Annotated in this window: 40 protein-coding genes and 1 tRNA gene (1 of these 41 running past the window's edge); 31 read left to right on the top strand and 10 right to left on the bottom strand. The window is 35.8% G+C overall.

All coding sequences use genetic code 11. The features are described 5' to 3' along the window. The 3 genes in view from FJ213_03525 to FJ213_03515 are tightly spaced (at most 51 nt apart) and all read left to right on the top strand, a layout consistent with a single transcriptional unit that may run on beyond the window. Window positions 1–3,816, top strand: partial view of a hypothetical protein gene (locus FJ213_03525; GenBank protein MBM4175233.1) — the 3' portion only. The gene continues 627 nt to the left of window position 1, outside the view; only the last 3,816 of its 4,443 coding nucleotides appear in the window; its start codon lies off the left edge, out of view; it ends in the stop codon at window positions 3,814–3,816. Window positions 3,817–3,834: 18 nt separating this feature from the next. Next, window positions 3,835–5,931 (top strand): ribonuclease R, encoded by a 2,097-nt coding sequence (gene rnr, locus FJ213_03520; GenBank protein ID MBM4175232.1) that lies wholly within the window; start codon window positions 3,835–3,837, stop codon window positions 5,929–5,931. A gap of 51 nt (window positions 5,932–5,982) precedes the next feature. Further along, window positions 5,983–9,162 (top strand): biopolymer transporter Tol, encoded by a 3,180-nt coding sequence (locus FJ213_03515; protein MBM4175231.1) that lies wholly within the window; start codon window positions 5,983–5,985, stop codon window positions 9,160–9,162. On the opposite strand, the gene FJ213_03510 is transcribed toward FJ213_03515, so the two are convergent. Continuing rightward, window positions 9,159–9,443, bottom strand: coding sequence for a zinc ribbon domain-containing protein (locus tag FJ213_03510; GenBank protein MBM4175230.1), 285 nt, complete (start codon window positions 9,441–9,443; stop codon window positions 9,159–9,161). The genes FJ213_03515 and FJ213_03510 overlap by 4 nt on opposite strands. A gap of 296 nt (window positions 9,444–9,739) precedes the next feature. On the opposite strand from FJ213_03510, the gene FJ213_03505 reads away from it, so the two are divergent. The 21 genes from FJ213_03505 to FJ213_03405 all read left to right on the top strand — a co-directional run bounded on the left by FJ213_03505 (window position 9,740) and on the right by FJ213_03405 (window position 37,808). Then, window positions 9,740–10,438, top strand: a complete 699-nt coding sequence (locus FJ213_03505) for a hypothetical protein (protein MBM4175229.1) — start codon at window positions 9,740–9,742, stop codon at window positions 10,436–10,438. 78 nt (window positions 10,439–10,516) lie between these two features. Then, window positions 10,517–11,464, top strand: coding sequence for a ribose-phosphate pyrophosphokinase (locus tag FJ213_03500; protein MBM4175228.1), 948 nt, complete (start codon window positions 10,517–10,519; stop codon window positions 11,462–11,464). Between the two features lie 21 nt (window positions 11,465–11,485). Further along, window positions 11,486–12,124, top strand: a complete 639-nt coding sequence (locus tag FJ213_03495; GenBank protein ID MBM4175227.1) for a 50S ribosomal protein L25 — start codon at window positions 11,486–11,488, stop codon at window positions 12,122–12,124. A gap of 12 nt (window positions 12,125–12,136) precedes the next feature. Next, window positions 12,137–12,742 carry an aminoacyl-tRNA hydrolase gene (locus tag FJ213_03490; GenBank protein MBM4175226.1) on the top strand — a complete coding sequence of 202 codons (606 nt, stop codon included), beginning with the start codon at window positions 12,137–12,139 and terminating at the stop codon, window positions 12,740–12,742. Next, a complete protein-coding gene (locus FJ213_03485; protein ID MBM4175225.1) occupies window positions 12,742–14,817 on the top strand; it encodes a sodium-translocating pyrophosphatase in 2,076 nt (691 codons plus the stop codon). Before FJ213_03490 ends, FJ213_03485 begins: the two co-directional genes overlap by 1 nt. 59 nt (window positions 14,818–14,876) lie before the next feature. Next, window positions 14,877–15,296 carry a 30S ribosomal protein S6 gene (rpsF, locus tag FJ213_03480; protein MBM4175224.1) on the top strand — a complete coding sequence of 140 codons (420 nt, stop codon included), beginning with the start codon at window positions 14,877–14,879 and terminating at the stop codon, window positions 15,294–15,296. A 21-nt stretch (window positions 15,297–15,317) separates the two neighbouring features. Then, entirely contained in the window at window positions 15,318–15,800 is a 483-nt protein-coding gene (locus FJ213_03475) for a single-stranded DNA-binding protein (protein MBM4175223.1), read from the top strand. Between the two features lie 6 nt (window positions 15,801–15,806). Continuing rightward, window positions 15,807–16,043: a 30S ribosomal protein S18 gene (rpsR, locus tag FJ213_03470; GenBank protein MBM4175222.1), complete on the top strand. Its 237-nt coding sequence runs from the start codon at window positions 15,807–15,809 to the stop codon at window positions 16,041–16,043. An 11-nt stretch (window positions 16,044–16,054) separates the two neighbouring features. Further along, a complete protein-coding gene (locus tag FJ213_03465; protein ID MBM4175221.1) occupies window positions 16,055–16,498 on the top strand; it encodes a 50S ribosomal protein L9 in 444 nt (147 codons plus the stop codon). Window positions 16,499–16,628: 130 nt separating this feature from the next. Beyond that, window positions 16,629–19,505, top strand: a complete 2,877-nt coding sequence (locus tag FJ213_03460; GenBank protein MBM4175220.1) for a T9SS type A sorting domain-containing protein — start codon at window positions 16,629–16,631, stop codon at window positions 19,503–19,505. Between the two features lie 235 nt (window positions 19,506–19,740). Then, window positions 19,741–22,482: a T9SS type A sorting domain-containing protein gene (locus FJ213_03455; GenBank protein MBM4175219.1), complete on the top strand. Its 2,742-nt coding sequence runs from the start codon at window positions 19,741–19,743 to the stop codon at window positions 22,480–22,482. Window positions 22,483–22,597: 115 nt separating this feature from the next. Further along, window positions 22,598–23,680, top strand: coding sequence for a hypothetical protein (locus FJ213_03450; GenBank protein MBM4175218.1), 1,083 nt, complete (start codon window positions 22,598–22,600; stop codon window positions 23,678–23,680). Window positions 23,681–23,698: 18 nt separating this feature from the next. After that, window positions 23,699–26,503, top strand: a complete 2,805-nt coding sequence (locus tag FJ213_03445) for a TonB-dependent receptor (protein ID MBM4175217.1) — start codon at window positions 23,699–23,701, stop codon at window positions 26,501–26,503. Window positions 26,504–26,520: 17 nt separating this feature from the next. Beyond that, window positions 26,521–30,132, top strand: a complete 3,612-nt coding sequence (locus tag FJ213_03440; protein ID MBM4175216.1) for a hypothetical protein — start codon at window positions 26,521–26,523, stop codon at window positions 30,130–30,132. Beyond that, window positions 30,132–31,148, top strand: a complete 1,017-nt coding sequence (locus FJ213_03435; GenBank protein MBM4175215.1) for a UPF0164 family protein — start codon at window positions 30,132–30,134, stop codon at window positions 31,146–31,148. Before FJ213_03440 ends, FJ213_03435 begins: the two co-directional genes overlap by 1 nt. Before the next feature lie 122 nt (window positions 31,149–31,270). Next, window positions 31,271–31,762 (top strand): TlpA family protein disulfide reductase, encoded by a 492-nt coding sequence (locus FJ213_03430; GenBank protein MBM4175214.1) that lies wholly within the window; start codon window positions 31,271–31,273, stop codon window positions 31,760–31,762. A 32-nt stretch (window positions 31,763–31,794) separates the two neighbouring features. Further along, window positions 31,795–33,429 carry a hypothetical protein gene (locus FJ213_03425; protein MBM4175213.1) on the top strand — a complete coding sequence of 545 codons (1,635 nt, stop codon included), beginning with the start codon at window positions 31,795–31,797 and terminating at the stop codon, window positions 33,427–33,429. A gap of 16 nt (window positions 33,430–33,445) precedes the next feature. After that, complete coding sequence (locus FJ213_03420; GenBank protein MBM4175212.1) at window positions 33,446–35,092, top strand: Omp28-related outer membrane protein; 1,647 nt, start codon at window positions 33,446–33,448, stop codon at window positions 35,090–35,092. Between the two features lie 516 nt (window positions 35,093–35,608). Then, entirely contained in the window at window positions 35,609–36,076 is a 468-nt protein-coding gene (locus FJ213_03415) for an Lrp/AsnC family transcriptional regulator (protein MBM4175211.1), read from the top strand. Window positions 36,077–36,145: 69 nt separating this feature from the next. Further along, a complete protein-coding gene (glnA, locus tag FJ213_03410; protein ID MBM4175210.1) occupies window positions 36,146–37,573 on the top strand; it encodes a type I glutamate--ammonia ligase in 1,428 nt (475 codons plus the stop codon). A gap of 160 nt (window positions 37,574–37,733) precedes the next feature. Beyond that, window positions 37,734–37,808, top strand: a tRNA-Thr gene (locus tag FJ213_03405). Between the two features lie 347 nt (window positions 37,809–38,155). On the opposite strand, the gene FJ213_03400 is transcribed toward FJ213_03405, so the two are convergent. Further along, on the bottom strand, window positions 38,156–38,500 hold the full coding sequence (locus FJ213_03400) for a hypothetical protein (protein MBM4175209.1): 345 nt from the start codon (window positions 38,498–38,500) through the stop codon (window positions 38,156–38,158). A gap of 165 nt (window positions 38,501–38,665) precedes the next feature. On the opposite strand from FJ213_03400, the gene FJ213_03395 reads away from it, so the two are divergent. Further along, window positions 38,666–41,245, top strand: a complete 2,580-nt coding sequence (locus FJ213_03395; protein ID MBM4175208.1) for a T9SS type A sorting domain-containing protein — start codon at window positions 38,666–38,668, stop codon at window positions 41,243–41,245. Here FJ213_03395 and FJ213_03390 read toward each other — a convergent pair. The 6 genes from FJ213_03390 to FJ213_03365 all read right to left on the bottom strand — a co-directional run bounded on the left by FJ213_03390 (window position 41,229) and on the right by FJ213_03365 (window position 47,491). After that, window positions 41,229–41,684 carry a DoxX family membrane protein gene (locus FJ213_03390; GenBank protein ID MBM4175207.1) on the bottom strand — a complete coding sequence of 152 codons (456 nt, stop codon included), beginning with the start codon at window positions 41,682–41,684 and terminating at the stop codon, window positions 41,229–41,231. The two genes, FJ213_03395 and FJ213_03390, sit on opposite strands and share 17 nt — an antisense overlap. Before the next feature lies 1 nt (window position 41,685). Then, the gene (locus tag FJ213_03385; protein ID MBM4175206.1) at window positions 41,686–42,183 is read right to left on the bottom strand and encodes a rhodanese-like domain-containing protein; all 498 of its coding nucleotides are present in this window, start codon (window positions 42,181–42,183) and stop codon (window positions 41,686–41,688) included. Window positions 42,184–42,300: 117 nt separating this feature from the next. After that, complete coding sequence (locus FJ213_03380; protein MBM4175205.1) at window positions 42,301–43,581, bottom strand: adenosylhomocysteinase; 1,281 nt, start codon at window positions 43,579–43,581, stop codon at window positions 42,301–42,303. A 106-nt stretch (window positions 43,582–43,687) separates the two neighbouring features. Continuing rightward, complete coding sequence (locus tag FJ213_03375; GenBank protein ID MBM4175204.1) at window positions 43,688–44,830, bottom strand: methionine adenosyltransferase; 1,143 nt, start codon at window positions 44,828–44,830, stop codon at window positions 43,688–43,690. Window positions 44,831–44,845: 15 nt separating this feature from the next. Beyond that, window positions 44,846–45,820 (bottom strand): nucleotidyl transferase, encoded by a 975-nt coding sequence (locus FJ213_03370; GenBank protein ID MBM4175203.1) that lies wholly within the window; start codon window positions 45,818–45,820, stop codon window positions 44,846–44,848. A 219-nt stretch (window positions 45,821–46,039) separates the two neighbouring features. After that, window positions 46,040–47,491 (bottom strand): peptidase M14, encoded by a 1,452-nt coding sequence (locus FJ213_03365; GenBank protein MBM4175202.1) that lies wholly within the window; start codon window positions 47,489–47,491, stop codon window positions 46,040–46,042. Window positions 47,492–47,557: 66 nt separating this feature from the next. Between FJ213_03365 and FJ213_03360 the strand changes: the two genes are divergently transcribed. Beyond that, entirely contained in the window at window positions 47,558–48,097 is a 540-nt protein-coding gene (locus tag FJ213_03360) for a thioredoxin family protein (GenBank protein MBM4175201.1), read from the top strand. Between the two features lie 37 nt (window positions 48,098–48,134). Here FJ213_03360 and FJ213_03355 read toward each other — a convergent pair whose 3' ends face one another. Next, a complete protein-coding gene (locus FJ213_03355; protein ID MBM4175200.1) occupies window positions 48,135–48,749 on the bottom strand; it encodes a hypothetical protein in 615 nt (204 codons plus the stop codon). Between the two features lie 8 nt (window positions 48,750–48,757). After that, entirely contained in the window at window positions 48,758–49,972 is a 1,215-nt protein-coding gene (locus FJ213_03350) for a class I SAM-dependent rRNA methyltransferase (protein ID MBM4175199.1), read from the bottom strand. Window positions 49,973–49,996: 24 nt separating this feature from the next. Between FJ213_03350 and FJ213_03345 the strand changes: the two genes are divergently transcribed. The 5 genes from FJ213_03345 to FJ213_03325 form a co-directional block, all read left to right on the top strand. After that, a complete protein-coding gene (locus FJ213_03345; protein MBM4175198.1) occupies window positions 49,997–50,611 on the top strand; it encodes a methyltransferase domain-containing protein in 615 nt (204 codons plus the stop codon). Further along, entirely contained in the window at window positions 50,612–51,133 is a 522-nt protein-coding gene (gene cyaB / locus FJ213_03340) for a class IV adenylate cyclase (protein ID MBM4175197.1), read from the top strand. Beyond that, complete coding sequence (locus FJ213_03335) at window positions 51,133–54,255, top strand: hypothetical protein (GenBank protein ID MBM4175196.1); 3,123 nt, start codon at window positions 51,133–51,135, stop codon at window positions 54,253–54,255. Before cyaB ends, FJ213_03335 begins: the two co-directional genes overlap by 1 nt. A 60-nt stretch (window positions 54,256–54,315) precedes the next feature. Continuing rightward, window positions 54,316–57,414, top strand: a complete 3,099-nt coding sequence (locus FJ213_03330) for a T9SS type A sorting domain-containing protein (GenBank protein ID MBM4175195.1) — start codon at window positions 54,316–54,318, stop codon at window positions 57,412–57,414. A gap of 48 nt (window positions 57,415–57,462) precedes the next feature. Then, the coding region (locus FJ213_03325) for a hypothetical protein (GenBank protein MBM4175194.1) at window positions 57,463–57,671 on the top strand (209 nt) is incomplete at its 3' end.

The raw sequence follows: 57,671 nt of genomic DNA, 5'->3' as shown, positions 1-57,671 counted from the left end.
GATTTTAATTTGACGGCAACAGTCAGCGAAAAAGAAGCGCGTATTAAAAAATTCTATATGACAACAGATCAAACGAATTTAAATCTGATTGCGAGAATTAAAGATCTGAATCTATTCAGCGATTTTTCATATGAAGGATTGGAGAACAAATACGTTGAGGCAAGTCTCGAGGCGAACTCATTTGAGTTTAATGATCTGAAAACTTGGGTCCCGCAAGTTGATATGCTTAAGGGTAACGCTAGTTTAAACATGACAGCCAGCGGAGAATTTGGAAATTTAAATGTTGCTAAACTTCGAATAAACCTTGGAGAGACTACACTTAATGCGACAGCAAAAATTCTAAATTTAAATTCTCCCGACAAGCTTTATATCAACGCAAAAATTGATAAAAGCACTTTCGCAATGGATGACGTGAATAAGCTTCTTCCATTGTATGGAATACCGAAATTTGATGGACTTGGAGTAGTGGAACTCTCTGCTGAATATTCAGGTGAACCGGCAAACTTCGCTGCAAAGATGAAAATAAATTCTTCGCAAGGGGAAATTCAAGGGGATGCGAAATTTGATTTCAATAAATCGATAGCTGAGTACAGAGCGAAATTAAACCTACACAATTTTAACTTAAAGACATTTGCCGGAATTGATTCACGTTTGAACGGGACTGTTGCAGTTGAAGGAAAAGGATTTTCACCTGAGGAGATACATTCAGAGATCAGAGCAAAATTGCATAACTCTACAATCGCTGGAAATAAAATTGATTCATCTTCTGTCTGGATCGATGCAAAGAATAAAATTTTTGATATTTCTTTTGGCGCAGTAAATAAGAAAACAAATATTGCTCTTGAGGGCAGGTTTGACTTTCGAGAAAAAGATCTGCCAAAGTATGATTTCGCATTCGCCTCATCCAATCTTGATCTTGATGAAAATATCGGATTAAGGGATTATAGAAGCAACTTGAATTTCATTGCGAATATTCGCGGTGAATCTTTCGAAATCGAAAAAATGAATTCATACTTTAATATTGATTTCCTGAATTCAGTAGTGAATGATGTTCAAATTCCTGAATCAAAGATTGAACTCTTGTTGACAGGGCTTAAAGAGAATTATCGTTCGATAAAACTGAGATCGGATTTCACTGACATCGATATCACCGGTGATTTCTTGATCAGCGATCTCGCCGAAACAGTTCCAAAAAATCTAAAGGAGATTGAAAAAGAAATTCAAAGTAAACTGAAGTCATTCAATCCTGTTGCATTTATAACTGATACGATTTCAGCGACAAAAATTGGTCAAAAAATCTCTCACCGCAAAGCTCAAGCGGATAGACCGAAATTAATTTCTGAAAAGAATTTTAATCTATCTTTTAATATTAAGTTCCGTGAGTTTGATCTAATAAGCATATTTGCAAAAGGTTTAAGCTTAAAGATCGATGGAGACATTAAAGGTGTTGTAAAAAATAACGAAGATTCGTTTCAGCTAAGTGCAGTTAATAAATTGGAAAACTTCTGGCTGATCGATGCTGATATGTCCCGAAGAATAAAAGGGGGAGATATTTCGTTTACCTTTAACAAATCGAATAAAGTAGAAAATGGCAGAAGAATGGCTGCTAAGGTCAATGCATCTGCCGATCAAATTATCTACAACAATCAAATTGAAAATTTTGATCTTGCAGCAGAGATTGATCCGAATAATTTTAAGTATCGTATCATATCAGAAATCGACTCCATTATTAAAATTCGTTCAGAGGGCGAAGTTGATATTTCGAATCCAACTTATCAAGCGAACATAAAGAGTGCGACAGTAGAAATTAAAAAGTACAAGATCACTAACGAAGGACCGCTGCAATTTTCTTTTAACAAAGATAAAATTGAATTTGAAAATTTTACGCTTAGAAGAAAACGTGAAAGAATTAAATTAAGCGGTGAAGTCGGACTGGAGGGAAATCAAAAGCTCTATTTAACTGCTAATGGTATCGATGTCGAAGATATAATAAGAAACTTTATTCCCGAAAATCAAAATCTAGTTTCGGGAAACATCTCGCTCTCTGCCGAACTTCTTGGAAATGCAGATGAACCGATCATTAAGTCTAATATTTCCTTGTCTGATCTTAGCATTAACTCGAATCGACTAGGCGAACTTCAGGGAAAGGTCGACTATCAGAGCAAACTTCTCAGCATCAATGTGCAATATGCTGACACGATCTACGAGGGACAGGATTTTTCGCTCCTTGGGAAACTGCCGATAGATCTATCTTTCAGTTCAGTTAATGATAGATTAATACCCCAAAAAGATATCTTAGTTATTCTAAGTTTGAATAAATTCAATCTCACGCCGCTTCAGGCTTTCATTCCGCAGCTAAAAAATATTGCTGGATTTGCTAATGGTGATATAAGTTTGGTTGGCACTTACGATGAGCCAATTATGAATGGTCTTCTGAAAGTTGAAAACACAATTCTTCAAATTGCCCAAAACAACTTGAAATATCTTGGCTCGGCAGAAGTTCAATTTGCTCGAGATAAAATCGAATTGACAGAATTGAAGGTCTCAAATCAAAACGTCGGAAGTAAAGGAGGGACTATCATTGCGAGCGGATTTATTGATTTGGATAAATTCGAAATTAAAAAATTTGATTTCACTTCAAACGGCTCGCTGATGGTTCTCTCAAGTGAATCAAAATCAGTAAGTCCGATTGTTTATGGAGATTTAGTTCTTGAAACGAGCACACCGATTAGGATTTTTGGGGATAAAAATTATTCTTCTCTAACCGGAGACCTCTATATCAAAGAAACATCCCTAACCATTCCCCAGTTTGAAACTCAGTACCAAATTGAACGAGAGGGTTTCACTTACCGATTTATAAATAAAAATGAGCAAATTGATTCTGTTGACCTCGCATTTAAAGAAGCTGAAAAATCCATACGCAAGAATGAGAAAAATAAAATTTCACCCGACAAAGGATTGTTCCCGAATTTTTCTGTTCGAATGAAAATAATTTTGAAGAACAATGTGAATGTTCAATTCATCTTCAGCAGAGAATTGAATCAAAAGCTTTTTGCCGATCTGAAAGGTGAAATTCTTGTCGATGTCAGCAATAAACAAACCTTTACTCAAGGCGAAATTGAACTGACTGATGAAAGCTACTTGAATTTTTATCAGAGATTTAATGCCGAAGGAACTCTTCGATTTGAACGTGAGCTATCAAATCCATTTTTAAATGTCACTGCGACTTTCAAAGACTATTATATAAGCGGAGATACTCTTTCGACAGATTATAAATTAGTTACAATAAAATTGAAACTGGAAGGAACAGTTCGGGAGCTGGCGAAGAATCTTGTTAACAATCCTGATAACATTGAAGTATCAATCGATGGGGTTGTTGATAATAATAAAGATGCGTCGGATGTAGTTGCTTTTGTTCTTCTTGGAAAATTTAAAGAAGATTTAACTGCTCAGGATAAAAACAATGCTGCAGGTTCTCTGGGAGGAGTATTTGGAAATGCGGCGACGTCGCTGCTCGGTTCAGTAGTTGCGAACTTTGCAAATCAAATTCTTGGTGACGTACTGCGAACAGTAGAAATTAAGAAAGTCGGCGAAACGACTAAGTTCAATGTTGAGGGAAAAGTTGAAAACATCAGATTCAAAGTCGGCGGTGATGCAGAAGCATTTCAAAATATCGGATTGGCAAATATACAGTTGGAGTATCCGGTAACCGAACGATTCTATATTCGGCTTGAGAGAAAGCAAGCGTCAATACAATCTGCAAGGCAGGAAGAAATGATTAATGAAATAGGTTTAAAATATAAATTCGAATTTTGATTTATGAAAAAAAATAAAATAGAAAAACAAATAGTTGAGCTTGTAAAATCAAGTCCAGTCAGAGGATTGAAAACAAAAGATATTGCCAAACGGCTGCAAATAAATTCTGATAAAGATTATTCTCTGCTGAAAGAAACTTTGCACACACTTTTTTCATCAGGTAAACTTAACAGAAAAGGGAAACGATATACACTCCTTCATGATAAAAATCAAATCGCAGGCAGACTTGAGGTAACTCGATACGGTTATGGCTTTGTAATTCCAAAGTTAGAAGGGCTGGAAGATATTTACATCTCGGAGCGAAATCTCGGCACAGCTTTTCATGGCGATGAGGTTATGGTCGAATTATTTGCACGAAACCGAAAACGAAGACCTGAAGGAGCAATCGTTGAAGTAACTCAAAGAAAAAAAGATGAATTTGTTGGAACGCTCCATAAATCGAAGAGATTCAATTTCGTTGTGCTTGACGAAAAGTTTATCCACCGTGATATATTTGTTTCCTCAGATAAATTGAATGGAGCTGATACGGGAAGCAAGGTAGTTGTAAAATTAACTGAGTGGACTTCGCCCGCGTCGAATCCGATCGGGGAAATTGTTGAGGTGCTTGGAAGTGTCGGTGACAATAAAGCCGAAATGCTCGCAATTGCAAAATCATTCAATCTGAGAACAAAATTTCCGAAATCTATTGAACTCGAAGCTTCTGCATTTTCGAAGAAAGATATAGAACAAGAAATTCCCAATCGATTGGATTTGAGAGATAAAACGATTATCACCATCGATCCTGAAGATGCAAAAGATTTTGATGACGCTCTTTCAATTGAAGCAATTGACGACAAAACTTTTCTAGTCGGCGTTCATATTGCCGATGTAAGTTTTTTCGTAAAAGAAAACTCTGAATTAGATAAAGAAGCTATGCTGCGCGGAACGAGTGTTTATCTTGTGAATCAGGTAATTCCAATGCTGCCCGAAGAGCTTTCGAATAATTGGTGCAGCTTAGTCCCAGGTGAAGACAGACTCTGCTTTTCTGTTTTAATTACGATGACTGATAAAGCAGAAGTAAAAAGTTTTGAAGTGAAAAAGACTGTTATTAATAATAAAAGAAGATTCACTTACGATGAAGCTCAAGAAATTATAGAAACTCAAAAAGGAGATTGTGTAAAAGAAATTCTTCAGCTGAACGAACTGGCAAAATTACTTTTAAAGAAGCGAATCAGAAGCGGTGGAATAGATTTTATCACCGATGAAATTAAATTTAAAATGAGCGAAAAAGGTCAGCCGCTCGAAATTATCAAAAAAGTTCGATTGCAAAGTCATAGACTTATTGAAGACTTCATGCTACTTGCAAACAAATTAGTCGCACAGAAAGGGAAATTTTATTTAGATAAAAAATCTTTTCCATTCGTTTATAGGGTGCATGACGTACCGGATGAAGTTAAAATCAAAGAGCTAGCAGATTTTGTTAAGACTCTCGGATATAAATTAAATGTAACCGGGGGTGTCAAATCTAAATCACTTCAGAAATTGATCGAGCAAGTGCGCACTAAACCTGAAGAAGTGCTGGTTAATGAAGTGATGATCCGTTCGATGGCAAAAGCGGAATATTCAGATCAAAATATCGGGCACTATGGGCTGGCTTTCAGAGATTATTCTCATTTCACTTCACCTATCAGACGGTATCCCGATTTGATCGCTCATCGTCTATTGTTTATATATGAAAGCGGGAGCAAACTGAAAGATGTTCAAAAGTATAAGAAAAAACTTCCTGCAATATGCAAGCAAAACTCTGCTTCTGAACGCCTTGCGATGGAAGCAGAACGTGAATCCATTAAAAAGAAACAAATTGAGTATATAAAAAATCATCTCGGTAAAGAGTACGATGGAATAATTTCAGGTGTACAGTCGTTCGGTCTTTTCGTCGAGCTGAATGAGATTTTAGTTGAAGGTTTGATTCATATTAAAAATCTCCCTTCGGATATATATTTTTATGATGAGAAAAAATATACTTTATTCGGGAGGTTGGAAAAAACTTCATTTAGACTTGGTGATAAAGTCCGCGTGAAAGTGATAGACATTAACGAAGATCGGAACGAGATAGATTTTGAGCTTGTTGATTAGTCTGAAACTTAGTTTATTTAGGATGAGTTCAAGAAAAAAAAAGAATTGTCCATGAAAAGTTCATTAAAAATTTTAGTTCTGCTTTTACTGGTTTTTTCTTCCGCATCATACGCGCAGTTCGGCAGAAATAAAGTCCAGTACAAAAAGTTTAATTATTCATTCATCCAATCTGAGCATTTCGATGTTTACTTCACAGAGGGGGGAGAGAGGCTTGCTTCATTTGCAGCAGTTGTGGCCGAATCTGCTTTAGTATCTATACAAAAAAGTTTTCGGTTTAATATAAACGCTCGAATTTCATTCGTTATATATAATAGTCATAACGACTTCCAGCAGACAAATGTGATCAGCGAATATATGGAAGAAGGAATTGGCGGAGTCACTGAATTATTTAAGAATAGAATTGTCGTCCCATTTGAAGGATCGTATTCGCAGTTCCGTCACGTACTTCATCATGAACTTGTGCATGCTGTTATTAATGATATGTTCTACGGCGGCTCGCTTCAAAATGTAATCTCAAATAACATCACATTGGCTCTGCCTCTTTGGTTCAATGAAGGGCTCGCGGAGTATGAATCTCTTGGCTGGGATTCTAACACAGATATGTTCATGCGTGATGTCTCAATAAATGAAAATCTACCGCCGATTAAATTTTTAAATGGATATTTCGCTTATCGCGGCGGGCAATCGGTTTGGTGGTACATCGCCAAAAAATATGGAAAGGAAAAAGTTGGAGAGATTTTAACAAAAATCCGGGGCACCGGCAATTTTGAGAACGGCTTCAAAGCAGCATTAGGATTCAGTATCGAAGAGCTTTCCGAAAAATGGATGAAAGAACAAAAAATTAATTATTGGCCTGATGTTGCAACTCGGGAAGAACCTGCAGATTTCGCAAAAAAACTTACTGATCATTTGAAAGATGGTGGATTTTATAATACAAGTCCCGCAATTTCACCTCAAGGAGATCGAATTGCGTTCATTTCAAACCGCGATGATTATTTCGATGTATTCATAATGTCTGCCTCCGACGGTAAAATTTTAAAGAAGATCATCAAAGGAAATGCAACGAACAATTTTGAAGAACTTCATATTCTTACTCCGGGATTAACTTGGTCGCCTGACGGGAAGAAAATCGCAATTGCCTCAAAAGCCGGTTCGCATGATGCTATTTTTGTTATTGATGTCGAATCCGAAGATATGGAGCGACTTGAAGTTAATATGGATGGAATATTTTCTGTCGACTGGTCGCCGGATGGAAAACATATTGCATTCGTAGGTTTATTCAATCATCAATCTGATATTTATGTCCATAATATAGATAAGAAAGAAACGGTTAATTTAACTGACGATATATTCAGCGATTCTGAACCAGCATTCTCTGCAGATGGTAGTGCAGTTTACTTTTCTTCAGATCGTGGAAAATTTACAGGTAAAGATACACGAGAATATTTTCTCGATATGGTGAACCACGATTTCTATCAAGAAGATATTTATCGAATTGATATTACATCGAAGGAAATCTTTAGAATTACAGATTTACCCATGAGCGATGAGCAATTTGTTGTACCGACACGCAACGGAAACGGTCTATACTTTATTTCTGATGTTAATGGAATTAACAATGTCTATTATAAAGACCTTTCAAATGTTCGATTCGATGAAAGCTATAAAGTCTTAATTAGAAGTGCTGAAGACATCAAACCGCTTACAAACTCAATAAATGGATTGTATCAAATATCTCTTTCGAGTGATGGCAAAAAACTTGCTTTCTCATCAATGTACAAGTCTGCTTACAATCTTTTTCTTATGACCAATCCATTGGAAAGAAATCTCGAACTTTCTGTTCTTGAACCAACAAAATATTTTACAGAAAAAATGAGTAAACCGGTTGATACAACTTCTACAAAGAAAGATACTCCGTCGCAAAATGTTGTAATTCAATTTGGCGAATCTGTTGAGATAAGCACCGGTAATATGATTGATACAGCTAACGTCTTCGGACAGAACGTACGGACTGATTTCAGTAATTATATTTTCAACGATAAATTAATCACACAAGAAAAAATTAATCGTGATTCAATATTTTTAATTGGTGATAGGAGAGACTCAGAAGGGAATTTCATCATCAATAAATATAAAATTAATTTCTCCCCAGATATTATTTATGCAAATGCTGGATACAATACGTTTTACGGTTTGCTGGGAACCACCGTTCTTGCATTCAGTGATTTAATGGGCGATCACCAAATAATCGGCGTTACAAGTTTGCAGATTGATCTAAAAAATAGTGATTATGGATTGGCCTATTATTACCTGCCAAACAGAATTGATCACGGAATTCAAGGATTCCATACTGCTCGGTTTTTGTGGCAGATCTCTCGTGGGCAGTATTATTGGTATCGTTATAGAAACTACGGATTTTATTATTCAGCGACTTATCCAATTGATAAGTTCTATCGAATCGATGGCGGACTGAGCTGGTTAAATGTAAAACGTGATAATTTAGAATTATTAGATGAAGACAGCGAGAAGCTTTCGCTTTTAATTCCATCGCTAAGTTTTGTACACGATAATTCACTTTGGGGCTATACTTCTCCTGCAAGAGGTACAAGATATAATTTTACGTTATTGGGAGTTCCTGGATTTTCAAAAGATGCACTTAGCTTTGGAACTCTAACTGGAGATTACAGAACATATTTCAAATTCTTCAGTGATTATTCTTTTACAGTCAGATTATCAGGCGGATACAGCTTCGGTAGGAATCCACAGAAATTTATGCTTGGCGGTACAGATAATTGGATCAATCGTCAATTTGAACAGAATGAAATACCAATTGAGTCAGCAGAAGATTTTCTATTTCTAACGCCGGCACTTCCTCTTAGAGGATTTAATTATGCGCACAGATTGGGGAGTAAATTTGGTTTACTTAATCTCGAATTACATTTTCCATTGGTAAAATATCTACTCGCAAGTCCAATTCCGCTTTTATTCCAGAACATTCAAGGAGTGGCGTTTTTTGATATCGGTGGAGCATGGAACAACACACTTGACTTCCGAGGAACGATTAGGAATTCTTCAGGTAATATTCAAACAAAAGATCTATTGATGGGAATGGGTATCGGAACGAGAATTTACTTTTTAGGTTTTATGCTGAAGTTTGATATTGCTTGGAATTACGACTTGCAGAAGTTTTCTCCTTCAAAATTTTATTTATCACTCGGAGCTGACCTTTAAGCGTCAGCTTTGAGTTCTTTTTTTTCACTCTTTGTTTCAGGCTTAGGTTTTGTCCCTGCTTTTGATTCAGGTTTTTGCGCAGAGCTTTTTGAATTAGTATTATTTTTATAATCTGTTATATAAAATCCTGATCCTTTAAAAATTATTCCTGAATTTAAACTAATATGTTTCTTCGCTCGGTTGCTGCATTCTGGACAGTTAATATCAGGAGTTTCATTAATTCCATGAAACACTTCAAACACGTTTGAGCAGAACGAGCATTTATAATCATATGTCGGCATTGAATTCCTTTAATTAAACGGTGCAAAAATTTGGAATTTTAATCATTAAATCAAGTCTTTGTTTTATTCATTATTGAATAGTTCTTGTTTTCCAAATCGAAAATTCTTCAACTCAGCCCCCATGTAAAATTGATGATCACACCTTTGTTCACTTTGCGAGAGACTAGCCTTCACGAGATGGATTCATTCTTATATTAATGATATTAATGCGAAGATAAACCTTCTTAAGAATTCAGTTGAAATAAGATTTATAAAGTCGTAAACTTACCATTGTGAGAGAACGAGGGAGTGAACACATGAAAAAATCAGCAGCAATTTTTCTTCTATTTACATTACTTTTTATTTCAAGTTGTATAAATTATGAGCAAACAACCTGGCTCAATTCTGACGGCAGCGGCAGCATGGAAGTTCATTATTGGACTGATGTCTCGAGTTTTTTCCTAAGTGATTCTAATGAAGAACAACTCTCCTTCAAAGAAGAGCAGATCAGAAAAAACTTTTCTGCCGCAGGCATAGAGGTAAATGAAATAAAAATTTGGAAAACAAATTCTGACAGTATCGGACATGCTCTTATCAAACTAAAGTTTGAGGATTTTAATAAGATCAGCGAATGTAAGTTCTTCAGCGAAACAAAGTTTGAGTTTGTAGATGGCGCCTCTGGTCAAAAAGTTTTTAATCAATCTATAAGTAATACTCCTGGCGGCGAGAGAATTTTTGATCGGTATACAATATCGTATATCTATTATTTTCCTGGTGAGGTGATTACAGACAATTCAATCCGCAAAGATGATAATAAACTCACTTGGAGTTATAAACTGAGTGAACTCGGAACGCAAAAAAATCTTACAGCTACTATTAAAATTCAGAAGTTAAGTTCATTCAGCGATATTATAATTATCCTTGGAATTTTATTAATAGTCGTAATTTGGATAATATTAATAGTTAAAAAGAAAAAGAGGTCAACAGCAGAATCGGAGGCGTCCGGTACGGAATAAGTCGGTGTTTGACACCTGAACTATATTTTACTATATTCGTACCGCTTTTTTGCATTTATTAGTTGAAATTAGGAGTCGATGTCTAAAGGTTTTAAGGTATTTGCAGGGAATTCCAATAAGCCATTAGCTGAAAAAATTTGCCGAAACATCGGGATTAGACTCGGCAAATGTGATATTCGCAGATTCAGCGATGGAGAAATTTGGGTTAAGTACTCTGAGAACATTCGTGGTTCGGATGTTTTCATTGTGCAATCAACCGGAATGCCTTCTGAAAATTTAATTGAACTGCTAATTATGATCGATGCTGCTCGCAGGTCTTCAGCGAACCAGATCACTGCTGTAATCCCGTATTTTGGATATGCTCGGCAAGATAGAAAAGATCAGCCGCGTGTTTCTATTTCTGCAAAGTTAATGGCAAACTTGATTACGGTAGCTGGAGCTGATAGAGTTATTTCAATGGATTTGCATGCTGGACAGGTGCAAGGTTTTTTTGATATCCCATTAGATCACTTGTACTCCTCAGCAGTCTTTTTGAAGAATCTTTCAAAACAGAAATTTGAAAATTTGGTGGTTGCCTCTCCCGATGTGGGAGGAATTAAATTAGCGAGAGCATACGCTAAGAGACTAAACGCCGACCTCGTTGTTGTTGATAAGCGTCGTCCTCAAGCGAATGTTTCTGAGATAATTAATGTTATCGGCGAAGTGAAAAATAAAAACATTATCATCGTTGATGATTTGGTAGATACAGCCGGTACTTTCACTCAGGCTGTTTATAAATTTAAAGAAAGAGGAGCCAAATCAATAATAGGCATTTGCACCCATGCGATTTTTTCTGGCGGTGCAGTTGATCTTATTAATAAAGCTCCAATTGATAAACTGTATGTAACTGATACGCATCACAATCCTAAAATAGATTTGATGAAAAAAGTATCTTTAATTTCTGTCGCTTCAGTATTCGGAGAAGCGATAGTGAGAACTTATAAAAATCAATCGATTAGTTCTCTATTCGATATTGACAAAGGATGAAATTATAGGAGATATGTATTTATGGCTGAAATAGCTTTAAATGGAGTACGAAGAGAAGTTAAATCTCAAGGTCATATTAATGAATTAAGACGTCAGGGTTTTATCCCGGCAGTGTTTTATAAACATGGCGAGGGTAATAAATTATTAGCTGTTAATGAATTGAAAATTAGATCACTTATTTTTTCGGCAGAGACCCACCTTATTAATTTAAGTATTGATGACTCAAAACCTGAAGCATGTATTATTAAAGAATTTCAACTAGATCCATTAACGGAAAAAATTCTGCACGTCGATTTTCACGGGCTTAAAGCAGGCGAAAAGATTACGATAGATGTTACGTTGCACCTTATTGGCTCTGCACAAGGTGTGAAAGATGGCGGCGTCATTCAACACTCTATGCATAAACTTCACCTTGAATGTCTGCCAAGTCAAATTCCTGATAAGATTGATGTAGATATTTCAAGCTTAAAAATTGGTGACTCGATTCACGTACGTGATCTAAACATTCCAAATATAAAAATTCTATCAAACATGGGCTCAACGGTTGTAGCAGTAGTTCCGCCAACAGTTCAGAAAGAAGCAGCTGAAGTTGAAACTATTGAGGAAGAAGCCGCTGAGCCTGAAGTAATCTCAAAAGGTAAGAAGACTGAAGAGGAATAATTTTTAAGTTAAGTGCGTGTGATTTTAGGTTTAGGTAATCCTGGTAAGAAGTATGTTAGGACAAGACACAATGTTGGTTTCATGGTAGTCGACAGGCTTGAATTTAAACATTCATTAAAATTAAAACCCGGCAAAGGGGATTATTATTTTTCGTCGGGGACTTATTCCAATCACACTTTCTCAATTGTAATTCCAACTACCTACATGAACAATTCCGGACTTGCAGCTAAACATTTCATTGAGAAATATGAAGTCAATCCAAAAGACATGCTAGTTATTTGTGATGATATTCATTTATCATCTGGAACAATTCGGATTCGGGCAAAGGGGAGCGATGGAGGTCATAATGGATTAAAATCCATTATCTATGAACTCGAAAGAAACGATTTTCCGAGATTGAGGATCGGAATTGGAAATGAATTTGAGGAAAATTCACAATCGGATTTTGTTTTATCGCAATTCTCTGAGAATGAATTGAGTTTTATGAATAACACATTTGAGGTTGCATCAAAGATTTGTGATGAATTCATTACGGGCGGATTGAAAGCAGCGAGGGATTTCTTTTCGAAAGAAAATCAAAAAACCATTGATACTGAAAAAAATAAGGCTATTAACTAATGGATTTACTGATTTATTTATTACCCGCGGTTTCAATTCTTGGTTTACTGTTTGCATTTTGGAAATCAAGATGGATTAACAATCAAGATTCCGGTACCGATAAAATGAAAGAAATTGCCGGCTACATTCAAGAAGGTGCAATGGCATTTCTTAGGCGTGAATATAAGGTTCTTGCATGGTTCGGACTTGCTGTAGCGATTCTTCTTGGATATGGAGGAATGAGCGAAGCAAATTCATCATGGTTGGTTGGAATAAGTTTTATGTGTGGTGCAATAGCATCTGCTCTCTCTGGATATATAGGAATGAAAGTCGCCACTAAGGCGAATGTTAGAACCACAAATGCTGCTCGTACAAGTTTAGTGCAAGCATTAAATGTCGCCTTTTCTGGCGGAACAGTGATGGGGATGACTGTAGTGAGTTTGGGTCTGCTTGGCCTGAGTCTTCTTTTTATTTTCTATCAAGGAATTTTTCTGAATCCTGAAGGAGATATTGATTTCATAAGAGTAATCAACGTATTGACAGGATTTTCTCTTGGTGCTTCTTCAATTGCTCTATTTGCAAGAGTTGGCGGTGGAATTTATACAAAAGCCGCTGACGTTGGAGCCGATCTCGTTGGAAAAGTTGAAGCTGGAATCCCAGAAGACGACCCGAGAAATCCAGCAGTTATCGCTGACAACGTGGGAGATAATGTCGGTGATGTAGCTGGAATGGGTGCTGATCTATTTGAATCATACGTTGGTTCTATTATCGGTACAATGGTACTCGGAGCTGCTTATGCAGCAACTGCAGGAGTTAATTTAATCATTTTGCCAATGGTACTTGCTGGGACTGGAATCTTAGTATCAATTGCCGGTACGTTTGTAGTTCGTACGAAAGAAGGTGGAAATCCCCAAAAAGCTTTGAACCTTGGAACATTCGGTTCTGGAATACTAATGGTTGTAATTTCTTATCCTATTATAAGGTATTTTATACCAGATGAATTTTCTCCCTTGGTAAATATAACTGGTACGCTTTCGACTGTCACAGCCAATGGAGTTTTCATCGCGACTATTGCAGGCTTGGCAGCTGGAATAGCAATTGGGCTTGTTACAGAATATTATACTGCAGAAGCTAAATCTCCAGCAAGAAAAATTGCTGAACAATCATTAACCGGCTCTGCTACAAATATTATTGCAGGATTGGGATTGGGAATGGCTTCTACTGCGGTGCCAATTATACTCATTGGTGGTGCGATCGTAGTCTCATATGCGCTTGCAGGTTTATATGGAACAGCGATCGCTGCTCTCGGAATGTTATCTACAACCGGAATTCAATTAGCAGTTGATGCTTACGGACCTATTGCAGACAATGCAGGTGGAATTGCTGAGATGAGCCACCTTGGAAAAGATGTCCGAGCTAAAACTGATAAGCTCGATGCAGTTGGAAATACTACAGCAGCAATCGGTAAAGGTTTTGCAATTGCTTCAGCAGCACTGACCGCGTTAGCATTATTCTCCGCATTTCAAACAGCAGCTGGTGTTGATAAAATTGATGTCAGCAAGCCATTTGTTATTTCTGGTCTTTTGATTGGTGCAATGCTTCCATTTTTGTTTTCGTCAATGGCAATGCGTGCAGTTGGCGAGGCAGCTTATGACATGATCGCAGAAGTTCGCCATCAGTTCAAGTCAATTCCAGGACTGATGGAAGGGACTGGCAAGGCAGACTATGCAAAGTGTGTGGATATTTCAACAGGTGCTGCAATCCGGAAAATGATTTTGCCTGGATTGCTTGCAATCGGTGCACCAGTATTTTTCGGATTTATGAATAAAGAAGCTCTCGGCGGATTGCTTGCAGGCGTTACCGTTTCAGGTGTTCTTCTAGCAATTTTTATGGCAAATGCCGGCGGTGCGTGGGACAATGCTAAGAAATATATCGAAGGTGGAAATTTTGGTGGCAAAGGATCAGATGCACATAAAGCCGCAGTCGTAGGCGACACAGTTGGAGATCCTTTTAAAGATACAGCCGGTCCATCGATAAATATTTTAATTAAACTTATGTCGGTTGTGGCTTTGGTCATAGCCCCATTTATTAAATAACAAAACTATAAACCCTGCTCTTACTCAAAATAAGAGCCGAAAGTCCATAGGGAGAAAAAATGGAAAATAAAATCAGAACTTATGAATCAGTTGTGATTATTAGTGCTTCATTCGAAGATGAGGTGCTTGATGCCATTCAAAAAAAGTATGAAGATTTTCTCAAAAATAACAACGTCAATATTGTTAAGGTAGAGAAATGGGGAAGAAAGAGAATGGCATATCAAATAAAAAAAGTTCGTACCGGGTATTATTTAATTTTCAGATATGAAGCGGATGTTAACTTCGTTCGTAAATTCGAACGTACTCTGGAAATTGACGAACAAATACTTCGTTATCTTTCTGTAAAATTAGATAAGTTGGCACTTGAGTATTTGGAAACTGCAAAGATTGTTGCTGATCCAACTGTTGAAGAAGATATCGAAGATTTCGAAAATGTCACATTAAACATTGATGAAAAAGATATTAGTAACAATAACTAAACTCAGAGAGGAGTGAATGCAATGGCAGATCTCAAAATGCCCGAATTGAATGCAGTTATTATAGCTGGAAACTTAACAAAAGATCCAGTATTTCGTCAGACTACAAATGGAACACCTGTTGTTAATTTTACTATAGCATCAAATAGAAAATATAAAAACGATGGTAAATGGCAAGAAGATGTCTGTTATGTCGGAATTGTTGCTTGGAACAAACTTGCTGACAGCTGTAAAGATAGATTAAGAAAGGGGAGTGCTGTTTTGATAGACGGCGAGCTTCAAAGCAGAAGTTGGAAAAATGATGACGGACATAATCGAAGCATAGTTGAAATAAAGGCAAGAAGAATCCAGTTCTTAAATAAAAGAATAAAAGGTACGGATGAACTTGATGACGAACCATCGGTAATTTCTGAAGATGAAGATGATACAAACTATACAGACGATTCATTTGACAAGTTTCTTTCTCCAAAAGAGAGTGAACTTTTAAATGAAGAAAAAAAATCATAATTTTGAATGGAGTTAAAATTGAAAATACAAAAGAAACGCGTTTGCAGATTTTGTGAAGGAAGCGATAAGTACATCGATTACAAAGACGACAGAAAACTTGGAAAATTTATTTCAGAGCAAGGAAAAATAATTCCGAAGAGAATTACTGGAACTTGTTCTTTACATCAAAGAGAATTAGTAACAGCAATCAAAAGAGCAAGGCATATTGCACTCTTACCCTATGTAGCTGATACGGTGAGATAGGAGAATAATTTATGAAAGTGATATTAAGAGAAAATTTCGAAACACTTGGAAAGATTGGAGACATTGTTGATGTTAAGGACGGCTACGCAAGAAATTTTTTAATTCCAAAAAACCTCGTTTACGAAGCAACTGCCGGAAATCTTAAAGCTCTTGAAGAGGAGAAAAAAAGATTTTCACAGAAAATTTTAAAAGAGAAAAAAGCCGCTGAAAAGTTATCGAGTGAACTAGAAAAAATTTCAATATCAATTCCTGTTCAAGTCGGTGAAGAGGATAAAATATTCGGAACTGTAACCACCCAGATGATCTCAGAAGCACTAGCGGAAAAAGGCTTTGAAATTGACAAAAAGAAGATTGATATCGAAGAACAAATCAAAACTTTAGGCATTTACAGTGTCCTAATAAAATTACACCCTGATGTGAGCCCCAAAGTAAAAGTTTGGGTTGTCAGGCAATAAAAAAACTTTAAAAATAACTCTTGAATTAAAACAAAATTCTTGACAAAAAATAATTTAACCTCTATATTCACGTAAGCTTTCAAGTGAAATAAGAGTATAAAAATATTAATAAACAACCTTAGGAGATAAAATGAGGTATCTAAAAACTATACTGTTTTTCAATGTTTTCGTTTCTGTGTTGATCCTAACATCAACCTCCTTTGCTCAAAGACCTAATTATTTAAATGAGCAATTTGAAGGTTTCGGATGGTGGGATACAGGTAACTGGACGAGAGGTATTGGAACCGATCCAAGTTGGGCACCAGATAATGCTCTCGGTGGAGGCAGATTTGAGTTTGGGCCAAACAGAAACAGATGGAAAACTGGTGAATGGAGTGCTTACGCAACACGTCGCTCTTCATTACACACTACAGCACCATCAAACTATGAATCAACTTACGTTGCAGGCGTTCATACATGGATGGACAAAAGAGGTATATCTTTAGCCGCAACTACAAATCCAGTTGTCTTGACATTTGATTATTATATGAATGCTATTAGACAATTTCCATTAATTAATTCAGACAGTTTCTATGTTGCTGTAAAAGTTCTCGGAAGCCCTGCTTGGGTTAAGATTTATGGCGGAACTGGCGACTCATCTCGATGGGCATCTGCTTCAGTTACTTTAGGAACATATATTAACACAACAGTAAATCAAATAATCGATCTGCGATTTGGATTCGTTGGACGTAATACTCCACCAACTCTTGTTGGCGGTACTGCTGGTATTGATGCCGATAGAGCATATGGAGTTTATTTTGATAATGTTATGTTAAAAGAAATCGTAACGCTCGATGTCTTTGCTGGCGCAATTCAATTAAGGAATGGCGTTTCGGGTGCTTTCATTACCGATCCAGTTAAGTGTGAAAACTTTATCCCTTGGGTTTATGCTGGAGCGAAAAATCCACCAAATAATACATATCCATATTCATATAAATATGATTTCTTTGTCGGTTTAACCAAAGTTGTTGATGGTGGTACAAGAACACAAGCATCAGCAGCAGATACCTCATGGAACGCTCTAACTGGTACAAACACCGGAACTACTACCCAAGCTTTGACTTACCCAACAACTAATTTTAGGTTAGTGGTCTATCCGCCAACTGGTACGTTGGAAGTTGATGCAACGAATAATACTGTTCTTAATTCATTCGCAGTTTCGGATTTCACCTTAGGAAATATGATCCCCCTGAATACTCAATATTTCCCGAGACTTCCAGCTAACACGATGTTCTTAGAAAAAGGATTTGATAGCCCATCTAAGTTTGCGATCACCAAACTTAATGGTTTTAATAAAAATGTAAATATGAGTTATACTATCACTGGCGTACCTACAAACTCAGTTATTGCATCAACTGGATTTTCTGGAGGATTCTCTCCAAATCCTACAACTGCAGATACTGCATTCATGTCGGTTTATGTCAAGGATACAGATCCGAAATTATTAGAAGGAATTTACAACATGAGTGCAACTGCTTCTTATACCTCAAGAAGTGGTGGTACTTGTGCACAGACAAAAACCTTTTCAGGATTGGTACCTGATGATTTTATGCTAGTTCCAAATCCAGATACGTTGTATTTAGAAGCAAACACAAGCGCATTCACAAACAATGTTGAAGTTTGGAGATTTAATAAACACAATAAACCAGTAAATCTTAAAGCGTTTTCTGATCGTGTAGGTAACTTCACCTATACTCCAAATGATAATCCAGTTGGTACTGGTCGTCCAAACAAGAGTATGAGCGTTTTAGCAGTTACGCATACTGCAGCTCTCCCTGTAACGCTTCCATTAGGTGGTGCGTTCAGGTATTTATTAGAAGGACGTGACGGTACGAAATTAGCTGATACGGTTCTTTTTGTTCATGTAAGACAAGTTCCAAACTTTACGTTAGCAGTTACACCAGCTACTCGTACAATCTGGAAAACCGAATCAACTTCGTACACAGTTAACATAACGAGAACAAACTTTACTGCAGCTGTCAATTTCAGCCCTGCTAATATTTCTGTCTCGCCAGCTATTGCCGGTGCAACATTCTCATTCTCGAGTGCAAGTACAACCGGTAACAGTGTCACGTTGAATGTAGTCACGACTGGGGCAACCGCTCCAGGTACCTACACCATTACTGTAACAGGTAAAGGTGGTACACCTGAATTAACCAGAACTGCTACTTGTCAGTTACAAGTCAATCCAAATTGGGATTACACAATGAATGTTCGTGAATGGAATACATTTTCGAACAATACAAATGTGAAATTCGGAATGAACAGTTCCGCAACAAACGGTTTTGATCCAGCATTAGGTGAATTACTTTATGCAATGCCAGCTGATCCAATAGTATTCGGCTCTGCATTTGTAATCGATACGACGTTTGGCGTTCCAAGATTCTCACAGACTGATATTCGTCCTCATGGCGACAGTTTCCGTTGGAAAATGCATGTACAAGGTAGGTTCCCATTCAGATTGATGTGGTATCCTGCTTTATTGCCAAAAACTTATAATTTCAGATTGAAAGATGCTATTACCAATGGAGCAATCTTCAATTACAACATGAAGACAAAGACCACTACTGATCCATTAGTTGCAGACTCAACCTTCTTGTATGATTGGGCAATTTCTGGTGTGTGGTCAGTGTATCTTGAAATGACTCCTGGATTCACCAAAACGACTGGTGTTGATAATAATGATATAGCTGATGTATTACCGAGTGAATTCTCGATTGAGCAAAATTTCCCGAATCCATTCAATCCTTCAACTGTGATTGTTTACAATCTTCCAAAGAATGACTATGTTAAGGTAGATGTTTACAATGCTTTAGGACAGCACATTAAAACTTTGGTTAATGAAGTTCAAAATGCTGGCCGCAGAGCGGTTGTTTGGAATGCTTCAAATAATGCGAGTGGAGTATATTTCTACAAGATTCAAGCTGGTAATTCCATTGAAACCAGAAAAATGATCTTGATGAAATAATTCATCCTTAGATTATTTAGATCAGGGCAGTCATAAAATGGCTGCCCTTTTTTTTTCTTCGTAACTAAAAAAAAGAAAAAAAATTCCGATAGTAAATTGAATAGTTTTAAAAATTTGGTGAGAGAAACTAATTTGATATTTGGGAGTAAATGTGAAAAATCAATTGCTATAATCGATTATAATTCATAATATTATTAAGAATGAATTTATTTTTTAAGTATTTAGGAGACATTTAATGAGGCAATTTATCAAACTGTTTAGCTTAATCTATTTAATTGTAATATCTCAACTATTTTCCCAGAACCTTTCAAAGGTTAAGGAGTTTTTATTAAATAATGAATATTATGATGTCCAGGTCGTGGGAAACTATGCTTATATCGTAACTTCACAGCGATTCTTAATATTGGACGTCACTAACAAAACCGCTCCAGAGATTGCAGGTTATTACAATACTTTCAACAATCTAACTGGTGTTGAAGTAGTTGGAGACTATGCATATGTAGCGGGAGGAAAAAGTGGCTTGTTAGTATTTAGTGTTGCCGACAAATCTAATCCTTCCTTAATTGGCACACTTGCAACTTCTGACTCGAGTCTTTCACTGAAAGTTTCGGGCGGATATGCATATTTAGCTGATTGGAACGGTGGAATGAAAGTAATAAATATTTCGACTCCCAGTTCTCCAACATTGGTAAGTAGTGTCTTATCAGGCTACAATGTTGTATCTGTTGATGTGAAGGATACTATTGCATATGTTTCCGCGGGAGACAGTGGATTAATCTTATTTAATGCGACAAACAAGTCTGCCTTACAAAGATTGGGAAAATATACTCATCCATCAGCTTCTGTTTTTTGGGATGTTGCTGTTAAAAACAACTATGCATATATCGCAGGCAATGAAGGAGGATTGGTCACTGTAGATGTTACTAATCCAAGTAATCCTGTTGGTGTCGATATTGATGCATCGGCCGGATTTGCTTTTTCTGTATCATATAATGGAAATAACTTGTTTGTATCTAATAAAGTGAATGGATTTAATGTATATAATCTATTCAATCCAGCTAATCCATCTTTTGCAGTAAATCATACTTCACCAGTAGAGGTTAATGCTTATTCTGCAGTTCAATCAGTTAATCACCTTTATGTTGCAAATGGAAATAGTTTCCAAATCTATGATATCAGTGCACTTCCTACTATTAGCCTGACTTCAAACTATATTTCATCCGGTTATGTATCCGACATTCTTTCGAAAGGCAACTATCTTTTTGTAGCTACCACATTGAGAGGCTTACATGTTTTTGATGTCTCGAATCCAGCGGCTCCTGCTTTAGTTGGAAATTATACAGGAGGCGGAGGGATTAATGGAATGGCATCGAGGGACAGTTTTCTTTATATAGCTTGCTCTAGATCGTTTCAAATATTGAATATATCGAATCCTGTAAATCCATATTTGAGAGGTGAGTATACATATGCAGGCCAATTTTACGCACCATTTAGAGTTTCGGTCCCAAGCGATTCAGTTGCTTATGTTGTGGGAGGAAACTTGGCAGGCGTATCCGTTCTCGAGATCAAGAATGTTGAAAGTATTACCGAGAAATTTAGGTATTCAACTGGACCAATTCCAATATTTTCATATAGTGATGTAACGAGTCGCGATACACTCGCATTCGTCACAAATAATAATTTCGGTTTCCGAGTTTTAAGACTTAACCCGAATTTTACTCTGTCCGAATTAGGATTTCATAATTCGGGTGGATACGCCGGTATTAATTTAAATAATTACATTTATATAGCTGCCGGTTCTCTTGGATTAAGAATTATAGATATTTCTAATTATACTTCACCTTTCGTAACATCCACATTTAATACAGAAGGTGATGCACGAGGAGTTAAAGTAGCTAATAATTATGCTTATGTTGCTGATGGGATCGACGGATTAGAGGTTTTAAACGTTCAAAACAGCTATTATCCAATGAGGTCAGCCTCTATCAATACACCAGGAAATGCAACGAGGATCGATGTGAATAGTAATACGATTTATGTTGCAGACCTTTACTCACTCTTGATTTACAATTTTACACCATCGACAGGAATGTATGTACATTCACCAAATGGTGGTGAAACGTGGTTGCATAATTCATCAAAAACAATTCATTGGACCGGAGAAGGATTCTCAGGAAATGTGAATATCAAGCTTTCCACAAATGATGGAACATCTTATGATGTCATGATTGCTTCAGATATTACAAATTCCGGTTATTATTCATGGGTCGTTTCAACTGCTTACCAATCTACTCAATGCAGGATACTTATTGAATCAGTATCAAATCCATTGATTTTCGATGCAAGTGATGCGAACTTTACAATACAAACAGACATTGTTATTCCGAGTATAACGGTCACTTATCCGAATGGCGGCGAGGAATGGTACCGAGATTCGACTTATTCTATTCTTTGGACTTCTGAAAATTTCTCTGGGAATGTGAACATCTTGTTATCCATTGATGGTGGGACTACATATTCAACCATAATTGCTTCAAATGTTTCGAATACCGGATCATATGTTTGGAAAGTACCTGTTTCTATACCAAGTCCTGGAAGTACTCTCGCTTGTAAGGTTAAAGTAGAATCGTTCACCAATTCTAGTCTCAATGATGTCAGTAATAGTACTTTTGCTATCAGACCTCCTGTTGGTGTTGACGATGAAAAGTTTCCGGCAGATTTTGCTTTAACTCAAAATTATCCGAATCCATTTAATCCTTCGACAACAATCAGTTATTCAGTTCCGGAGATGACAAAAGTGAAGATTGAGATATATGATATGCTTGGCAGATTGATTGACACACCAATGGATGAGATTAAATCTCAAGGTAACTATTCGCTAAAATATTATGCTGAAAATCTTTCCTCTGGAGTGTATTTCTACCGAATGACAGCCGGTAAGTTTGTTGAAATGAAAAAAATGAATCTATTGAAGTAAAAATGCTTTTTTTCAACAAAAGGAGTGAGAGATCACTCCTTTTTTTATTTTAAATTGAAATACTAAATATTCTTACTTGAATCCCAATATTTTTTTTAAAATATTATAATTAAATATGAAATTAAGGAATGTCAGAACAATAAAGTTAGTGGGATTATTTTTTCTTACTCCCTTAATACTTTTTGGGCAATTAAAGCTTCATAAATCTGAAAATCACTTCTTGTATGATGACATAGAAAATGATCAAGTGAGGGTTATTGAGAAAGTTGAAGACAAAGTAAATTTTATTATTAATAAGAAAGTTGTAAATGAATACAAATTGAGCCCTAGAACGAATATTAATTTTATTTTAAGCGGTGATAAAAGTTACTTCGCTCTTTTAGAGTATTATTTTGGCTCAAAGAATGAAATCTCAACAATTAATATCCTTGTCTTCGAGAATAATTTTCAATCGATTTATAACAAAAAACTTGCATTACAGTATGAAGAAAACATACCATTGATTTCTATTGATAATGCTGGAGCTGTTTGGCTTTTTTCTTCAACTACGAGTGAAATAAAAAAAATAACTAAAAACTCTGAAAGAAGTATTTTCCTAGAAAAGAATTTAGTTATTAATATGGAGAGGCGGGGATTTCTAGTTAATGGCGATGAGGATATCTTTGTTGTTTTGAGCGGTTTAGATCACAAATCAGAAATCTTTACTTTTGATAAAGAGTTAAATCTCATTAACAGAACTTCGATCGGATACACAAATATTCATCGTGCAGTTATATCAGATAATAATTCATTATTAATATCTGCTTACAATTTTGAAAGTGAATTCGATCCAGTTCTATTGCGATATGAAAAAAAAATAATTTCTGAAATTAAAAATGTGCTGATTGAAGATCGATTTGGTGGAAGCGACAAATATATTTTTTCAGCAAACCAAGTTTATTCATTGGATGGAGCTCAACTAATCAAGAGATATTCAATTCCGAATGGAAATATAATTTCAGGTTATTTTCTTGATGAAAGATTTCATTTGCTGATTCGTCTTGGAACACAGGTCTTCTATTACAATCTTTCCAATGAATTTGAAATATTAAGTAAGTTTGAACTAAATAATGATGAGCATTATTTAGGATTTTATTTTTCGGTAACCGGAAAAAAACTGTTCTTAAAAACAAAAAATAGCTTTTTAAGTTTGAATTAAACTGACTTGGAGGTCTTGATGTTTATTCCTTCACGCAATAAAATATTGTACGCTTTACTCTTTATCGTCCTGTTTGTACTTGAATCTTATTCGATGGGTACTACAGGTAAAATTGCTGGCCGCGTTACAGATTTCAAATCTGAAGATGGAATTCCTTTTGCAAATGTTTTAGTGGAAGGAACTTCGTTTGGAGCGGCGACAAATCTTGATGGGTACTATACAATTATTAACGTACCACCTGGAATATATACAGTACGTGCTTCCGTTGTTGGGTACGAAACAAAAATTATCACAAATGTAAAAGTATCAATAGATCTTACAACTAAAATAGATTTTGAAATTCGTGAAAAGACGGTTGAACTTGAACAAGAAGTCGTTGTTACTGCGACACGTCCACTTGTTCAAAAGGATTTAACTGCTACTACTGCTGTTGTAGGCTCAGATCTAATAACAGAACTTCCAGTAACTGAAATCAGAGACGTTCTAACTCTTCAAGCTGGCGTTACAGTTTCTGCAGGTGGTGATATTCACGTTAGGGGCGGACGAAAAGGGCAGCTTGCTTATCAAATCGATGGTGTAACAGTTACAGATGCATACGATGGAAGTACTGTAATTGATGTTGGAACTAATTCAATTCAGGAATTACAAGTTGTGAGTGGTGCATTCAATGCAGAATACGGTCAAGCAATGTCGGGAATTGTAAACATTGTAACAAAAGACGGTGATAATGATTTCAATGGAAATATTCAATTTTACAGCGGCGATCACATCTCAGAAAATAAAATATTTAGTAACATTAAAGAATTAGATCCAATCTCTATCAGAAATATTGACGGAAGTTTAAGCGGGCCAATCTTTCATGATAAACTTTTCTTTTTCACCAATGCACGATACTTTTACAATACAGGTTATTTATATGGACAAAGAATTTTTCTCCCAACCGATGTCTCAAGAGAAGTGACAACGGATAGCTTTTTTGTTCCTTCAAGCGGTGATAAAGCTTTTGTTTCGATGAATCCTAATGAAAGAATTTACGGACAGGGAAAAATTACTTATCGATTACTTCCTACATTAAAATTTGGATACAACTATATTCTCGACTTTCAGAACTATAAGGACTATGATAATAATCAACAATTAAATCCGGATAATAATCTTCAAAGATTCAGAAAGGGCTACTCCAATACTTTTTCTGTGAATCATGCTATTTCGAATTGGACATTTTATACTTTAAATCTTTCTTACTTCTTTAAAGATTACAGACATTATCTATATGAAAATATTTATACTGGTGACCCAACTAGACCAACGCTTTATGTTGACAATGATCTAATTCAGAACCCTCCTTACAGCTTTAGCACTGGCGGAACAAACACAAGCAGATTTGTCCGTAATACAAGTACTTGGTCGGGAAGATTTGATTGGACTTCTCAGCTCTCTCAGGAAATCGCTTTGAAATTTGGAGCGGATTTTAAACAGCATCAAATCTATTTTGAAAATGTAAGTCTTCAGCCTATGCTCGATTCTGTCGGTAATAAAGTAAAACCTTTTAACGTCTATATTCCATCACTTACAACTCAATATCATGATAGGTATCTTAATAAACCATTAGAAGCAGCAGGATACGTTCAAACTAAGTTTGAGATGTTCAATATGATAATAAACGCAGGTGTACGTTTTGATTTATTTGATCCCGATGGCAAAATTTTAGCTGATCCAACTGATCCGAATATCAACGATCCAATTAAGCCAAATAATCAATTCGATGATATAAATAATAATGGTGTGCAGGATGTCGGTGAGAAAACGAAAACTTACGATGACAGACTTAAATATTGGTACAAAAATGCTTCCGTTAAGTATCAGTTTAGTCCGAGAATTGGTATCGCTTATCCAATAACCGATAAAGGAGTGATTCATTTTTCGTATGGACATTTTCTTCAATTACCTGCTTATGAATTATTATATGCAAATCCAGATTTTGAACTTGGCATCGGATCCGGAAATCAAGGTTTAATTGGTAATGCCGACCTCGAACCGCAAAAAACGGTTAAAGGAGAAATTGGTGTTCAGCAGCAAATTGGAAATGATATTTCTGTTGATATTACGATGTTCTTTGAAGATTTCCGGAATTTAACTGGAACACAAACTGAAGAAATTCTCGTCTTCGGAGGTGCACGCGGGTATTCAAAATATGCAAATTCTGATTTTGGGTTTTCTCGAGGTATTACACTCCGATTTGAAAAAAGATTCTCAGGCGGACTTGCAACAAACTTGGATTATACCTATTCAGTTACAAAAGGAAATGCATCAAATCCTGCCGATGCAAGAAACGCTGTACTTGGAGGTGCTGTTCCAGAAACTTTTATCGCACCGCTAGATTGGGATCAAACTCACACGTTAAATCTGATTGTTGCTTATACAAAACCCCGAGACTTTGGATTCTCCATAATTGGAAATCTTTATTCTGGACAACCTTACACTCCGCAGGTGAATAAAAACACCCGTGTAGCTCAAAATGCTTTTCCAAGGAACAGTGGTAACAAACCGAGCATTTTCAACCTTGATTTAAGAGGATATAAGGATTTTGTAATTGGAAATTCGACGCTGACATTATTTTTAAGAGTTTTTAATGTCCTAGATTTAAATAATCCTCGAGTGATCTATGGTGATACTGGTGATCCATTCTTTACATTTGGAAAACTTGAAGCCGAAAGAATTCGACCGAGATTGTATTACAATACTATTGATGATCTATATACAAATCCTGGCTTCTTCTCTGAACCAAGAAGAATCGAATTCGGAATATCATATACATTTTAATCTTAAGGTTTTTGAGTATGAAAAAATTTGTTTTAATAATTAGTCTTTTACTCCTTTGCATGTTCAGGTCTGAAAGTTCTGCTCAAAGGGGAGATCCGACTCTATTGAAGATTGGCTATCATACTGGAAATAGAACTGGAATATCGTTTTATAATGATGGACAGATAGCAGGCTTCAATATAGGAAGGGATATTCGAGGTGAGTGGCCGCTTGGTTCCGGCGAAAATTATATTGGCGATCTTATTCCATTAATTGGGGTGGAGTTCATCAATAAGCGAGGGGATACACTTCATTCAGTAACAATTTCGCGTGGTCCAAGAGTCGATCAAGCGAATGAAAAACATCCAACATTAGGATATTTCTGGGGATTCAATCCGATTCCAGGATTTCTAAATCCAACTTACGAGTCGGTTGCAATGAGCCATCTTCCCAAATCCTGGCCTATTGAGGGATGGAGAGACCAGCCCACTTGGAAAGATAAGGAAGGTAAGACTCAGTGGAATGGATATTTTGGACGAGGAATAATGAATGCAGACCAAGAAAGTTATTTCAAAGCAGATGATAATAATGATGATGAGTTCAATGGTTTTTTCAATCCCGATAGTACTGATCTGACTCGAAAAGGAATGGGTTTATTAATGACCGTACGGGGATTTCAGTGGTCAAGTTTCCTCGCTGAAGATGCAATTTTTTGGCTATATGATATAAAGAATGAGGGAAAAACCACTTACCGAAAATCTGCATTTGGAACTGTTGTCGGAACTCTTGCCGGAGGAGATGGAGATAGCGGTGATGATCTTGGTTTTTTTGATGTTCGCGATTGGATTACTTATTCTTGGGATAGCGATAATCGCGGTAATAAAGGACAAAAAGTTGGGTATGTTGGTTATGCGTTTCTTGAATCTCCCGGCAATCCTTTTGATGGAATAGATAATGATGCGGATTCTCCCGATCCTAATTCACCAAAATTTGTTAAAACTGATTTTGATTCTATCTCATATAAAGCTGGTGATAAAATTGTATTGATCGATCCATATACTTATGAAAGAAGTATTTATACAGTCAAGTCCACAATTGATACCCTTTATTCATTGGGTGTTCGATTTATCATTAATCCCGGTGTTACTTATTTCAGAGAAGGACACATTTCACAAATCGTTAATGGTGTTGCAGTTCCTCATCGTTCTGCTTTAGATGGAATTGATAACGATTTGGATGGACTAATTGACGAGAATGAATCCGTTCATTTATCTGCTCGCCAAACAAATGGACTTGATGGATTGAAATACAAAAACTACCGAACGGGTGCAGGAACAACGGATCCACTGATTGACGAAAAGCGAGATAATGATGCCGGCGTTCCTAAAACAAGCTGGATTCGGCTTGCTGATGGAAGTGTGATACTAACAACACATTGGTCTGGAGATGAAGATGGCGATTGGGATCCATTGGTTGATGATGTGGGTTCTGATGGCGTCGGACCTGATGACGATGGCTACATTGGCCCTGATCCAGATGGAACAGAAAAAAATGGGAAGCCGGATCAAGGTGAACCAAATTTTGGAAAAACTGATGTTGATGAATCGGATCAAATTGGACTAACAAACTTCAACTTTTTCAATCAAGCTGCGTCACCGAGTATGAAAGATGACGAACTTCTCTGGTCAAGAATGTTTCCGGGCCGATTCGATGTTATTCCATCTTTACCGCAAGATGGCGATTTTATTTACGGCTCAGGTTATTTTCCTCTTCCTCCGCAGAAGACTGAAAGATTTTCAATATCAATCCTTTTCGGGGAAGATTATAAAGACATTCTTGGAAATAAGCGAATTGTTCAGCAAATTTATAATGCTGGCTATAAGTTTCCTCAACCGCCGAAAAAACCAAAAATTACTATCACACAGGACAATGGAAATGTTGTAATTTATTGGGATGGTAAACCAACCGAATCTTCAAAAGATTTAATAACTAAACTTAAGGATTTTCAAGGATACAAAATTTATCGTGCAACTGATGCAGGTTTTCAAGATGCACGTTCAATTACTAATGCGGTTGGTGTTTTATCGTTCGATAAACCGCTTGCACAGTTTGATCTTGTCGACAGTATTCAAGGATATTTTTATCCATCTGCAGCATTACTCTCTCAGCTTGGCGGAACGACCTTTTACATGGGATCGAACACCGGCTTAGTGAATAAGTGGGTTGATTCAAGTGTTATAAAAGGGCAGACTTACTTTTATGCAGTTTGTGCGTATGATCGAGGAGCCGAGAAGCTTGATATATTCCCGACTGAAAATTCTAAGTTCATTTTTAAAACAAGTACCGGTCAAATTTTAATTGATGACAATACAGGCTACATCACTCCTGGTGGAAGGCCAATAGGATACACCAATGCAAATTACTCGACCTTTACGAAATCTCCCGTATTTATTGGAACTGGAACAGGTGAAGCAGAAATTGTTGATGATGCCGCAATCAAAAACGGGTTTAATTATAAGATAGTATTCGCTGACACAGCACTTCAAGGTTATACAAAGGATTGGTCGCTGATTGATCTGCAAACCCCCGACACAATCTTTATACCAAAAACTAAGACAACGTTATTAGTTAAACCTGGAGAAAGTATAACTATTCCTAAAGGAGATACAATTTATATAAATGGAGTTCGTTTCTTATCGGACACTACGGTATTCACAGCATCACACGATACACTTGTTCAACACGAAACGAAGTTCAATGGACAAACTCCAATTGCACATGGTTTCAGAATTCACCTTTACAATGATTCAGAAATAATACTCGATACTATTAAAACGAGATTTACAGGTAAAACCCACCCAAGTATTCAAAGACCTGTTTTCGCACCATTCTTTTGGACAGCAACCGGTCCCGGCTCAGCATATAATGGAATAAGAATGCCGTACGATTATCAATTTGAATTCTCGAATGCTGTAGTTGATACTTCAATTGCTGATACTCTTTTCCCGGTTACGCCAACTAATATAATACCAGCTCGTCCGGTTAATTTTAAAATCAAAAATATAACAACAGGAAAGTATATTAGATTCGTTTATTTCAGAACTGGAACGGTAAGCACGGTTCACAATATATATTTTAAGGAAGAAATCAGCGGTAAAGTCTATCGTACTTGGCGAGTAAATATATTTTATAATGAAGCAAATATTCTGTTGAATGATACTACTGCAGGAACAAAGTTTGATTTGGTTACAAAAAAACCTTTCAGCCGAAACGATGAGTTCTATTTCACAACCAAGGGGGCGAAGATCGATATCGATACTGCGAAATCAGAATTGGATAGAATTAAAGTCGTACCGAATCCATACGTAGTTACCCATCAGGCTGAGGCAAGATTGTTGAGCACTCAAACTAGTGGACGTGGTGAGAGAGAAATCCGGTTTACGTATGTTCCGCCTGGCTCAAAAGTTTCTATTTTCACAGTTAGAGGTGAATTGATAAAAACTTTGTATCAGAATGATTTATATGTGGGAGATGTCTTCTGGAATTTGCGGACTGAAGAAAATATGGACGTTGCATTTGGAGTGTATGTTTATGTGGTTGAAGCTCCTCAAATCGGAACGAAAACGGGCAAATTCGCCCTCATTAAATAATGGAGACAGCAATGAAAAAGTATTTAATAATTTTTTTAGTTTTAATTATTGGATCTCTCTTCGGACAAACGAAAGTTGGATCAACCGCAGCTCCATTCTTAAATGTTGGAATTGGACCACGTGCTGTTTCAATGGGAGGAGCAATTGCTGCTACAGCCAATGATGTAACAGCATTATATTGGAATCCTGCCGGTGCGGCTGTAACTCAAAACAATGAAGTCCTTTTTTCTCATACTCAATGGTTTGCTGATATCACATTCAATTGGGCAGGTGCAAAAATTAATCTGGATGGATTAGGAACTGTTGGATTAAGTCTGACTTATCTTGATTACGGAAAAATGGAAGTTACAACCATGCGCGAGCAGGATGGTACAGGTGAATTTTTCGGTGCAAGAGATATGTCAATTGCTCTCTCCTATGCTTACAATCTGACGGATAGATTTTCAATTGGTGGAAGTGTAAAATATATTAACCAGAGTATTTGGAACAGCTCTGCTGATGCTATCGCATTTGATGTGGGAACACTCTTCACTTCGGATCTGATGGGCTTACGAATCGGTGCGACAATTTCCAACTTCGGAACAGATATGCGCTTAAGCGGAAAAGATTTGCTGATCTTATACGATGTCGATCCGAATATTTATGGTAACAACGATCAAGTTCTTGCGAGTCTGAATACAGATTCTTATCCGCTTCCATTGCTATTTCGAGTTGGCGTTGCTATGGATTTGCTAAACACTTCAACTCATAAATTTACTGTTGGTGCAGATGCGTTGCATCCAAATGATAATGCCGAAAGTATCAATGTCGGAGCCGAATATACATTCGGAAACTTTATTTCGCTTCGTGCAGGTTATAAATCTCTTCTCCTAATAAATTCAGAAGAAGGTTTAACACTCGGTGCAGGAATTAAGTACGACTTCACAAATAATCTTGGTGTGAACTTCGATTATGCATATCAAGATTTCGGATTACTTGATTATACACAACATTTTTCAATCAGTATTAGATTCTAGTGGATTATTTCAAAAAGCTTGATTACGCAAAATAATCGAGCTTTTTTGTGCAAAATTCTGGTTGGAATATAATTTCCACTCTTCTATATTGCACCCAAAACAAATCATTGAGGAGATTGCAAGTGGTTTATAAATATATGTTGATTTGGTATCTTCTTATTTCATTTCAATTCTCTCAAGCCCAAAATACCTCTTTAAATTTTTCTCTCGAAGATCTAAATGGTAAGAACCGAATGCTTTCAGAGTTTACTGATAAAGGTCCTGTCTATATTAACTTTTGGGCGTTATGGTGTCAACCGTGCAGAGCAGAATTAAAAACCATGCAGGCGATATATGAAAAGTACAGCGAAAAAGGATTTACTCTATTAGCGATCAGCATTGATACACCACGTAGTCTAGCAAAGGTAAAATCGTTTTTCTCTTCACAAAATTTTACAATGCCTTGCTTACTCGATCCTAATTCGAAAGTGTTTGAAAAATTAAATGGTCAAAGTCTGCCATATTCAATTCTTATTGATAAGTCGGGCAAGATTGCAAAAACGCGCACAGGTTATCTCCCTGGTGATGAAAAATTTATTGAACAAGATATAGTAAAAATACTTCAAAACGAGTAACGAATCTCAACATCAAATCAACAATTCTTAGCATGAAAATCTTAAAACTGGTTTTAATCATTCCTGCAATATTAGTCACAAATTATCTTAGCTTCGCTCAATCATTATCTTCTTCAATTTCAAATAATTTTCAATTTGGGACCGGCTTTGAAAATTTCGGTGAAGGAGGTTTTGTCTCGAAAATAAAGAAGGAATATTTTGAAAATTATACTGATGCAAGATTCTTTCTCTCTAATTTTACACTCGGATTCCGGCTTGAGGTCAGCAATCCGCCGGAGTATGGATTGCCGTATAAAGGTATTAGGAAAAAATATATTGAATTTGAAAAAGAAGGATTAAGCATTCGAGCAGGTGATTTATATACATTATTTTCAAGGGGATTATCGCTGAATCTTTTTGAAGAAAGGCCTTTAGGTTATGATTCGAATCTTGAAGGAATTAAGATCGGATATTCGAATTCATTTCTGAAATCTGAATTAGTTGGAGGTGATATTGATTTTTTAGTCCCGTCAACAATTTTAACGGAAGATAAGAGAATAGAAAAATATAAAATTCGAGCAGCATCTTTGAGATTAATTCCTGCGGATTTTTTTAGTTTCGGGGGAAACTTTGTTTGGTCGGAGAATAAACTCCCGAACATAGTTACCACGACTGATACTACAATCGTAAAAATCCCAGAATATTTCTTTAGATTAAGTTTATTCGATTTTGATTTATACGCATCGTATGCAACTAAATTTACTTCGATTTCCGGGAAAGATAGCTCCAGAGGGAGTGCTTTCTATTCTTCGCTTACTCACTCGGGAGATGGTTTCGGGATTACCTTTGAATATAAAGATTACAGATTTGATATTGTTGATCAGTTTCTACGAAGTGATCCTTTCAGGTCGACAGCAATGTTGTCATTCCAAAATCCACCTATTGTTCACAAAGAACATTTATTCTCTTTACTCAAAAGATATCCTCATATTACAGACTTTAACGATGAAGTCGGATTTCAAATAGATGCATTCCTTTCACTCAATTCACAAACCACATTAAATGGTAATATTGCCATTTCAAGTCGTCATTATGAATACGATTTAGATCCAATGACATTTAAGCTTAGCAAGATTGAATCCTGGAGTAGTTTATTCCCGTCATTATCCGAGAAAAGGGATCCATTCTGGGAAATTTACTTCGACGTCGAATATATCCTCGATGACAATTTTGAGAACTATATACGGTTAGCATTTAATAGAAGGAGCGCAACGGTCTACGATATTTTAAATCCGCTTTCAAAAATTCAACCGACAAGACTGACAACTATTCCAATGGAAATTCAACACGTTCTTTCAGGAAGTTGGAGTTTAAAATTTATCTCAGAAAGTCAATGGGTAAAAAGATTTCCGATTTCGGAAAGATATTTTAACCAGTTATTTGCAATTGCAGTATCCAAGTCACCTAGTATTTCTTTAGGGATTAAATGGGAATTTACTTCCAGCGATTTCGAACCCGAAAGTAAAAAGAATTGGATTATTGTTGAAGGAAGTTATAGATTCGGTACGAACCACCTTTTGATTCTTGCGTTTGGAGATGAAAGGGGGGGAGTTGTTTGTTCAAATGGTATTTGCAGACAAGTGTATCCGTTCAGTGGTTTTAGAATGACATTAACAAGTAATATTTAAAAAATGGAGTAATTATATGTGGCCCAAAATAATTCTTCTTCTTGTAATTTCATTGGCAGGGGTTCAATCATCATATAGTTCTGATAGAGTTGTATTAATGGAACAGTTCACAAGCACAACTTGTCCGCCTTGTGTTCCTGCCAATCAATATTTCGACAATTGGATAAAGTCATATGCGAATAAAGATCGTGTAGCAATAATTAAATATCATATGTATTGGCCGTCACCTGGTAACGATCCTTATTACCACGCAAACCCAACCGAAAACCTGGCAAGAAAAAATTATTATTCAGTTTCGTCTGTCCCTCATGCAAGGATTGATGGTACAATCAATGGTGGATCATCATACAGTAATTGGCCAAGTTTAATAATTAATCAAATGTCGGTACCGAGTCAATTTACGATTGACATTAATGGTGATCTTAATTCAACAACAGGAGGAACATTAAGTATAGTTGTGACTTCAGATAATAATCCTATTCCAACTGGTACACTTGTTCTGCAGACATTAGTTGTTGAAAATGAATTAAATTATACTGGTACGAATGGTGATCCAGTTCACCACCAAGTGATGAGAAAAATGTATCCCGATGCAAATGGAGAAGTATTCACTATCAATCCAAATGAAACAAAAACTTTTAACCGAAACATAACTTGGAATTCCGGCTGGGATATTAAGAACTCACAAGTTGTTGTTTTTATTCAAGTTGTTGAAACAAAGAGCGCACTGCAAGCTGCCATGAGGAGAGCGCAAATCTCATTAGCTGCACCAATACTAAGTTATCCGCAGAATAATGCTACAAATCTTCCTCTAAATGCAACTCTTTCTTGGCGGAGAGTTTTGACCCAAGCTAATCGCAGCATAAAACAAGATGTTCCTGCTTCAGCTGTAACTTACCATTTGCAGGTAGCTAAAGATATAGATTTTAATACTATTGTCTTTTCTGATTCTACTCTTACAGATACAGTCAAGATGATGAGTAAATTAGAACGCTCGACTTGGTTTTATTGGAGAGTTAAAGCAAAAGAAACTTGGGGAACAAGTGATTGGTCAAATACTTGGAAATTTAAAACAATCCCACTAGCACCATCGTTGATTTTGCTCACTGAACCGGCAGATAATGCGACGCTGAATACTTCAAGTGTTACTTTTTCATGGTTAGAGGGCGAACCCGAAGTTACAAAATACCAATTTGAAATTGACACTAGTCCAACAATGGCTACTGCAATAGTTGATTCCAGTATAGTGGATACATTTTCTGTTAAAACAGGATTTGTTGATAATCAAGAATACTGGTGGCGTGTTCGTGCCGCAAATGCCGCAGGATGGGGCGAATATAGTCTCATCAGGAAAATTAAAGTTGTCTTAACAGATATTGTCATTTGTGAATCTGTTCCAACACAATTTAAACTATATTATAATTATCCTAATCCTTTTAATCCAACAACGAACATTAAATTTGATATTCCGAATACGCAAAGCATTAGTTTGAAAGTGTTTGATTGGCTTGGCAGGGAGGTTAAAACTTTATTCGAAGGCATAATAAATCCTGGTCATCACACTATTCCGTTTATTGCAGATGGACTTAATAGTGGAATTTATTTAGTTGAATTATCGACATCAAATTACCGTTCTGCATTAAAAATGATTTATCAAAAGTAAATTTAACTGTACAGAGCCTGCAGTGAGGGCTGCAGGCTCGATTATATGAAACAGAAAAAAGTAAAGAAAAAGAAGCTTAGAATCCCCCTTCCGAAACAGACCCCAAAAAAAGTCGCATCTAAAAAAATCTACGACAGGAAAAAAGAAAAAGAAAAAATTCGTAAGCAAAAGTAATTCATCCAAATAAAACGAATTCGTTTAATTCTCTAAAAGAATTATCTATTAAACCAAATTATAAAAATTGCCTTAATATCTTAAGCAATCAGGGCGATTAACTTAAATAAATATTGTATAATTGATAAAATTTCTTTACTTTTTAGCTAAAGAAATAAGGTTTGGATATAAAATTAGGTAATTTAGGAAGTTTTTTATCCTTGTAACATCAAAACCATTCAGTTACATAAAATTTTTGTAGATATTTATTAAAAAGATCACGAACTGCAGTTGATTAAATCTCTGAGATTAAATGCGAGCGACAAACAACTTTAACTATAATAAAGATTTTGCAATGAGGTATTGATGCACACAATTGATGAAATTGATATTCAAATAATTAACCTTCTTCAAGATAATGCGAGGATAAAACGAAATGCAATCGCAGAGAAAGTCGGTCTCACTATTCCGGCAGTAAGTGAGCGACTAAAAAAAATTGAGGATCGTGGATTGATAAAGCAATATGCAGCTATTGTCGATTCCAAATCTGCAGGTTATGATGTAACTGCATTTATTTTTGTCTTTATGGAATCATCAAAATATTATGATTCATTTACAAAGAAAGCTGATGCAGAAAACGAAATTTTAGAATGCCACTCGATTACTGGAGACGGCTCACATCTACTGAAAGTCGTAACAAAAGATACTTCTTCTCTTGAAAAAATTTTATCGAAGATACAAGCCTGGTCTGGAGTCACCGGTACAAAAACAAATATTGTCTTAACAACGCTTAAGGAAGTTCAAACTGTTAAAATGAGCTTACTTACCTGAACTTAGTATAATTAAAAAATTGCTGTCACGTTTCATTCGGTGACAGAACTAATTTAAGAAAGGAAAAATATGCCCAAATCTCTCTCCCCCATTGACAATGTATTTGAACTTATCAAAAAGAATCAAATTAAAATGATTGATTTCAAGTTCATCGATTTTCCCGTCCAATGGCAGCACTTCTCAATACCTGCTTCTGAATTTAATAAATCTTCTTTTGAAAACGGATTCGGATTCGATGCATCAAGCATACGAGGTTGGAAAGCAATTAACGAAAGCGATATGATTATAATACCAGATCCGACAACCGCGATCGTTGATCCTTTTATCGAAATTCCAACGCTAAGTTTGATATGCGATGTATTTGAGCCAATTACGAGAGAAAGGTATGAGAGGTGTCCGCGCAGTATTGCACAAAAAGCAGAATTATTTTTGAAGTCGACTGGGATTGCAGATACAGTCTATTTCGGCCCTGAAGCGGAATTTTTTATTTTCAATGATGTAAGATTTGATTCGACTATCAATTCAAGCTATTACTTTTTGGATTCGCAGGAGGGAGTTTGGAATCGAGGGAGAGAGGAATATCCAAACTTAGCTTACAAGCCAAGATTGAAAGAAGGGTATTTCCCGGTTCCGCCGACTGACTCTTTGAACGATTTAAGAAATGAAATGGTGATGAATCTTATAAACTGTGGAATCCATGTTGAAGCTCAACATCACGAAGTCGCTACAGGCGGGCAATCAGAAATTGATCTTCGATTTTCACAATTGCTTCAAGCTGCTGACCAACTAATGCTGTTCAAATATGTTGTAAAAAACACAGCTCGCAAAAATAATTTCACTGTAACATTTATGCCGAAACCTTTATATGGAGATAATGGCAGTGGTATGCATGTGCATCAGAGTTTGTGGAAGAAGGGTAAACCACTATTCTCGGGAAATAATTATGCAGGATTAAGTGATACTGCGCTGTATTACATAGGGGGATTATTGAAACACGCACCAGCTCTCTGCGCATTTACAAATCCGACAACAAATTCTTATAAAAGATTAGTCCCTGGATTCGAAGCGCCAGTAAACTTAGCATATTCCCAGCGCAATCGAAGTGCCGCAATCAGAATTCCGATGTACACGATAACTCCGAAATCAAAACGGGTTGAATACCGCTGTCCGGATCCAGCATGTAATCCTTATCTTGCTTTTTCTGCACTCCTACTCGCTGGTATTGATGGGGTGATTAATAAGATTGATCCAGGTGAACCGCTTGATAAAGATATTTATGATCTTCCACCTGAAGAATTGAAAAATGTTAAGCATACGCCTGCAAGTCTGGATGAAGCATTAAATTCATTGCGTGACGACTATGAATTTCTCTTGCGAGGGAATGTATTTACTGAAGATGTAATTGACGCTTGGTTGAAATACAAAGAATCAAAAGAAGTTATTGAGATGTCACTCCGTCCTCATCCTTATGAATTTGCCATGTATTATGATGTGTAATTTGATTTGCAAAGATTTTTTTATATTTTTGCATCGCAATTTTTAGTGAAAGCCTGTCTATTGCAAAATGGGCAGGCATTTTTTACGGTTAGTTTGAAATTATGATTTACAGTTTTTGCTCGGATGACTCGGTAGAAATTAGCCTAGCTTTTAGTTGATTGCTGGCGTAGCTCAACGGTAGAGCAGCTGATTTGTAATCAGCAGGTTGCGGGTTCGAATCCCATCGCCAGCTCTAAGTGAAGAGTGGTTAGTTTAGATTTGTTCTGTGAATGATCGTCAGTTTTTAATAATTGGATTGATTTTGGTTGAAAATGGATTATCTTTATAACTGAAGAAAATCCCATAGGGGAAAAAATTAACTCTCTGGAACTTTATTGAATAAAAAAACGTAATGATAAGTGATTACGTTGTTCTTTTATATATTGGATGACTCAATGTACTGACCAGGTTTTGAAACCATTTTGTTGAAATGAATTGAGTCTATATAAAAATTTATTTGGAGATCGCGGAGTAATAGCCCTAACCGGTCACCTCACAATTAAACCCACCTTATAATGATGCCCCAACGCGGTCTCCAAATTTTTATTCCAATGATGATCCCATAAATATTAATGCAATTCCCGAACCTAATAATGCCAGAGGCAGAGTCGTAAAAATATCTTGTTTGAAAACAGTAATTGTAAGTACAAAGCCAGCTATTAATACACCTCCCGTAATTTGCATGATTGCTCCTGTCGAAAGTTTTTTTGAATCGATGGCTGCAGCATTCATTAACAATTTTTTTGAGATCATTTTCAAATAATTAACGTCGTGATGAAAATCAGAGATTTCTGTTAGTTGGAATGATTGAGGCGCAGATTTCTCCTGAGCATGCGTGCAAGTGCCAAGTAGTATTATAATCAGAATAGAAGTTGGAACTGTTTTCATGTTAACTCCGAAATCAATTAAACCTAACAACTATAAAAGAATTTCAATGTTGAAAGATATGATTTTCTACTTTGGTTTGGAATAGCAAAAAATTCAATTTCCGTTTATGAATTGATTGATTAAATTTCACCAAATAACCTCATATTATAGATTGAATTTATTATTATGAAAAGAATTTCAATTACATATTTAATCTCCTTTCTATGTGGAATGCTCATCCTAATTACTCAGCAAAATCCAAGAACGAATTTTGTTTCAACTAAATATTTTCCAAGCGATTGGTTTTATTTGCAACGGGCATTTCCCGGTACTGAGTTGCTGGATCAAAAATACTTTGAAGCGGTAGAACATGTAAAAAAGTTGAAGCTAAGGAACAATCGGCTATCAGAACAGAAATGGATTCAAGTTGGTCCTTCAAATATTGGCGGAAGAATTACTGCTCTCGATGTTGTTAAGTCTAATCCGAATATTATTTTGATCGGCGCTGCGGCAGGAGGAGTTTTCAAGTCTACCGATGGAGGCGACACATGGCAGGCAAAGACAGATTATTTTCCGAGTCTCTCCTCAGGAGTTCTTAAAATTGATCCAAATAATTCTGATATAGTATATTTTGGCAGCGGTGAAGCAAATATCAGTGCAGATTCATATCCAGGGTTTGGAATTTTAAAGTCAACAGATAATGGAGAGACCTGGTTTCAGTCGGGACTTGACAGTGTTCGTCATATATCGAAAATGGAAATTCACCTTGCTAATTCAAATCTCATATTTGTTGCTGCATCTGGTGGATTGTACTCAAAAGGACAGCACCGCGGAGTCTATAGATCACAGGATGGAGGCGCATCTTGGGAAAGAAAGCTATTCTTAAATGATTCGACTAGTGCAATCGATATTGCGATTGATCCGATCGATACAAATATAGTTTATGCCTCCATGTGGGAAAGATTAAGAGGCCCAACTTTTCGAAAAGCTGCCGGAGTCTCGAGTGGAATTTATAAATCTACAAACAAAGGAGAGACTTGGTATCGACTTTCAAACGGATTACCTGCACCATTGAATACGATTGGAAGAATTACAATAGCTGTTGCAAAATCAAACCCAAACTTTATTTACTCACTTTATAGGAGATCGACTTCACCCAATGGTGACAATAATATTTTGGAAGGATTTTATAGATCAACAGATAAAGGTGAAACTTGGACAAAAATGACTGCGAGCAATCTTTCTAGTTTTGCAAGTTTTGGCTGGTACTTTGGGATGATGGAAGTCGATCCAACAGATCACAATAAAGTATATTTAGGTGATATAGACATTTTCAAGACAACGAATGGCGGGAGTTCTTTTACAAATATTACAAATTCATATTCTGGAAGTTTTCTTGCTCAACATCCAGATCAACATACCCTTTGGATCCATCCATCGAATCCGAATTTAATTTATAATGGAAATGACGGAGGATTTTTTATCTCTACGAACCAAGGAAATTCTTGGATAAAAAAATTCAATCTTCCGATCACTCAATTTTATGCATCAACAATAGATCATCTCTTACCATTCAGGAAATATGGCGGAACTCAGGATAATGGTACACTCGGAACTCAATCTGGGGGAGTTGATAATTGGAGTGAATTTTATGGCGGTGACGGATTTCATTGTCTAGTTGATTATACTAACTCAAATATAATTTACGTAGAGTACCAATTTGGGGGATTGGGAAAATCGACTGACGGTGGGATAAATTTTTTTCCGGCTGTAAATGGAATCAGCACGTCAGATCGGTTCAATTGGTCTACTCCCTACGTGATGGACGAAAAAAATCCAAACATATTGTTTTATGGAAGTAATAAAATTTATCAGACAACAGATGGTGCTCAAAACTGGACTGCCATCAGCGGTGATTTAACACGCGGCAGAAATGGCCGACTTGGTACAATTAGTTCTATTTCATCTGCTGCGTTAACGGATGGAAGGAGAGTTCTTTACGTCGGAACAGACGATGCAAAAGTTTGGGTGAGCACTAATACAGGATTAAATTGGATTGATATAACCGGGACGCTTCCAATGCGATATGTAACACGAATTGAAGCAGATAAAAATTTTCCGTCCACTGCATACGTCACATTAAGCGGATATAATTTAGATGAATTAGGTTCGCATATTTTTCGCACTAGTGATTATGGAAATTCTTGGGTGAATATAAGTTCGAATCTTCCGAACGTACCAGTAAACGATATCGTAATAGATTACAATCACGATTCAGTTTTATATACCGGTTGCGATGTAGGAGTATTTTATTCAACGAATTTAGGAGGAAGCTGGAATATACTTGGCAAGGAACTACCAAATTCTCCTGTGTTCGATTTAAGTTATCATCAGCCGACAAAAAAGTTGATCGCTGCAACACATGGACGCTCGATGTTTGAATTCGATCTTACTTCAACACTCAGCGATGTAAATGACAAATCGAGACTTCTTCCAGTTGATTTTACCACTTATCAAAATTATCCGAATCCATTTAACTCAATTACAAAAATTAATTACTCATTAGCTAAAAGGGAACATGTTTCGCTGAAAATTTACGATGGTCTTGGACGAGAAGTCGCCGATCTGGTTAATGAAGTTAAAGATGCTGGAATTCATTACTCCATTTTTTCAAGTCAAGATTATAAAATTTCATCTGGAATTTATTTCTATAAATTAAAAGTCGGAAATGTAGAAAAAGTCAAGAAACTTATTTATTTAAAGTAATGACAGGTGATTTTTCTTTTATAGAAGTGTGAAATAGATAAGCAGACAATAAAATCAGCGCAAGATTTTCTAAGATTTTAAGAAATCCTACTTTTGAGGAATCTTCAGAGCCAAAACATCCGCATTCAATGTCTAAACCTCTAATCATACTCAAAGCAATTAAAAGTGTAAAAGTAATTAGAAGAGACAAATAAACGAAGGCATTTTCTCTTAGGTGGAATCCGAATATCAATCCAAAACCGCAAACCAATTCCAACCAAGGAATAAAAACGGCAGTGAAATTAATTAAGAAATTAGGGAACAACTGATAATTGGAAATGGACAAAGCAAATTCCCCGGGAGATGAAATTTTATTCATTGATGCATATATGAAGACGAATCCTAAAAAAAATCTTATTACAAGTTGAAGAGTCTTTATGTTTAATATCTTCTGAATCATGTCATTTAGTGAAAGGTAAATCTCTTTCTATCCATTCTTGAATCCCTTCTTTCATCACAAAAATTTTATTGAATCCAAATTGTGCTAAAAGTTTTGCTAATTCGTAACTTTGGTTGCAGTGAATGCTTTCGCAGTAAATTATTAAAGTTGTATCAAGCTTGTGATTAAGAATTTTTTCGGAATGCTGATCGAATGTTTTTGATGGGATATTTATCGCTCCCAACAGATGAAAGTTGGAATATTCTGTTTCCGAGCGTGCATCTATTAAAACAATGTTTCTGGTCTCGATTAATTTAACAGCTTGTTGAATAGTAATATCTGTAATAAAACTATCGCTCGTGCTCTGTGAAAATAAAACACTATCAGAAATGACCTCTAGTTCAGATTTGAATCCAAAGAGGGGAATCCCATTTGGAGAAAAGTAATTGAATGCAATTGAAAGTATTAATGCTGCGCCAATAATTTTGAAAAGGTTTGTTGCCCAATCATTTACTTTCATGGAAAAAAATAAAAAGATTTATAAGCATTTCAAAGAGGATTTAAAAACAAAAACCCGATTTGTTCAATCGGGTTTATAAATTATGCGAATATTAGTTTGTTATTTCTTGAAATACTATCAGGTACCTTCGGAATAATCTGACATATAAACGATTTGCTCTTTCGTAAGTTTATCAATTTTATATCCCAAAGTTGTGAGCTTGATTCCAGCAATGTATTGGTCCTGCTCAACTGGAATATCATGAACGGAATTATCTAAGCGAACGCCGTTTTTATCCAATTCGGCTAAACGAATTTGTGACATAAACTGGTTAGCAAAGGACATATCCATCACTTCAGAAGGATGACCTTCGGCAGCGGCGAGATTAACTAAACGGCCTTGAGCAAGAACGAAGATTTTTTTACCATTTTTGAGTGTGTATTCTTCGTTGTTTTCTCTCACCAATCTTTTTGACTTGGAGATTTTAGCAAGCTCAGTAAGATTGATTTCGCAATCATAATGTCCTGTGTTACAGACGATAGCTCCTTCTCTCATTTTTTCGAAATGTTTTTTAACAATTACATCTTTAACGCCAGTTGCAGTGATGAAAATATCTCCAATTTTTGCTGCTTGATCCATTGGCAAAACTTGATAACCTTCGAGAGCTGCTTTTAGTGCTGCGGTTGGCTTGACCTCAGTTATAATTACATTTGCACCCATTCCAGCTGCACGTTTTGCAACACCTGTTCCGCAATGTCCAAAACCCGCTACAACGAAATTTTTTCCAGCAAGAAGAACACTTGTTGCTCTTAGAATTCCATCGATGGATGATTGACCTGTGCCATAGACATTGTCAAAATCCCATTTTGTTTCAGCATCATTCACTGCAACCACTGGATATCTTAGTGCACCGTCTGCAGCCATTGCTCTCAATCGATGAACTCCGGTAGTTGTTTCCTCAGTCCCGCCGATAACAGTTGTTTCAGCCATCTTTGGGAATTTATTGTGAATCGTGAATATTAAATCAGCACCATCATCAAGTGTGAGATTTGGTTTAAAATCCATTGTTCGTTCGATGCACCAGTAAAATTCCTTTACATTCATTCCATGCCATGCATAGATTGAAATTCCATTTTTCGCAAGAGCAGCAGCAACATCATCCTGAGTTGAAAGCGGATTGCATCCGCTCCAGCTAACGTTTGCACCCGCTGCGACAAGAGTTTCTACAAGCACTGCAGTTTCTTTAGTTACATGCAAACATCCTGCGATCCGATATCCTTTTAATGGTTTAGTTTTGCTGAACTTCTTTCGAAGTTCCATCATAACCGGCATTCTTGATTCTGCCCATTCAATCTTCATTCTTCCTTCATCGGCTAATTTTATATTTCGAACTTTATACTTACCTTTTTTATAATTCATTAATTAACTCCACGTTTTATTCATTAAAAAATATATTACTGTTCATTTAGAATTCTGTTAAACGATTCTCTGAAAATTATATAAGTTGTTTTCAAAAAGCAGCAAATTATGCGTACTTCTTAAACAGAGGAACTAGATCCAATTTTTCCCAAGTGAACTCCTTTTCATTCCGACCGAAATGACCGTAAGAAGCAGTCTTTTTGTAAATTGGTTTAAGAAGATCTAATCTTTTAATTATTCCTCTTGGTGAGAGATCAACTTCTTTCTTTATTATAGCAGCTAATTCTTTGTCTGGCATTATTCCAGTTCCAAAAGTATTAACATAAATCGAAACAGGTTGAACTACTCCAATGGCATATGCAACTTGAACCAAACATTCGCTTGCCAGTTTCGCGGCAACAATATTTTTTGCAAGATGTCTCATCGCATAGGTTGCACTGCGATCAACTTTTGAAGGATCTTTTCCGCTGAATGCGCCTCCTCCATGTGGTGCATAACCGCCGTAGGTATCGACAATTATTTTCCTGCCTGTTAATCCGCTATCACCATGTGGTCCGCCAATTTCGAAGCGTCCAGTTGGATTGACGTGATATTTTGTTTTTTTATCCAAAAGATGTTCGGGTATTATTTTTTTGATCACATGCTCAATTGCATCAGCTTTAATCTTTGATTGTTTTGCATCCCCATCGTGTTGAGTCGAAATAACGACTGTATCTACTCGAATCGGTTTCTTATTGTCATCATATTGAATGGTTACTTGGGATTTTGAATCAGGTCTCAAGTAAGGCATCAATCCGTTTTCTCTTTTTCGAATATGAGCAAGACGTTTAACTAATTTGTGAGCATACACAATCGGTGCGGGCATAAATTCTGGTGTTTGATCGTTTGCATAACCGAACATTAATCCTTGATCTCCAGCTCCTCCTTTATCTACACCCATCGCTATATCCGGCGATTGTGAATGAATTGCATTCAAAACCGAACATGATTCGCCATCAAATTTATATTCCGCGCTTGTATAACCAATTTCATTAACTGTTTTTCTCACTATATCTTGAACATCAACATAAGCATTCGTAGTTATTTCTCCGCCAACCAGAACAAGACCAGTTGTTACGAATGTTTCGCATGCAACGCGAGAATTCGGATCTTGTTCGATTAAGGCATCAAGAACCGCATCTGAAATTTGGTCGCATACTTTATCGGGATGACCTTCTGAAACTGACTCAGAAGTGAACAAAAAAGACATATATTTTCTCCATTGTTAATAAAACTCTATTTCGCTTGAATCACCGGTATTCAGCTTTTTATACTGCCCTTTGACAATAGTATTATTTCCGATGATCGAATTGTGAAGCATTGAATTTTCTACAATTGCTTTATAACCTATAATACTGTTTTTTATTATCGAATTAGAAATATCAGCTCCATCATTAACCGTTGTGTATGGTCCAATGATGCTGTTTGAAATTTTACTATTAGGTGAAATGAACACGGGAGGGATCACTTGTACTCCAGGAACTTCTTTGAAGTTGTTTTTGATTTTTAACAAGTGATGATTTGTAGCAAGCAGTGTTTCAGGTTTGCCGCAATCGTACCAGCCATCGACTATAAATGGTTCAAACTTTTCGCCTGATTGAATCATATGTTCAAGTGCATCTGTAAGCTGATATTCACCTTTAGTTAATTTATTTGATGATATTAAATTGTTTAGCGACTTATTTAAAAGTTGTGAATTTTTTATATAATATAAACCAACGATTGCCAAGCTGCTTATTTGCTCTTCGGGTTTTTCCACTAATTGAGTGATAAGATTATTTTTTACAACCGCTACTCCAAATCTTCTTGGATCGTCTACTTTTTTTACTCCAAGAGCAGAATGTTTTGAGCTGAGCATAGATTTTAAATCGACGTCAAAAATCGTATCACCAAGAATTATTAACAATTCGTCCTTGCCGAAAGTTTCTTTAGCCATGTAGACCGCGTGTCCAAGCCCTTTTCGTTCCTCTTGATAGATAAAATCACATTGAATTTTATAATTATCACGAATGAACTCTTCTACCATTTCACCAAGATAGCCAACAATAAATGTTGCTTTATTTATTCCTTCGGACGTTACTTTATCCATTATGTGTGCAATGATAGGTTTACCTGCAACATTCAGCAAAACCTTTGGAAGTGTGTACGTGTGCGGTCTCAATCTTGTACCAACACCAGCTACTGGGATAATTGCTCTTATATTCACCATATGAGTGTACAAACTTAGAAAAAAGGGTTAGGAATTGCAATCTTGTGCATTTATAAATAAGATTAGTGTCTGGATTATTTTAGCTTAGAACAATGTGTTATACATTAAATATCGAATAATGTCCAAAGGTCAAATGACTCCTTTGGAGACTCCTTCCGGAGAACATTGATCAATGAATATTGAACCGCGAGTAACGAATATAGAATTGTGTTATCTTTCAAATACTAATCTACCATTGGAAATAACTTTTTTGACGATTTCGTTTTTATCTGTGAAATAGAAATTAGCAGAATGTCCCATTAAATGCTGTGATTCCCGCATCGGTTCTTTGATAGTTGAAATCATTTGATTTAATGTGCTCTTCAGTTCTTTTTCATCAAATTTGTCATTTTGAAAAATTACTGTTGTAATACCATCAGCTAAAAGTTTATTACAATCCATCTTTTTAAGTTTCGAAAAATTCGTAATAATTTCTGGATGAACTTTGCCTATGTTTAAAGAAAGTCCATCGACATCAATGGTATCATAGCTTGAATAAGTGCTTAAATCACCCAAGTCTGCAACCGTATACTTTTCGACATACTTATTACGCAATGAGTCGAATCTCTCGGAATAATTTATTCCCAGGTCAACTGTATAATTAAATCCATCTTTACTCACTGTGCAATTTTTGACTAGGAGATGAAATAACGATCTGTCATTTTCTGGAATATTAAAATATTCTTCTTCTTTGAATTTTGAATAAGAATTCTCCGCAATTGAGAGAAACGAATTCATCAGTGCAATGAAATTCATTTTGCGGACTTCTTGTTTTTCTGGATCGTTAAAATAACCGCCAGACTCGATTAAAATTGTGCTTGTTCCCCAAGATTGAATATTATCTCCAAATGCTCTTGGTTCAAATTCATCATCGTAACGCGCGACAAAACCCGGGTAGAATTTAGAGATCGAATTTTTAATTACGACACATATTTGAATTGCCCGCTTTCTTATGTCATTGATATCTTTATTAAAATTATAAGCTGGTGCAAGCAACGAGATCGACGCAGGTTTTCCAGTCTTCCCAACAGAATATGTCGTTAGCTGATCATGCAGGTTGAATCCGAAATCCGGTTTGTACTCTTCTTGAATCGTTTTCAAGATTTTTCCTTCTGGTGTTTGTAAACGGATTGCGTCACGGTTTATATCAATCTCTTGAAAATTTCTTCTTTCGAATTTTTTTGTTCCGTCTGGATTTAGGATTGGAATAAACAATAGAGTGCACTCAGAAAAAATTGATTTACATGCTGAATGCGAGCAGTCTTTGTGTGAAATGAAAAAATTAAAAATATCGAGTATTGCTTGAGAAGCCGTCGATTCATCTCCATGCATTTGCGACCATAACAGAATTTTATTTTTTCCATTTCCAACTTCATAAAGTGAAATCGGAATTCCTTTGAAAGAAGTTCCAACCTGCGACTTCCTTATTAATCCGCCTGACTCGTTTGAAAGAGAATCCATTATTTCAAAATAATGTTTTGGCTCAAATCTTCTTTGCTCGATTTGAACAGATTTATATTTAGAATAATGCGAGTGGATATATTCCAAAAAATCAGATTGTGAAAGGGTTTTATTTGTACGCATAAAAAATAGTGCTAATGTTAGGATAATTACTTTTTTCATTTTCAACAATTTGATATTTTATTAGTAAAGTTACTTAAATACTAAATAATATTAAAAGGAGAAGTTGTGGCCACCGAAAAATTGAAAATCGGCTCGAAAGCACCAAACTTTGAGTTGTTGGGCATTGATGATAAACATCACTCGCTTGAGTCATTCAGCAGTAAAAAACTTTTATGTATAATATTCAGTTGCAATCATTGTCCATATGTTAAGGCATACGAAGGAAGAATGATTGATATCCAAATGGATTTTGAAAAAGATCTTTTCATTGTTGCGATAAATTCCAACGATGAGATCAACTATCCGGAAGACTCTTTCGTGGATATGAAGAAGCGAGCTAGTAAACTTGGATTCAATTTTGCTTATTTAAGAGATGCAGATCAAAAAATCGCTTCAGCATTTGGAGCAACGCACACTCCAGAAATATTTTTGTTTGATGAAAATCGGACCCTTCAGTTCCATGGTAAGATCGATGATAATTGGGAATATCCCAACAAAATTAAAGAGCCTTATCTTAAAAATGCCATTAATGAGTTACTTAACGGAAAAGAAGTCTCGACAAAAGAGACTTTTACAATTGGCTGTACTATTAAATGGAAATACTGAGAAAATTTTTAAACAATTTTACTTGAACGGCAAATTATCAGATTGAAAATCCAAAGTTGAATGTAACATATATTCCGCCGAGATTTTTTCTTCGAAATCCAGACATACTTTCAACTCCTTCATCAAAGAAATGGATATAGTAGTATCTAAGATTCAGTCCGACAGAATTAATTCTATCAAATCCAAATTGTGCACCGATCCCAACATACCCGCCGATCGTATATTTTGCTTGCGCATATTTAAAGCTTCGGAAGAAATCCTCGCGGAAAGGTGTAGTGACAACCATTGCTGGTCCAACTGAAAAATTAAGATAGGGTCGGAAATTATCCACAATATCTTCTTTGAATAATCTGTATTTCACTCCTACATTAAGAGGCAATACGAACACACGATTTTTTTTCCCGACAACATGAACTTGTCCCCAATAGTCCACATACTCAAATTCCTTATCATCCTTCGACTCTGAAAACGAAAGATCAATAAATCCGCTCAATGTCGAAGTAAATTCTTTACTGTAAAAACCACCTATCCCGATTCCTCCTTCGGAGATCATAAAATCAAAACCGAGCGAGTTATACAAGCTCTCATTAGCAGTATCTTGCGCAGCCGCAGTTAGTGTTAAACAAAACAAAAAGACAATAATTTTTTTCATCAATTCTTCTAATCTAAGACTTTCAATAATACAAATTTTAAATATTTTGTTTCCGGCATTTTTGGATGGATGGGATGATCGGGGGCTGCGCCGGCAACTTTTACAATTGAAAATTTTCTTTTGGATTTTTTTGCCGCATTGATTAGAATTTCTAAGAATTCTTCCTCACTAATATGATGAGAACAAGATGAAGTTGCAATAAATCCATTCTTCTCAACTAAATTAAATGCGTGATTATTAACGACAAAATAACCTTTCTTTGCTTGCGGGATATTCTTTTTCGATTTCGTAAATGAAGGAGGATCGAGGTTTATTACATCAAATTTCTTATTCTCATCTCTGAATTTTTTAAGAACGTCAAAAACATCATCTTCAATCAGTTCAGTACGTTCTTTCTCAAGTTCATTGATTGAAATATTTACGGCGTAATTCTTCAAAGCATCAGCGGAAATCTCAATAGAAGTAACTTTTGCTGCACCTCCTTTGAGCGCTGCTAACGAAAATCCTCCGTCATTGCAAAAGCAATCGAGAACATTAGCATCTTTACAGATGGATAAAATAGAATGTCTATTCTCTACTTGATCGAGATACATACCGGTTTTCTGTCCATTTAGCACATCGACTTTATATTTAATTACACCGTCATCAACAATTTCAGCTATGTTCTCACCAATGACCACTTCTTTATAACGTCTTAAGTTTTCTAGCTCTCTTGCAGTCGTATCATTTCTTAGGATTATATTTTTTGCATCAAGTTGGCTTTTTAGTACGTCAATGATCACACCCTGGAATTCTTCCAAACCAACAGTATTAAATTGAATAGAATAGGAATCATTGTATCTATCAATAATCAATCCTGGGAGGAGATCACTTTCACTGTGGATTAATCTATAAACTGTCCTATTGGGATAAAGTTTATTTCGTAAATCTGCAGCTGCTTGGATCTGTCTGAAAAAAAAGTCTCGGTTTATTTCTTCGTCGATCGTAGTAAATATTCTTGCGGAGATCAGCGCATTCGGATTGAAGAACCCTCTCCCCAAATATCTATCATCATGAGAAAGAATATTTACTATCGAACCAGTGGGAATCGACCTATCAAGATTTTCTACTTCATTGCTGAAAATCCATAAGTGCCCATTCCTTATTCGTTTGTCTTCTTTCTTTTTTAATTTAATTTCACTGTAATCCATAATATTAAGTTCTTGAACGTTGTTAATATGCATAAAGTTTAATACATTTTCAAAAAAATGAAAGACAATTCTTCATCAGTGAGTGATTCAGAGTTTTGGGACGAAAAGTACCGCAATAACTTAGATAATTGGGAATTAAGTCATCCAACAAAAGTTTTTGCTGATTTGCAGCAAACACAGTGGCTGAAAAGCAAAGGATCAATTCTTGTACTTGGCTGTGGAAGCGGGCATGATGCAATCTTATTCGCAGAAAATGGTTTTGAGGTTTATGCAAACGATTTCTCAAGTGAAGCAATTTTAAGAGCGAAAAAAAATGCACAAATGAAAAATGTGAAAGTTGAATTTCTGAACCAAGATTTATTTACTCTGAATAAAAAATTCGGAGAGAGGTTTGATTATGTTCTGGAGTACACGACTTTCTGTGCAATCGATCCGAAAAGAAGAGTTGAATACAGAGATTTGGTCTTCGAAGTATTAAGACAGGGAGGTCTTTTCGTTGCACTTTTTTTTCCGCTAATAAATAAAGCTGAACATACACCTCCTTTCACTGTGGATGCTTTAGAGACATATAAAATGTTCAGTGAAAAATTCAATTTGAAATATTCTGAGAGACCAATATCTTCTGTTAAGCCGAGGTTAAATAATGAATTACTAATGATTTGGGAAAAATGAATGCCGAAAAATCTTGAAATTAAAATTAAGCTTGCCAATCGAGTCAAATTCTTGAATAGAATTACTAAACTCAAAGCTCAAAAAATTTATTCGTCCGAGCAGGTGGATGTTTATTTCCAAAATGAAAAAGGAAGGTTGAAAGTAAGAGATTCAAATGGTGAAAAGTCTGTAATATTTTACAGTCGCGTTGAGGATGGAAGGGAGCGATGGTCCAAATTTCATTTCATCAAAGTTGAATCACCGAAAGAATGGGTAAGTTTTTTTAAGTTGTTCATGAAACCTCTTGTCACAGTGAAAAAACATAGAACATTGTTTCATTACAAAAATACCCGAATTCACTTAGATAAAATTAAGGGACTAGGAAATTTTATCGAACTTGAAACGAAAGTAAATTCCTCACTGAAAAAAGCTAGGGAAGAAGTTGAGTTCCTATGTAAAGACTTGGGATTAAGTAAGAATGATCAGATACTTAATTCATATTCGGACCTGCTGATAGCTAAAAAAGTTAAATCCAAGAAGTAATGTACATTTATAGAAAAAATATTGAAGAAGTTTTCAGTGCGGATAATGAAATTCGTGAAGTCATTCAAAGAGGGGAGCTTGATTCTTTTATTTATATCGTTCCCACGCGGAGAAAAAGCCGCTATCTTCTCCGAGAGTTAATTGAATTTGCTCCGAATCAAACTGTCTTAGGATTAAATATTTTTACGATTGGAACATTTGCTTCGAAGATGTTTCAATCTATTAATTTTGGCAAAGCGGAAATCTCATCCTCACTCCAATATTTTTTGATAAGAAAAATTATCAAGGAAACCGAACTTACATATTTTCATCGGACGAAAGAATTTGTTTCGAATGGTATAATAGAAATGATAATTTCTGTGATTTCAAGATTGAAAGAATTAGGATACGATCACTCCCAGTTTGAGAAAAGCATCGAGGAATTTACTGGTTACAATAAAATTAAACTCGAAGATATCTATGAGATTTATTCAGAGTATCAGAAATACTTAAGTAAGCTCGACTTGTTTGAAACAGGTGATGTATACATCAATCTTGAAAAACTTAAACAGGAAGAATTCAATAACAAATTCAGAAAGATATTTCCATCAGTTTCAAAAATTATTATCAGTGGATTTAATGAATTCACATCGCCTGAACTTAATCTTATTGAAAAAATTTCAGCTCTGCCCAATCTTGATCTTACATTGACACTTGATTTCAACGAATCAAATCCTGAAGTGTTTGAAAATTTATTTGAAACACATCGTAAAATTACTTCGCTTGGATTTACGCATATTGAACTGAGCGATAATTCTAACTCAAATTTTCAAGAAGTAATTCAGAAACATTTATTCCAGCCGTCCACATTTGATGAGAAAGATTTTGCGAATGTATCTATTCTTTCTGGTTTTAATGTCCGTGAAGAGATTGAAAAAGTCGCAAAAATAATTAAGTATAAAGTGATGGAGAACGCCGGGCTTGATCTTACAGATATTTGTTTAGCTGTTAAAGATATTGATGCTTATTCAGATTTGATCCGTGAAATATTTTCTGTGTATGGGATTCCAGTGAACGTTACAGATAGATTCTACTTGAAAAATTCTCCGGTAGTTATTTCAATAATAAGTCTGCTTAAGCTTACTGTAAATAACTATTATTACAAGGATATAATAAAAGTCTTAAAATCAAATCTTCTGAAGTTTGAAGGAATAGACGCAAAAAATCTATATGCAGTAATTTCGTCGGAAAAAGTTATTCGAGGGAAAAAAGAAATACTCGATGCAATTAATTACAGAATTGAGATTTTGTCAAATTTAAGTTTTGGTATATTAAATGGTAAAACTTCCAAAACCTTGAAGTCATATAAAAAAGCAGCTCAAGATTTAAAAAGTTTGATTAAAATAATTGAGCCATTTGAAAAGAAGTGCACTGCAAATGAGTTCAAGAATAATTTAATAAATTTATTAAATCTGTTGAATCTGCATCAAAACATATTCAAATTGAAGATAACTGGAAATAATTTATTCACCTATGAGATTCTTTCAAAGGAATCTATCGCATTAAAAAATTTCTATTCGTTGCTGGATGAAATGGTTGAAGTTTATTCCAAACTCGAAATGTCGGTTGTAGAATTGAATTTGAATGAGCATTACGAGTTCCTCCTTTCAGCGATTTCCGGCACACGGTACAACCTAAAAGAGAAAGCCGGTTTTGGTGTTCAGGTCACCACTCCGAATGAAATTCGTGGGCTTAAATTTAAAATTCTTTTTTTAGCAGGATTGGTTAATGGAGTGTTCCCATCTCGATACAAACCACTGCTGTTTCTCGAAGATAAATTCATTAAAGACGATAGACGAAAACTTCTCGAGGAAAGATATTTGTTTTATCAATCCCTATGTACATTTACAGATGAATTGTATTTATCCTATCCAAAATCTGATGAGAAGAAAGAATTCGTGGTTTCAGATTTTCTTAAGGCACTGCAAAAAGTAGTTCGTACACACTCATTTGACGATTCTACTCTGAAAAATAGAATTTTTACTACTAATGAATTTTATGGAGCAATTGACTCGTATCCTAAAGATGAAATCCAAAATCTGAGCAATGAGCATCGCCAGCAAATTGAGTCTATCCATAAAATCAGAGAAAGAGTATCACGACGATCTGAAAATATAATCGGCGATGAATTTGGGGGTTTTATCACAAGGACTGATTTGCAAAAGATACTTTTAGAAAAAAATGAGGATAAATATTTTTCTATTACTGAACTGGAAACATTTGCACAATGCCCTTACAGATATTTTCTATCGAATATATTGAATCTCTTCGAGGAGGAAGAAGTTGAAGAGGATGTCACAAGAAAAGAAAAAGGTTTGCTACTGCATAAAATACTTCAGCGATTCTTTTCGAAACTGAAAAAAGAAAAAAGAAATTTTTATTCGGAGCTCGAGTTGGATAAAAATTCTTTACTCGGTGAACTACTCAGAATTGCAAAAGAAGAAGTTGATGAAATAAAAACTTACAATCCTTTCTTTTTCTTAGTTGAGGAATATTTTCTAGGTTCGGAAAAAGTTAAATCTGTCTTTGAAGCATTTATTCAATTCGAGAGCGAAAGTGAGTTAAAAATATCTCCGCATGAGTTCGAAAAATATTTACGGATTGATTTAAAATTAAAAAATGATGCATCAATAAAACTTCATGGCAAAATTGATAGAATTAATTTTGACGATAAATCTGGTGCCTTGCAAGTAGTAGATTATAAAACCGGTTCTCGAATGCCGTCAAAAAAAGAAATCGAGCAGAATCATTCACTACAGATGCCTCTCTACCTGAAAATGTGCGAGAAGCATCTACAAGATCAATTCAAGAAGATTAATATTGAAGATTCCATATTTCTAAAAATAATAATGAAAAATCTCAGTCACGAAATCAACAGTATTTCGTTGAGAAAGAGAATGTCCTTAATGAGCGATCTTGAACTGAAAAATTTTCTTGAGCAAAAACTTTCTGAAGTTAGAATTATGATCCAAAACATTAATTGCGGGAAATTCAATTTGACAAATGTCGAAAAAGCGAAAGAAAAAATTTGCATTAATTGTTCTTACTCTCTTGTTTGCAGGTCAGAATCCATTCTCAGCTAAAATCGAATTGTATTGACAATGAATTGATAATTCAGAATTTTCCCACAAGAAGGAGGTAAAATGAAATCGATTATCTTTTTTAGATTTATTGTTTTTTCTGCTGCTCTCGTTTTTTTTCCATCAATCCTATTTACTCAGCAAAGTAATTATAAGACGAAAGATTTTGAGTATTATAATCCTAAATGGGAAGTACTGAACCCAAAAGACCATCACACAAAAGTCGCGTCTGATTTCTCTAAACCCTTCCCACTACCAAGCTGGGGAGTTACCACTGATTTATACAATTCTGTTCCAATTCAATTTGCTGATGGTAAAGTGATGATTGCAATCCTTTCAGGTACCGGAATCGGAATTACCGCAAGCACAGATGGCGGACTTAATTGGACCAATTTTTCAACTGCAATAAATATTGGTTCGATATCTCCTGGTTTAAAATTTTTAACTGGATTGAAAACACATACTGGCCGAGTTATTCTTATAAGCAGTGGATATGAAAATGATATTTATCCATACATCACATTTTCGGATGATAATGGGACAACCTGGTCAGCTTCAAAACTATTATTAGGCGGAATCACAGCAAGTTATTCAAGCTCAGGAAGATTAACTCAAACAATGGATGGAAAAATTTGGTTTATATATCAACGAATCACGGGTACAGGAGATAATAATATTAACTATCGAACAAGCTCTGATGATGGAAACACATGGAGTCGAGAGTTTTCATTTCTTTCAACAAACTTGAATGAAGAAAATGGGACACTAATTTCTGTTTCATCTTCAAGATTATTATCAGTTCACTCGGATAGTTCGAATGGGAATTATGATATTTTTCAAAGAACCAGCACCGATAATGGTTTAACCTGGTCTGAAAAAATTGCTGTGGTAAATTCCTCCTTGAAGGAAAAACCATTGAGATTAGTTAAAAAATCTGATGGAACTATTTTTCTATTGTATCAGGTTCTAAACCCAACTCACTTTTCAGAATATTTCCAGAAGGATATTTACTTTAAAATTAGTACTGATCAAGGCGAAACTTGGTCAGCACCAATTGAGTTCACTCGATTTGTTGGGGATGATATGAATGCAGATGCTTGTTTAGTGAATGATGAACCTTTTGTTGCATTTGCATCCAAGAGATCGATTATTAGCAACAAAAATTATTTTCAAATTTGGTGTGGCAAGCTTGGAGTAACTTCAGACTCTAATCCTCCGCCTTTCTTAATCAAGCATGAGCGAACTCCATTCTATTACAATATTCCAGTATGGGTTAGAGCATTCATCGACGATGAATCGGGTATCAATTCAGTTAAAATGAAATTTTCAGAATTTGATGTTGTAATGTTCGATGACGGAAATCATAACGATGGTTTAGCTGGTGATTATATATTCGGGAATTCAATCGGACCATTTCTAATTCCACAAGATTCCCTCAAAAGGTTAATTGATGTGAATAAATTACAAATACCATTCCGTTACGATGGAGTTATCGCAGATGTTGAACGGTTAACATCACAATCCCACAGCTATTATTTTTATATTGTTGATACAGATTCAAATTCTATAAACGTTGGTGATGAACGTGTTGTATTCCCTCATGGCGGAAGCTATGATGGAATTGAATTTCTCTATTCAGGCGGTTTTTTAATGAGTGGTTATTATGGAAATACTCTTTGGGCAAATGGGATTTCGACAACATCACGAATATTAGATTATCAGCCAGGCAGAGTTGGATTTTCTATTAATGATGCGCTGAATAAATTGTATGTAGTAAGATCAAGTGATCCGCCGTTTGGCAGTTCCTGGCAAGATTGGATTTATGCCGTTGCGTTAGGTGCTGATTTTTTTGATGGAGATAATGATGGAGTTTACTCGCCAGTCGATAAAAATTCAAATGGCGTTTGGGATATAAACGAAGACAGACCTGATCTGCTCGGTGATTTAACAATTTGGTGTGTTTATAATGATGGTGTTACTTCAAACAAGAGATTTCCTCAAGTTCCGCCTCTTGGGATTGAGGTTAGGCAAACAGCTTATGCTTATTCATCACAAGCGGCTCCAAAAGGAAACATTATATTTGTAAGATATGAAATCGAGAATCGCGGGATTGTTTCCAACTTGCTCGATTCCGTTTACTTTGTTCTTTGGGCTGATCCCGATTTGGGTGAGTATACAGATGATTTAGCAGGATGTGATACGCTTCATAATTCAAGTTTCATTTATAATGAAAATGATGATAAAGAATACGGTTCAAATCCACCGTCAATGTTTCTGCAGCTGCTTCAGTCTCCTCCTCAGTATATTCCAGGTGTAACCTTTATTGATGTGAATTCAAATGGAGTTTTTGAACAAAATATTGATTCTCCACTTGACACCGCTTATAATTTCAAAGGAAAATTCCTTGGTATAGAAAAAATACCGGGTGCAAGAAATTTTAGCATAACATCAGCCGTACCTTATATGAGATCAGCGCCAAATGTCGGCATTCCAACCTCAGTTGATGCGATTCGAAATTATTCTCTCGGAAAGTACAGTGATGGCAGGTCAATTGCTCCTTGCACTTTTGGATATGGAAAAGTCGTAGGAGTAAATTGTGCATTAGTCAATCCTCTGTTCAGATTTTCAGGTGATCCAGTAACAAATTATGGTTGGTTATGCGATTATACTTTGGATTATCACATCGCATCTAATTTAGGTCCGTTTCAACTTCGTCTAAATAAACCAGTGACAATTATTGCAGCTTACGTTGTTGGGAGAGGAAATTCATCTTTAAATTCAATTACAGAAGCACGTTCGATTGCTCAATATTCAAAATCAGTCTACGATGGGAATTTTAGCTTACCAACTTCAGTGGAAGACAAGGTGCAGGCAGTTCCAAACAAATTCAAACTTTACCAAAATTACCCGAATCCGTTTAATCCAGTTACAAATATCAAGTACCAAATTCCAATCACCAATAGAGTGACACTGAAGCTTTTTGATATACTCGGAAGGGAAGTAGCAGTTCTTGTGAATGAAGAGAAGCAGCCAGGCGATTATGAAGTACGATTAACGATTAACGATCCGTCGGCTGACGGACGATTAACGAGCGGTATCTACATATATCAACTAAAAGCAGGAAATTTTATAAGCACCAAGAAGATGATTCTAATTAAGTAATAGTCCAAAAAATATTTTTATAAGAATAATTAATTTACGAGGTAGTAAATGAAAAAGTGGTTGTGTTTTATAATTCTCTTCTCATTCGCAGAAATTTTAAGCTCTCAGCCAACCGAAGTTTCGAAATTTGAATTTTCGGATATAGCAATAGTTGACGCACATCCCATTAAGATATCTGAAAATAATTGCATTTTAGTTTATCTATTGAGTCAGAAGTTGTACTCATCAAGTACAACAAATAATGGTCTAAATTGGAC

Source organism: Ignavibacteria bacterium (genome assembly GCA_016873845.1).
In the GTDB taxonomy this organism is placed as follows: domain Bacteria; phylum Bacteroidota; class Ignavibacteria; order Ch128b; family Ch128b; genus JAHJVF01.
Note: the sequence above shows the minus strand (reverse complement) of the source record. Positions and strands in the feature narration are given on the sequence as shown.

Coding starts and splice junctions, on each gene's coding strand:
- FJ213_03515 (MBM4175231.1), top strand. CDS start 5,983: ATGAAAAGTTCATTAAAAATTTTAGTTCTGCTTTTACTGGTTTTTTCT.
- FJ213_03510 (MBM4175230.1), bottom strand. CDS start 9,443: ATGCCGACATATGATTATAAATGCTCGTTCTGCTCAAACGTGTTTGAA.
- FJ213_03505 (MBM4175229.1), top strand. CDS start 9,740: ATGAAAAAATCAGCAGCAATTTTTCTTCTATTTACATTACTTTTTATT.
- FJ213_03500 (MBM4175228.1), top strand. CDS start 10,517: ATGTCTAAAGGTTTTAAGGTATTTGCAGGGAATTCCAATAAGCCATTA.
- FJ213_03495 (MBM4175227.1), top strand. CDS start 11,486: ATGGCTGAAATAGCTTTAAATGGAGTACGAAGAGAAGTTAAATCTCAA.
- FJ213_03485 (MBM4175225.1), top strand. CDS start 12,742: ATGGATTTACTGATTTATTTATTACCCGCGGTTTCAATTCTTGGTTTA.
- rpsF (MBM4175224.1), top strand. CDS start 14,877: ATGGAAAATAAAATCAGAACTTATGAATCAGTTGTGATTATTAGTGCT.
- FJ213_03475 (MBM4175223.1), top strand. CDS start 15,318: ATGGCAGATCTCAAAATGCCCGAATTGAATGCAGTTATTATAGCTGGA.
- rpsR (MBM4175222.1), top strand. CDS start 15,807: ATGGAGTTAAAATTGAAAATACAAAAGAAACGCGTTTGCAGATTTTGT.
- FJ213_03465 (MBM4175221.1), top strand. CDS start 16,055: ATGAAAGTGATATTAAGAGAAAATTTCGAAACACTTGGAAAGATTGGA.
- FJ213_03460 (MBM4175220.1), top strand. CDS start 16,629: ATGAGGTATCTAAAAACTATACTGTTTTTCAATGTTTTCGTTTCTGTG.
- FJ213_03455 (MBM4175219.1), top strand. CDS start 19,741: ATGAGGCAATTTATCAAACTGTTTAGCTTAATCTATTTAATTGTAATA.
- FJ213_03450 (MBM4175218.1), top strand. CDS start 22,598: ATGAAATTAAGGAATGTCAGAACAATAAAGTTAGTGGGATTATTTTTT.
- FJ213_03445 (MBM4175217.1), top strand. CDS start 23,699: ATGTTTATTCCTTCACGCAATAAAATATTGTACGCTTTACTCTTTATC.
- FJ213_03440 (MBM4175216.1), top strand. CDS start 26,521: ATGAAAAAATTTGTTTTAATAATTAGTCTTTTACTCCTTTGCATGTTC.
- FJ213_03435 (MBM4175215.1), top strand. CDS start 30,132: ATGGAGACAGCAATGAAAAAGTATTTAATAATTTTTTTAGTTTTAATT.
- FJ213_03425 (MBM4175213.1), top strand. CDS start 31,795: ATGAAAATCTTAAAACTGGTTTTAATCATTCCTGCAATATTAGTCACA.
- FJ213_03420 (MBM4175212.1), top strand. CDS start 33,446: ATGTGGCCCAAAATAATTCTTCTTCTTGTAATTTCATTGGCAGGGGTT.
- glnA (MBM4175210.1), top strand. CDS start 36,146: ATGCCCAAATCTCTCTCCCCCATTGACAATGTATTTGAACTTATCAAA.
- FJ213_03400 (MBM4175209.1), bottom strand. CDS start 38,500: ATGAAAACAGTTCCAACTTCTATTCTGATTATAATACTACTTGGCACT.
- FJ213_03395 (MBM4175208.1), top strand. CDS start 38,666: ATGAAAAGAATTTCAATTACATATTTAATCTCCTTTCTATGTGGAATG.
- FJ213_03390 (MBM4175207.1), bottom strand. CDS start 41,684: ATGATTCAGAAGATATTAAACATAAAGACTCTTCAACTTGTAATAAGA.
- FJ213_03385 (MBM4175206.1), bottom strand. CDS start 42,183: ATGAAAGTAAATGATTGGGCAACAAACCTTTTCAAAATTATTGGCGCA.
- FJ213_03380 (MBM4175205.1), bottom strand. CDS start 43,581: ATGAATTATAAAAAAGGTAAGTATAAAGTTCGAAATATAAAATTAGCC.
- FJ213_03375 (MBM4175204.1), bottom strand. CDS start 44,830: ATGTCTTTTTTGTTCACTTCTGAGTCAGTTTCAGAAGGTCATCCCGAT.
- FJ213_03365 (MBM4175202.1), bottom strand. CDS start 47,491: ATGAAAAAAGTAATTATCCTAACATTAGCACTATTTTTTATGCGTACA.
- FJ213_03355 (MBM4175200.1), bottom strand. CDS start 48,749: ATGAAAAAAATTATTGTCTTTTTGTTTTGTTTAACACTAACTGCGGCT.
- FJ213_03350 (MBM4175199.1), bottom strand. CDS start 49,972: ATGCATATTAACAACGTTCAAGAACTTAATATTATGGATTACAGTGAA.
- FJ213_03345 (MBM4175198.1), top strand. CDS start 49,997: ATGAAAGACAATTCTTCATCAGTGAGTGATTCAGAGTTTTGGGACGAA.
- cyaB (MBM4175197.1), top strand. CDS start 50,612: ATGCCGAAAAATCTTGAAATTAAAATTAAGCTTGCCAATCGAGTCAAA.
- FJ213_03335 (MBM4175196.1), top strand. CDS start 51,133: ATGTACATTTATAGAAAAAATATTGAAGAAGTTTTCAGTGCGGATAAT.
- FJ213_03330 (MBM4175195.1), top strand. CDS start 54,316: ATGAAATCGATTATCTTTTTTAGATTTATTGTTTTTTCTGCTGCTCTC.